51 protein-coding genes, 2 tRNA genes and 1 other RNA gene (1 of these 54 cut by a window edge) are annotated in these 55,532 nt (G+C 62.7%); 17 read left to right on the forward strand and 37 right to left on the reverse strand.

Features of this window, described 5'->3' with window-relative positions; translation table 11 throughout:
- The 3 genes from F0A16_RS11375 to F0A16_RS11380 form a co-directional block, all read left to right on the forward strand.
- On the forward strand, positions 1–486 hold the final stretch of the coding sequence (locus F0A16_RS11375; protein ID WP_149435506.1) for an amidase. The gene continues 882 nt to the left of window position 1, outside the view; the window shows 486 of its 1,368 coding nt (coding positions 883–1,368); its start codon lies beyond the left edge, outside the window; it ends in the stop codon at positions 484–486.
- A gap of 8 nt (positions 487–494) precedes the next feature.
- The gene (locus F0A16_RS21735) at positions 495–653 is read left to right on the forward strand and encodes a hypothetical protein (protein ID WP_187775985.1); all 159 of its coding nucleotides are present in this window, start codon (positions 495–497) and stop codon (positions 651–653) included.
- Positions 654–772: 119 nt separating this feature from the next.
- The gene (locus F0A16_RS11380; RefSeq protein WP_149435507.1) at positions 773–1,570 is read left to right on the forward strand and encodes an HAD-IIA family hydrolase; all 798 of its coding nucleotides are present in this window, start codon (positions 773–775) and stop codon (positions 1,568–1,570) included.
- 32 nt (positions 1,571–1,602) lie between these two features.
- Here F0A16_RS11380 and hemG read toward each other — a convergent pair whose 3' ends face one another.
- The 24 genes from hemG to rlmE form a co-directional block, all read right to left on the reverse strand.
- Positions 1,603–3,039 (reverse strand): protoporphyrinogen oxidase, encoded by a 1,437-nt coding sequence (gene hemG / locus F0A16_RS11385; protein WP_149435508.1) that lies wholly within the window; start codon positions 3,037–3,039, stop codon positions 1,603–1,605.
- A 101-nt stretch (positions 3,040–3,140) separates the two neighbouring features.
- Complete coding sequence (locus F0A16_RS11390) at positions 3,141–4,508, reverse strand: aryl-sulfate sulfotransferase (RefSeq protein WP_223119775.1); 1,368 nt, start codon at positions 4,506–4,508, stop codon at positions 3,141–3,143.
- A 162-nt stretch (positions 4,509–4,670) separates the two neighbouring features.
- Positions 4,671–5,312 carry a cysteine hydrolase family protein gene (locus F0A16_RS11395; RefSeq protein WP_149435509.1) on the reverse strand — a complete coding sequence of 214 codons (642 nt, stop codon included), beginning with the start codon at positions 5,310–5,312 and terminating at the stop codon, positions 4,671–4,673.
- An 83-nt stretch (positions 5,313–5,395) separates the two neighbouring features.
- A complete protein-coding gene (locus F0A16_RS11400) occupies positions 5,396–6,985 on the reverse strand; it encodes an ABC-F family ATPase (protein ID WP_149435510.1) in 1,590 nt (529 codons plus the stop codon).
- A gap of 184 nt (positions 6,986–7,169) precedes the next feature.
- Positions 7,170–8,684: a choline-sulfatase gene (gene betC, locus F0A16_RS11405; RefSeq protein ID WP_149435511.1), complete on the reverse strand. Its 1,515-nt coding sequence runs from the start codon at positions 8,682–8,684 to the stop codon at positions 7,170–7,172.
- Between the two features lie 166 nt (positions 8,685–8,850).
- Positions 8,851–9,324 (reverse strand): nuclear transport factor 2 family protein, encoded by a 474-nt coding sequence (locus tag F0A16_RS11410; RefSeq protein ID WP_149435512.1) that lies wholly within the window; start codon positions 9,322–9,324, stop codon positions 8,851–8,853.
- 29 nt (positions 9,325–9,353) lie between these two features.
- Entirely contained in the window at positions 9,354–9,983 is a 630-nt protein-coding gene (locus F0A16_RS11415) for a TetR/AcrR family transcriptional regulator (RefSeq protein ID WP_223119776.1), read from the reverse strand.
- Between the two features lie 156 nt (positions 9,984–10,139).
- Positions 10,140–10,961, reverse strand: coding sequence for an ethanolamine ammonia-lyase subunit EutC (eutC, locus tag F0A16_RS11420; RefSeq protein ID WP_149435513.1), 822 nt, complete (start codon positions 10,959–10,961; stop codon positions 10,140–10,142).
- Positions 10,958–12,367, reverse strand: a complete 1,410-nt coding sequence (locus tag F0A16_RS11425; RefSeq protein WP_149435514.1) for an ethanolamine ammonia-lyase subunit EutB — start codon at positions 12,365–12,367, stop codon at positions 10,958–10,960. The genes eutC and F0A16_RS11425 overlap by 4 nt, the downstream gene beginning before the upstream one ends.
- A gap of 109 nt (positions 12,368–12,476) precedes the next feature.
- Positions 12,477–13,487: a 3-dehydro-L-gulonate 2-dehydrogenase gene (yiaK, locus tag F0A16_RS11430; RefSeq protein ID WP_149435515.1), complete on the reverse strand. Its 1,011-nt coding sequence runs from the start codon at positions 13,485–13,487 to the stop codon at positions 12,477–12,479.
- A 295-nt stretch (positions 13,488–13,782) separates the two neighbouring features.
- Entirely contained in the window at positions 13,783–14,052 is a 270-nt protein-coding gene (rpsO, locus tag F0A16_RS11435) for a 30S ribosomal protein S15 (protein WP_149435516.1), read from the reverse strand.
- Positions 14,053–14,130: 78 nt separating this feature from the next.
- Entirely contained in the window at positions 14,131–15,132 is a 1,002-nt protein-coding gene (truB, locus tag F0A16_RS11440) for a tRNA pseudouridine(55) synthase TruB (RefSeq protein ID WP_149435517.1), read from the reverse strand.
- Complete coding sequence (rbfA, locus tag F0A16_RS11445; protein ID WP_149435518.1) at positions 15,132–15,584, reverse strand: 30S ribosome-binding factor RbfA; 453 nt, start codon at positions 15,582–15,584, stop codon at positions 15,132–15,134. The genes truB and rbfA overlap by 1 nt, the downstream gene beginning before the upstream one ends.
- Before the next feature lie 66 nt (positions 15,585–15,650).
- Entirely contained in the window at positions 15,651–18,179 is a 2,529-nt protein-coding gene (gene infB / locus F0A16_RS11450) for a translation initiation factor IF-2 (protein WP_149435519.1), read from the reverse strand.
- A 27-nt stretch (positions 18,180–18,206) separates the two neighbouring features.
- A complete protein-coding gene (gene nusA, locus F0A16_RS11455; protein ID WP_149435520.1) occupies positions 18,207–19,700 on the reverse strand; it encodes a transcription termination factor NusA in 1,494 nt (497 codons plus the stop codon).
- A gap of 84 nt (positions 19,701–19,784) precedes the next feature.
- The gene (rimP, locus tag F0A16_RS11460; RefSeq protein WP_149435521.1) at positions 19,785–20,246 is read right to left on the reverse strand and encodes a ribosome maturation factor RimP; all 462 of its coding nucleotides are present in this window, start codon (positions 20,244–20,246) and stop codon (positions 19,785–19,787) included.
- A gap of 174 nt (positions 20,247–20,420) precedes the next feature.
- Positions 20,421–20,497, reverse strand: a tRNA-Met gene (locus F0A16_RS11465).
- A 134-nt stretch (positions 20,498–20,631) separates the two neighbouring features.
- Positions 20,632–20,718 (reverse strand) — tRNA-Leu (locus F0A16_RS11470).
- 85 nt (positions 20,719–20,803) lie between these two features.
- The gene (gene secG, locus F0A16_RS11475; RefSeq protein ID WP_149435522.1) at positions 20,804–21,184 is read right to left on the reverse strand and encodes a preprotein translocase subunit SecG; all 381 of its coding nucleotides are present in this window, start codon (positions 21,182–21,184) and stop codon (positions 20,804–20,806) included.
- A gap of 4 nt (positions 21,185–21,188) precedes the next feature.
- Positions 21,189–21,938, reverse strand: coding sequence for a triose-phosphate isomerase (gene tpiA / locus F0A16_RS11480; protein ID WP_149435523.1), 750 nt, complete (start codon positions 21,936–21,938; stop codon positions 21,189–21,191).
- A gap of 79 nt (positions 21,939–22,017) precedes the next feature.
- Entirely contained in the window at positions 22,018–23,403 is a 1,386-nt protein-coding gene (gene glmM, locus F0A16_RS11485) for a phosphoglucosamine mutase (RefSeq protein WP_149435524.1), read from the reverse strand.
- A complete protein-coding gene (gene folP, locus F0A16_RS11490) occupies positions 23,396–24,265 on the reverse strand; it encodes a dihydropteroate synthase (protein ID WP_239023800.1) in 870 nt (289 codons plus the stop codon). The genes glmM and folP overlap by 8 nt, the downstream gene beginning before the upstream one ends.
- 146 nt (positions 24,266–24,411) lie before the next feature.
- Positions 24,412–26,379 (reverse strand): ATP-dependent zinc metalloprotease FtsH, encoded by a 1,968-nt coding sequence (gene ftsH / locus F0A16_RS11495; protein ID WP_149435525.1) that lies wholly within the window; start codon positions 26,377–26,379, stop codon positions 24,412–24,414.
- A 90-nt stretch (positions 26,380–26,469) separates the two neighbouring features.
- Positions 26,470–27,135, reverse strand: coding sequence for a 23S rRNA (uridine(2552)-2'-O)-methyltransferase RlmE (rlmE, locus tag F0A16_RS11500; RefSeq protein WP_149435526.1), 666 nt, complete (start codon positions 27,133–27,135; stop codon positions 26,470–26,472).
- Between the two features lie 233 nt (positions 27,136–27,368).
- Between rlmE and F0A16_RS11505 the strand changes: the two genes are divergently transcribed.
- A complete protein-coding gene (locus F0A16_RS11505; protein WP_149435527.1) occupies positions 27,369–27,695 on the forward strand; it encodes a YhbY family RNA-binding protein in 327 nt (108 codons plus the stop codon).
- Positions 27,696–27,825: 130 nt separating this feature from the next.
- Here F0A16_RS11505 and greA read toward each other — a convergent pair whose 3' ends face one another.
- The 4 genes from greA to dapB all read right to left on the reverse strand — a co-directional run bounded on the left by greA (position 27,826) and on the right by dapB (position 33,935).
- Positions 27,826–28,302: a transcription elongation factor GreA gene (gene greA, locus F0A16_RS11510; protein ID WP_149435528.1), complete on the reverse strand. Its 477-nt coding sequence runs from the start codon at positions 28,300–28,302 to the stop codon at positions 27,826–27,828.
- Positions 28,295–31,528: a carbamoyl-phosphate synthase large subunit gene (gene carB / locus F0A16_RS11515; RefSeq protein ID WP_149435529.1), complete on the reverse strand. Its 3,234-nt coding sequence runs from the start codon at positions 31,526–31,528 to the stop codon at positions 28,295–28,297. Before carB ends, greA begins: the two co-directional genes overlap by 8 nt.
- A gap of 98 nt (positions 31,529–31,626) precedes the next feature.
- The gene (gene carA / locus F0A16_RS11520; RefSeq protein WP_149435530.1) at positions 31,627–32,811 is read right to left on the reverse strand and encodes a glutamine-hydrolyzing carbamoyl-phosphate synthase small subunit; all 1,185 of its coding nucleotides are present in this window, start codon (positions 32,809–32,811) and stop codon (positions 31,627–31,629) included.
- Positions 32,812–33,125: 314 nt separating this feature from the next.
- Positions 33,126–33,935, reverse strand: coding sequence for a 4-hydroxy-tetrahydrodipicolinate reductase (gene dapB, locus F0A16_RS11525; protein ID WP_149435531.1), 810 nt, complete (start codon positions 33,933–33,935; stop codon positions 33,126–33,128).
- 136 nt (positions 33,936–34,071) lie between these two features.
- Here dapB and F0A16_RS11530 point away from each other — a divergent pair, with 136 nt between their 5' ends.
- Together F0A16_RS11530 and F0A16_RS11535 are read left to right on the forward strand one after the other, a co-directional pair.
- On the forward strand, positions 34,072–35,058 hold the full coding sequence (locus F0A16_RS11530) for an esterase-like activity of phytase family protein (RefSeq protein ID WP_187775986.1): 987 nt from the start codon (positions 34,072–34,074) through the stop codon (positions 35,056–35,058).
- A gap of 313 nt (positions 35,059–35,371) precedes the next feature.
- Entirely contained in the window at positions 35,372–37,027 is a 1,656-nt protein-coding gene (locus tag F0A16_RS11535; protein WP_149435533.1) for an OFA family MFS transporter, read from the forward strand.
- 51 nt (positions 37,028–37,078) lie between these two features.
- On the opposite strand, the gene F0A16_RS11540 is transcribed toward F0A16_RS11535, so the two are convergent.
- Positions 37,079–38,137 carry a substrate-binding domain-containing protein gene (locus tag F0A16_RS11540; protein WP_239023801.1) on the reverse strand — a complete coding sequence of 353 codons (1,059 nt, stop codon included), beginning with the start codon at positions 38,135–38,137 and terminating at the stop codon, positions 37,079–37,081.
- A gap of 182 nt (positions 38,138–38,319) precedes the next feature.
- Here F0A16_RS11540 and F0A16_RS11545 point away from each other — a divergent pair, with 182 nt between their 5' ends.
- Genes F0A16_RS11545 through F0A16_RS11560 form a run of 4 tightly spaced genes read left to right on the forward strand, consistent with a single transcriptional unit; the run spans position 38,320 to position 43,583 of the window.
- Entirely contained in the window at positions 38,320–38,826 is a 507-nt protein-coding gene (locus tag F0A16_RS11545) for a formate dehydrogenase subunit gamma (protein ID WP_149435535.1), read from the forward strand.
- Entirely contained in the window at positions 38,826–40,382 is a 1,557-nt protein-coding gene (locus F0A16_RS11550; protein ID WP_149435536.1) for a formate dehydrogenase beta subunit, read from the forward strand. Before F0A16_RS11545 ends, F0A16_RS11550 begins: the two co-directional genes overlap by 1 nt.
- Before the next feature lie 2 nt (positions 40,383–40,384).
- On the forward strand, positions 40,385–43,249 hold the full coding sequence (gene fdhF, locus F0A16_RS11555) for a formate dehydrogenase subunit alpha (RefSeq protein WP_149435537.1): 2,865 nt from the start codon (positions 40,385–40,387) through the stop codon (positions 43,247–43,249).
- Positions 43,250–43,289: 40 nt separating this feature from the next.
- Entirely contained in the window at positions 43,290–43,583 is a 294-nt protein-coding gene (locus F0A16_RS11560) for a formate dehydrogenase subunit delta (protein WP_239023802.1), read from the forward strand.
- A 24-nt stretch (positions 43,584–43,607) separates the two neighbouring features.
- Here the strand turns inward: F0A16_RS11560 and F0A16_RS11565 are convergent, their stop codons facing one another.
- The 4 genes from F0A16_RS11565 to grpE form a co-directional block, all read right to left on the reverse strand.
- The gene (locus tag F0A16_RS11565; RefSeq protein ID WP_149435538.1) at positions 43,608–44,228 is read right to left on the reverse strand and encodes a LysE family translocator; all 621 of its coding nucleotides are present in this window, start codon (positions 44,226–44,228) and stop codon (positions 43,608–43,610) included.
- 111 nt (positions 44,229–44,339) lie between these two features.
- Complete coding sequence (gene dnaJ, locus F0A16_RS11570) at positions 44,340–45,485, reverse strand: molecular chaperone DnaJ (RefSeq protein WP_149435539.1); 1,146 nt, start codon at positions 45,483–45,485, stop codon at positions 44,340–44,342.
- A gap of 98 nt (positions 45,486–45,583) precedes the next feature.
- Positions 45,584–47,524 (reverse strand): molecular chaperone DnaK, encoded by a 1,941-nt coding sequence (gene dnaK, locus F0A16_RS11575; protein ID WP_149435540.1) that lies wholly within the window; start codon positions 47,522–47,524, stop codon positions 45,584–45,586.
- Between the two features lie 155 nt (positions 47,525–47,679).
- Positions 47,680–48,312, reverse strand: a complete 633-nt coding sequence (gene grpE, locus F0A16_RS11580; RefSeq protein ID WP_149435541.1) for a nucleotide exchange factor GrpE — start codon at positions 48,310–48,312, stop codon at positions 47,680–47,682.
- A gap of 239 nt (positions 48,313–48,551) precedes the next feature.
- Here grpE and recN point away from each other — a divergent pair, with 239 nt between their 5' ends.
- Complete coding sequence (gene recN / locus F0A16_RS11585) at positions 48,552–50,225, forward strand: DNA repair protein RecN (protein WP_149435542.1); 1,674 nt, start codon at positions 48,552–48,554, stop codon at positions 50,223–50,225.
- Between the two features lie 126 nt (positions 50,226–50,351).
- On the opposite strand, the gene fur is transcribed toward recN, so the two are convergent.
- The gene (gene fur / locus F0A16_RS11590) at positions 50,352–50,801 is read right to left on the reverse strand and encodes a ferric iron uptake transcriptional regulator (RefSeq protein ID WP_149435543.1); all 450 of its coding nucleotides are present in this window, start codon (positions 50,799–50,801) and stop codon (positions 50,352–50,354) included.
- A gap of 72 nt (positions 50,802–50,873) precedes the next feature.
- Here fur and F0A16_RS11595 point away from each other — a divergent pair, with 72 nt between their 5' ends.
- Complete coding sequence (locus tag F0A16_RS11595; protein WP_149435544.1) at positions 50,874–51,296, forward strand: outer membrane protein assembly factor BamE; 423 nt, start codon at positions 50,874–50,876, stop codon at positions 51,294–51,296.
- 33 nt (positions 51,297–51,329) lie between these two features.
- Here F0A16_RS11595 and F0A16_RS11600 read toward each other — a convergent pair whose 3' ends face one another.
- Together F0A16_RS11600 and F0A16_RS11605 are read right to left on the reverse strand one after the other, a co-directional pair.
- Complete coding sequence (locus tag F0A16_RS11600) at positions 51,330–51,626, reverse strand: RnfH family protein (RefSeq protein ID WP_149435545.1); 297 nt, start codon at positions 51,624–51,626, stop codon at positions 51,330–51,332.
- Between the two features lie 11 nt (positions 51,627–51,637).
- Positions 51,638–52,072: a type II toxin-antitoxin system RatA family toxin gene (locus tag F0A16_RS11605; RefSeq protein WP_149435546.1), complete on the reverse strand. Its 435-nt coding sequence runs from the start codon at positions 52,070–52,072 to the stop codon at positions 51,638–51,640.
- A 215-nt stretch (positions 52,073–52,287) separates the two neighbouring features.
- Here F0A16_RS11605 and smpB point away from each other — a divergent pair, with 215 nt between their 5' ends.
- The 5 genes from smpB to F0A16_RS11630 all read left to right on the forward strand — a co-directional run bounded on the left by smpB (position 52,288) and on the right by F0A16_RS11630 (position 54,763).
- Positions 52,288–52,767 carry an SsrA-binding protein SmpB gene (gene smpB, locus F0A16_RS11610; protein WP_110597749.1) on the forward strand — a complete coding sequence of 160 codons (480 nt, stop codon included), beginning with the start codon at positions 52,288–52,290 and terminating at the stop codon, positions 52,765–52,767.
- Positions 52,768–52,843: 76 nt separating this feature from the next.
- Positions 52,844–53,223: a transfer-messenger RNA gene (ssrA, locus tag F0A16_RS11615) on the forward strand.
- A gap of 112 nt (positions 53,224–53,335) precedes the next feature.
- The gene (locus F0A16_RS11620; protein ID WP_149435547.1) at positions 53,336–53,560 is read left to right on the forward strand and encodes a hypothetical protein; all 225 of its coding nucleotides are present in this window, start codon (positions 53,336–53,338) and stop codon (positions 53,558–53,560) included.
- Positions 53,557–53,865, forward strand: a complete 309-nt coding sequence (locus tag F0A16_RS11625) for a hypothetical protein (protein ID WP_149435548.1) — start codon at positions 53,557–53,559, stop codon at positions 53,863–53,865. The genes F0A16_RS11620 and F0A16_RS11625 overlap by 4 nt, the downstream gene beginning before the upstream one ends.
- A gap of 391 nt (positions 53,866–54,256) precedes the next feature.
- The gene (locus F0A16_RS11630) at positions 54,257–54,763 is read left to right on the forward strand and encodes a hypothetical protein (RefSeq protein WP_149435549.1); all 507 of its coding nucleotides are present in this window, start codon (positions 54,257–54,259) and stop codon (positions 54,761–54,763) included.
- Positions 54,764–54,923: 160 nt separating this feature from the next.
- Here F0A16_RS11630 and F0A16_RS11635 read toward each other — a convergent pair whose 3' ends face one another.
- Positions 54,924–55,169: a hypothetical protein gene (locus F0A16_RS11635; protein ID WP_149435550.1), complete on the reverse strand. Its 246-nt coding sequence runs from the start codon at positions 55,167–55,169 to the stop codon at positions 54,924–54,926.
- Positions 55,170–55,532 lie beyond the last annotated feature (363 nt).

A 55,532-nucleotide genomic window follows, 5' to 3' on the forward strand; every position in this document is an offset into this window, starting at 1 on the left:
CCGCCGCCGGGGTTCGAGGACGCTGTTGCCGCACAGCAGATCGTCATGCAGGCCGAGACGACCAACTTCCATGCAGATCGCTTCCATCAGCACCCGCAGCGCTACGGCGACTACCTGCAGGCATTCATCTTCGAGGGGCTCACTATCTCCGCCAACGACTACCTGCGGGCCCAGCGCATCCGCCAGCAATATCGTCAGGTCTTCGCCAGCTTGTACGACGAAGTCGACCTGCTGATGACCCCGGCTGCGCCCACGACGGCGCCTCTGGGACTGCATGAGACCGGGTCACCGGCCTTCAATCTGCCGTTCACCAACCTGGGCGTGCCGACACTCGTCCTCCCGGTGGGTCTGAGCGCTGACACGCGACTTCCAGTCGGGATGCAGTTGATCGCTCCCCATCTGGAGGAACAGCGTCTGATCCATGTCGGCCACCGTTATCAGCAGGAGACCGATTGGCATCGACGTTGGGCTCCGAATGTGATTTGAGACACGAAGTGAAGCGACTCTGTAAACCATCGCCTCCAATAGTCGGCGCGCATATCGCTTCCCTGATCGACGCCCCCGCCGGCAGCCGCATCGTGGTCGTCAATATCCTGCGCGTCGAGCAGACCAGGCATGTCGAAGACCTAGCCGATGCCCAGCGCGGGTATTGAGCCTGAACCGACGCGGTGCGCCATCAAGGTCGCCCGCACGACCGCACGACAACTTGCTAAACTGACGGGGTAAGCGATTCGATATCAATCATCTCTCCACGCGTACGCTAAGGGGTCACATGGCCAGCAAGAAAGACAACACCGCGAGTCGACGCAACATCAAGTCCTGGTTGACCGATATGGATGGCGTCCTGGTCCATGAAAACAAGGCCATCCCCGGTGCCGCGGACCTGATCAATCAGTGGCGGGAGCGGGAGATTCCGTTTCTGGTACTGACCAACAACTCAATCTTCACACCCCGCGATCTTAGCGCACGCCTGCGACAAAGCGGTCTGGAGGTCCCCGAGGAGAAGATCTGGACCTCGGCGCTGGCCACGGCGGCGTTCCTGCGCGATCAGGCACCGGGTGGCTCGGCCTTCGTCGTCGGCGAAGCCGGCCTGACCACGGCGATCCACGAAGCCGGGTTCATCATGACCGATACCCGGCCGGACTACGTCGTGCTGGGCGAAACCCGCTCCTACTCGTTCGAGGCGATCACCAAGGCGATTCGCCTGATCATTCAGGGCGCGCGATTCATCTGCACCAACCCGGACGCCACCGGTCCCAGCCAGGAAGGCGTGCTGCCGGCTACCGGTGCTATTGCTGCCCTGATTACCGAGGCCACCGGCCGCAAGCCCTATATCGTCGGCAAACCCAACCCGATGATGTTTCGTTCGGCGCTGAACAAGCTCGGCGTTCACTCGGATGGTACCGGCATGATCGGCGACCGCATGGACACCGATATCGTCGCCGGTATCGAGGCGGGCATGCATACAGTCCTGGTGCTGAGCGGCATTGCCGACAAGACTGAGATCGAGCGTTATCCGTTCCGGCCCAAGGAGATCATGACATCGGTGGCTGAACTGGTAGACAAATAACGCCCCTCCCGAAGACGATGCGGATGCCACGCTCAATCGCGGCGTCCGCCCCCAAGTCTCTCCCCCAGCAACCGCCCATTCTCCAGGCAGTCCCCCACTGCGATACCGCCGCGCCAATTGCCCGCCAGGTACAACCCGGGATGCCCCTGAAGCGCGGCGTCCAGCGCCTCGATTCGTGCCAGATGGCCAATTTCGTATTGCGGAATGGCCTGCGGCCAACGCGTTACCTTCTGCCATACCGGCTCGCCGCGAATCCCCAACAGATCGCGCAGCTCATCAAGCACTCGCGCGACCTGCGTGTCGTCGTCGCCGTCCGCCGCCGCCGCCGGATCCTGACGCCCGCCGATGAAGACGTTCAGCAGCTTGTGCCCAGCCGGAGCGCGACTCGGAAACAGCGTCGACGAAAACAGTGCGCCGAGGGTACGCCGGCGTTCGCCACGCGGAATCAACACGCCGAACCCGTCCAGCGGGTGCTCGATATCCTGTTCACGGAAGCCCAGCGCAATGGCGTTGACCGGCGGGTAGACGATCGACGCTAACGGCTCGGCGAGCGCTTCGTCCAGTGGGCGCAACAGCCGCGCCGCGACCGGTGCGGGCACCGCCAGTACAAGCGACCTGGCTCGCCATTCACGGCCCTGGCTGTCCTCCACGACCCAATGCTCCTCTTCATGTCGAACGATATGCACAGAACAATGAGTGTGGATGACGGCTGCCGGCTGGGCAGCGATACGCTCCGCCAGCCGGTCGACAAGATATTGCAGGCCTCGAGGAAAGCTCACCAGCTTGCCGCGCCACTCGGTGGGAACCCCGGCAGGATAGCGACGCGCCTGGCGCAGGCGCTTGATACCACCGATGATCAGCGACCGATGCTCCTGCTCCATGGCTGCCAGGCGCGGCATGGCGGCCTGGACCGATAGCTTGCCCGGATCGCCTGCGTAGACGCCGGAGACGAAGGGATCGATCATGCGTGCGAGAATCCGTGGGCCGAGTCGCCGCTCGACGAAAACCGCCAAGGTTTCTTCCGGCGCGTTCGAACGGGGGACGAAAGGCTCGCGAACCAGCCGGGCCCAGCCGCGCCAGCCGATGAGAGGGCTGGTCAACGCATCGATGGGCTTCATCGGCAGCGCCACCGGCTCGCCGTCCATCACGACATAACGCTTGTTGGCGATGGCGTTGGCCGGCTGCGCCTCGTCGAGCAGATCGAGCTCATCCAGCAGCGCATAGAGCGGCGGTTTCATGATCACGGTATTGGGGCCGTGCTCGATCTGCCATTCGCCATCGCGCTCGGTATGCAGGTTGCCGCCAACCTGGGCCTGACTCTCGAACACAGTGACGCTCTGGCCTCGCTTGGCCAGAGCCCAGGCGGTGGCGAGCCCGGTAGCCCCGGCGCCGACGATCAATGTATCGGAAGGGCTCTCGTCCAGGGGGCGAGATGTCGGAGTCGGGACGTCGGAAGCGTGACTGGGCATGATGGCTCGCGCACAAGAGTGTCACTTGGAGTCTACGCAGAGACCGCGCAACCTGCATCCGGCCAGCGTGCGACGCCTTGCCGCCGCCCTGCCCCCTTCTATCATCCTGTCGCGTCCTCATATTCGCCCGGATGACAACCCGGCGCCGCCGGATACAAACTGCAGTTGGCCTTCACCGGGGTCTCCTCGTGCGGCGTGCCATCCGGCGCCCAATCATAATCCACCAGTTGCGCGCGGTAGACCTGATTGGTGACGTAATCGTCATTCGGCATCGACTTGCCGAAGAACGGGCTCACGTACTCCCACACGATCTCGCCTTCCGACGTGACTTGGAACAGACGGCCGTCCTGACCCTCGTCGATCAGCGTATTGCCGTTGGGCAACCGCCTGGCGCTCGAGATGAACGAGCTATAGAACGTGTAGGGCGAGCGTCCCGACATATTGCCCGTGTACTGCCACACGATCTTGCCGCTGCTCGGGTTCACCTCGATCACGCGAGACGCTGAGAAGAACCCCTGCTTCGAGGGCGGAAAGCCGGCGTTTCCCTGGTTGTCGAAGATCAGCATGTTCCCGGCGCCCGGCAGGTCCTCGGGGATGAGGTGAACATCGTGGGACCCTACGGTCTGATCCACGGGGCGACCAAGCTCACCGTTGAGCTGCAGTGCCGGCAAGTCGGGGCCGATGCGCCAGACGATCTCGCCACTCTGCCTGTCGATGATGAAAGTGACGTTGGCGTTGCGGGAGTTGACCAGAACATTGTCCGGCGCGAAACGCTCGTCACCGTCGTCGTACCAATGATTCGGTCCCACCGGCACCGCCGTATTCAAGTGCAGGAAGTCGGGATCCTCGGAATCCTTGAGTGCCCGCAGACCGGTGTCGGAAAACCCCATCTCATCGAGGTGGTCGCCGGACTTCCATTCCCACACCACCTGACCGTCGCCATCGACCTCTTCGATACCGTTTTCGATGATCGGGTAGTCGAAGCCGTTGAGCTCGCGCATCTCGGCGGTCATCACCAAGTTGTTGCCGTTGGCCAGACGGCGCATGTCGTGGTGCTGATAAACCGGATCCTGCTGGCTCCCCCATTGCCACTGCACCTCGCCATCCCAATTGACTTCGGCGACCGAGGCGTTGGTCAGTCCATTGCCGGGGCTGGCGTGTTCCGGAAGTGTTTCCGCACGCGCCAGTTGTACCAGCAAATGCCCTTTCTCCCCGTCGGCTTGATCCGCGCTCAACGCCACCGGCGGAAAGCTTTCGTAGTCCCAGCGATGAACCTCGTTACCCTTCATGTCGATCAGATGGGTCTTGCCATCGCCGCCGGGGAACAGCACGAAGCCGTTGTAGGCCCGCTCGGGATCGTAGTAGGTGGTGCCGGTGGGAAAGCTGCTGGGCAGGGCCAACGCCGTGGTCGCCGTGGCCATCAGCCAGGCGCCCAGTAGTACCGAAACGGATCCTGTCCGTGACATCATCGCTCGTCGCTCCTTCGTCGAGTCCCGTCCTGTGCGGGCCTGGCCGGCATGACAGTATGCCGACGATCCTTGTCTGGCCAATGATGACAGCGATGCGTCACCGCCGGCTTTTCGATAGACCCTCGCCATGCCATTTCGATCCCCACCCGGAAATGTTTAGCACTAAACGGCGGCCGGCAACCGTTCGGTGAACTCGGCGATCGTCATCGGCTTGGAAAACATCGGGTAGTCGTAGGCGATCGCCGCATCGTGCTCGGCCGCGCTGGTGGCTGCGACACCGTCGATCAGCGTCAACACCTCGAAGCCTTTCTCGTAGCCGGAACGCATGGTCGACTCCACGCAGCAGTTGGTCAGAAAACCGGCCAAAACAATCGTTTCGATCCCCTTGCTGCGCAGGATGAAATCAAGATTGGTCGAAGCGAAAGTATCCAGGCCCCGCTTGCCTTCGATGACGATATCGTCGGCCTGCGGCGTCAGGGCATCGCAGATCTCGGCGCCCCATTCACCCTTCACGAACGCCTTTCCTTCCACCACACCGGCCAGGATGCCGTAAGGCTGGCACGTAATCTCGCCGTAGCCCGGCGCGAAATGGATCGGCGCATGCAGAATGCTGACACCGGCGGCACGCGCCTTGGCGACGAGCTCCTGCGTCTTGCCCAACATGTCGTCACGAGCCATGACGTCTTTCACGGCGTCGTGAAGCGAACCACCTTCAGAGGTGAAATCGTTCTGGAATTCGATCAGCACTAAGGCGGTCTTGGCGGCATCGAGTGTCTTGGCGGGGTTGTCTTGATGGACTGTCATGACGGAACTCTCCTGAACGGGAATGGACTTGCTGTCGTGCAGCGTAGTCCATTCCCTGCCAGAGAGCGGTATTGAAGCGAGCGCTAGCCGTAAACGCCCTGGCTGCGAAGGTAGTCGTCGTAGTTGCCGCTGAAATCGACGATGCCATCCTCCTTCATCTCGATGATGCGCGTCGCCAGCGAACCGACGAACTCGCGGTCGTGACTGACGAAGATCAACGTGCCGGGGTAGTTGTCCAGCGCCAGGTTGAGCGCCTCGATCGATTCCATGTCGAGGTGGTTGGTGGGTTCGTCCATCACCAGCACATTGGGCTTCTGCAGGATCAGCTTGCCGAACAGCATGCGTCCCTGTTCACCGCCGGAGATCACCTTGACCGACTTGCCGATGTCATCGTTGGAAAACAGCATGCGTCCCAGCGCGCCACGCACGGTCTGCTCTCCCTCGGTGGTCCACTGGCGCATCCACTCGAACAGCGTCTCGCCGCTCTCGAAATCGGCGGCGTGATCCTGAGCGAAGTAACCCACTTCCGCCGCGTCGGTCCATCTCACCTCGCCCGCATCCGGCGTCATCGAACCGACCAGACAGTTGAGCAACGTGGTCTTGCCGATCCCGTTGGGACCAATGATGGCGATGCGCTCACCGGCCTCGACCTGCAGTCCGAAACGCTCGAACAGTACGTTGTCGCCCCACGCCTTGGAGAGCTTATCCACGGTCAGCGCATGGCGGTGGATCTTCTTGCTCTGCTCGAAACGGATGAACGGGCTGACCCGCGACGAGGGCTTGACCTCCTCGAGCTGGATCTTGTCGATCTTGCGCTGGCGCGAGGTGGCCTGCTTGGCCTTGGACGCATTGGCCGAGAAGCGGCTGACGAACTGCTGCAGCTCGGCAATCTCAGCCTTCTTCTTGGCGTTGTCGGCGTGCAGGCGCTCGCGGGCCTGGGTGGCGGCGATCATGTACTCGTCGTAGTTGCCGGGGAACAGCCGCAACTCGCCGTAGTCGAGATCCGCCATATGGGTGCAGACGCTGTTCAGGAAGTGGCGGTCGTGGGAGATGATGATCATGGTCGAGCTGCGCGCCCGCAGGATCTCTTCTAGCCAGCGGATGGTGTTGATGTCCAGGTGGTTGGTGGGCTCGTCGAGCAGCAGCACATCGGGATCGCTGAACAGCGCCTGGGCCAGCAGCACGCGCAGCTTCCAGCCCGGCGCCACCACGCTCATCGGCTGGGTGTGCTGCTCCAGCGGGATGCCCAGCCCCAGCAGCAGTTCACCGGCCCGGGACTCCGCGGTATAGCCTTCGAGTTCGGCGAAGCGGACCTCCAGGTCGGCGACCTTCATGCCGTCCTCGTCGCTCATCTCCGCCTGGGAGTAGATGCGCTCACGCTCCGCGGTGACTTCCCACAACTCCTCGTGGCCCATGATCACGGTGTCGATCACGCGCTCGTCCTCGAACGCGAACTGATCCTGGCGCAACTTGCCCAGCCGCGTGGTGGCATCTTTCATCACTTGACCGCCGGTCGGCTCCAGATCGCCCCCCAGAATCTTCATGAAGGTGGACTTGCCGCAGCCGTTGGCGCCAATCAAGCCGTAGCGATGGCCACCGCCGAATTTGACGGAAACGTTCTCGAACAGCGGCTTGGGGCCAAACTGCATGGTGATATTGGCAGTAGAGAGCACAGCGGGGGATCTCGCGGAAACGGCGTGAATGAAACGACGACAGAGGGAACGAAACGACGAAAGCCGAGACAGGCTCGACTTTCGTCTTGGACGTTCGTCTCACGCGGATTGTACGCGGATGCGGCGCCCGCTCATACGCCGCAGGCCGACAGATTGCGTAGAGGGCCCTCACCTCGGCGGGTTTTCACTCACCACGGGGGAAACGCTGGGACTCCTCGACAATGTTGAGGTCCATATGATTGCGCATGTAGCGCTGGGACGCATCCTGCAACGGCTGGTGATCCCATGGATAGTAGTGCCCGTTACGCAGCGCTTCGTAGACGATCAGTCGTTGGGCCTGGCTTTCGCGCACCTCGGCGTCGAAGCGCTGCATATCCCAGCGTTCGCAGACCTTGGTCTGAAACTCGGCCAGTGTCGTCGCGTACTCCGGGTCTTCGGCCAGATTGCGGGTCTCGTGCGGATCGGTCTCGAGATCGAACAGCTGCGGCGGGTCGATCTCGCAGTGATTGAACTTCCACTTGCCCTCGCGAATCGTGACCAGTGGCGCCTGTGTGCCTTCGGCAGCGTACTCCATGTAGACCGGCGCCTCGCGCGTGCCGCCTCGTGCCAACGACAGCAGCGATTGGCCATCGGTCCAGGGTTCAACCTCGGAAAGATCAATCCCCACCAGATCGGCCAGCGTGGCGTTGATATCAATGGTCGACACCGGTGTCTCCACCGAACGCGGCTCCAGTCCCGGCGCAGCGATCATCAGCGGCACTCTCGAGGAGCCCTCGAACGGACTCATTTTGAACCACAGTCCTTTCTCGCCGATCATGTCGCCGTGATCGGAACAGACCACGATGATGGTGTTGTCGAGCATCCGGGTCCGTTCCAGCACATCCAGAATCGAGCCGACCTTGTCGTCGATATAGGAGATATTGGCGAAATAGCCGCGCCGTGCTCGGCGCACGTCTTCCGGTTGGATATCGAATTTAGTGTAGTCGTTGGCCTCGAAGACCCGCTGGCTATGCGGATCGAGTTCCTCGAACGGCACCACACCCTGCTCCGGGTCGAGGTGCTCGCAATCCTCATACAGGTCCCAGAACTGGCGCCGCGCGACATAAGGATCGTGGGGGTGGGTGAAGCTCACGCACAGCGCCCAAGGCCGCGGATCGTGGCCGCGGGAGAGATCGAACAGCTTCTGCTCGGCGTGGAAGGCGACTTCGTCGTCGTATTCCATCTGGTTGGATATCTCGGCGACGCCGGCACCGGTGACCGACCCCAGATTGTGATACCACCAGTCGATGCGCTCACCCGGCTTGCGGTAGTCCGGCGTCCAGCCGAAATCGGCAGGATAGACATCGGTGGTCAGCCGGGTCTCGAAGCCATGCAGTTGGTCCGGCCCCACGAAATGCATCTTGCCGGAGAGGCAGGTGGAGTAGCCAGCGCGACGCAGATGATGCGCCCAGGTCGGCACGGCGGAACGGAATTCGGCGGCGTTGTCGTAGACACCGGTACGCGAGGGCAGTTGACCCGACATGAAAGCGGCGCGACCCGGCGCACAAAGATAGCTCGGAGTGTAGGCGTTCTTGAAGTTCACCGCTCGCTTGGCCAACTTCTTCAGGTTCGGCGCGTGCAGGAAATCCGCCGGCCCATTCTCGAACAGCGTGCCGTTCACCTGATCGGCCATCAGCACCAGAATATTCGGTTGCGTCATGCTCCCCCCTGCGTCGTTGTAGTGGGTGTTCGAGATACGCCCCAGCTTGCGCTGTGGGGGTGGATTAGCGCAAACGATCAATTCGATGCCTGAGGCCAAGCTGGTCTTGGCCTTGAAGAGTAGACTCGGCAGTCGCCACCCTGTCTTCGTCGTCTATCGACCAGCATCACAGCCCGAGATCGGAGAGCCCGGGATGATCGTCGGGACGTCGCCCCAGCGGCCATCGAAACTTACGCTCGGATTCCCGGATCGGCCTGTCGTTGATGCTGGAGTAGCGGTCGATCATTAGACCATCCGGGCCGAACTCCCAGTTCTCGTTGCCATAGGAGCGATACCAATTACCAGAGTCATCGTGCCATTCGTATGCGTAGCGAACGGCAATACGGTTGCCATCGAAAGCCCAAAGCTCCTTGATCAGGCGGTACTCCAGCTCCTTGGCCCACTTGCGCTCGAGAAATGCACGGACGTCATCGCGGCCATCAACGAATTCGGCACGATTGCGCCAACGAGTGTTCGAGCTGTAGGCCAAAGCGACCTTGGCAGCGTCGCGACTATTCCAGCCATCCTCGGCAAGCCGCACCTTCAGTACGGCACTGTCTCGGTCGAATGGCGGTAATGGGGGGCGATTTTCAGCATCCATGATAGCGACCTCATCTGTCGAGAAGTGGTTCATTCGTCACTGGGCGACGGGGTTTGCAGCAGCCGTTCGGCAATTCTGCCAGCACTATCGGCGGCACCGGCCTGACCGGTCACCATCGCTACCGCAGTCGCTCCATCGATCAATATCAGCAGTTGCCTGGCGACCTCTTCGTGATCGGAAAATCCGCATGCGCCGCACAGCCCGTTCAAATACTCCAGCAAACGCCGTTTGTGCTGTTGCGACACGGCGCGGATATCACTGCCAGGATCGCCGATTTCCCCCGCAGCGTTGATAAAAGCGCAACCGTGGAAATCGGGGGAGGCGAACCACTCACGCAGCATTGGGAAAATGGCACGAAGGCGCTGAATGGCCCCACCCTCCGATGTGCCATCGATGAGCCAGCGCATCCAGCGGTCATCGCGACGAGACAACGCGGCGGTGATCAATGCTTCCTTGGTCGGATACAGACGATAGAGACTTTTGCGCGAAACACCGGATGCCTTGACGATAGCGTCCATCCCCGTGGCATTGATGCCATGGGCATAGATCAATGCCTCGGTGGACCGGAGCAGGCGAGTTTCGGGAGACATATCCTCGTGCATGGGCGACAAACCAGGAGAATGATTGTTCTCTTCTAGAATAGAATGATCATTCTCCATCAGTCAACCATCGAAGTCGCGCACAGGACGCACGATCGGGGAAGCCGATGAGGTCAGGTCAATCGGGCGCATGCTCATCCGTTTCAGCAGCGTCTGCTGATATGCGTCGTTGGCCTGGCTTCGCGTCCAAGGCGACCCGGAGAACAGGGGCAGGCTTCAAGCTGAAGGAATCAGAAAATTACCCTGCCGACCGTCGCCGAGACGGGAATCGACCTCGCTGTCATCCTTGAGTGCCACACCGGAAGCGCCCAGCGCCTGGGCTTCGCGCATCAGGTAAGCGAGTAGCCTGGCAGCGCCGGCGTAATCCAGTCCCCGCGGACGAATGTTGGAGATGCAGTTGCGTTCGCTGTCTCGCCGGCCAGACCTGGGCGCCCAGGTAAAGTAGAGTCCAAGACTATCCGGCGAGCTGAGACCAGGTCGTTCGCCGATCAGGACGATGCTCATGCGCGCCTTGAGCGCCTGGCCGATAGGGTCGCCGATCGCGACCCGCCCCTGCTCCACCAGGGCCACCGGCCCCAGCGACAGTCCCAGCCGTTCGATCTCCGGCAGCGCGGCGTCGAGAAACGGGATGGCCTGCTCGTGAATCGCCCGCGCCGAGAGCCCATCGACCACGCAGATCGAGACGTCGCAGGGTTCGGGCGTGATGGCGGCAAGCTCCTGCTCGGCTTCCTCCGACAGCCGCCGTCCGAGATCCGGCCGGCGCAGGTATTCGTCGCGGTCGATGGCGCGGCTGTGCAGCCGCAGCGCCAACGGAAAGCGACGGTCCAGCTCCGGCATCAGGCGTTCGGTATCCAGCGCCATGTGTACCGCGTCTCGGGCACGAGCATGATCCAGTTGAAAGGCCAGTTGGGCCGACGTCGGCAGGCTGCCGCCGACACGCCCCAGGCCAATTCTGGCATCGGTGAATTCGCACAGTCGCTGCCAGGGGTTGGTGACGGTGAGCGCTTCGCCGGCCGAAGACGGTTCTCTCTCCCTCATGACGGCAGCCCCGCACTGCCCCTCGATCCCAGCACATGCTGAAAACGCGACGGCAACTCGTGGCCAAAGGCGATGCCCTGGCCGTGGCGGTAGATGCCGCTACTCTCCAACCACTGCTCGAACTCCGGCGCCGGACGCAGTCCCAGTACCTGGCGCAGGTAAAGCGCGTCATGGAACGAGGTAGTCTGGTAGTTGAGCATGATGTCATCGGAACCGGGAATGCCCATGATGTAGTGGCATCCCGCCGCACCCAGCAGCGTCAGCAGCATATCCATGTCGTCCTGGTCGGCCTCGGCATGATTGGTGTAGCAGACATCGCAGCCCATCGGCACGCCGAGCAGCTTGCCGCAGAAATGATCTTCCAGTCCGGCGCGGATGATCTGCTTGCCATCGAACAGATACTCGGGGCCAATGAAGCCGACCACGGTGTTGACCAGCAGCGGCTCGAACTCCCGCGCGACCGCGTAGGCGCGGGCCTCCAGCGTCTGCTGGTCGAGCCCGTGGTGGGCATTGGCGGAGAGCGCACTGCCCTGGCCGGTCTCGAAGTACATCACGTTGTTGCCGAGCGGTCCGCGATTCAGCGACAGTGCCGCCTCACGCCCCTCCCGTAGCAGGGCCAGGTCGATGCCGAATCCCCGATTGGCCGCCTCGGTGCCGGCGATCGACTGGAACACCAGATCCGTCGGCGCGCCGCGCTCGATTGCCTCGATGGCGGTAGTGACATGGGTCAACACACAGCTCTGGGTGGGGATTTCGTAGCGGGAGATGACCTCGTCGAGCATCTTCAACAGCGTCACCACCGTGGACGTATTGTCGGTAGCGGGATTGATGCCGATCACGGCATCGCCGCTGGCGTAGAGCAGGCCATCGAGGATGCTGGCCGCAATGCCGGAAGCGTCGTCGGTGGGATGATTGGGCTGCAGCCGTGTCGAGAGCCGGCCCGGCAGGCCGATGGTATTGCGGAAGCGCGTGATGACCTCGCACTTCCGGCCTACCAGCACGAGGTCCTGCACGCGCATCAGCTTGGAAACCGCTGCGACCATCTCCGGCGTCAGGCCGGGGGCCAGTCGTTTGAGCGATTCGCCGTCGGCGTGTTCGGAGAGCAGCCAGTTGCGGAATTCGCCGACGCTCAGCGAGGCAACCGGCGCGAAGGCGGCACGATCATGGCGATCGAGAATCAGCCGAGTGACCTCGTCTTCCTCGTAGGGAATCAGCGGCTCTTCCAGGAACGTGGCAAGAGGCAGTTCCGCCAGTGCCATCTGGGCAACGGCTCGCTCCTCGGCGCTCGCTGCCGCAATCCCGGCCAGGGCATCCCCGGAACGGTGAGGGGTGGCGGCGGCCAGCAGCGTTCCAAGGCCATCGAACCGATACCGCCGGCCATCAACATCGATCACATGCTCACTCATGGCATCACACCTGTTGTCGTTGTTCGAAGACAAGGAGTGGCTTTCAGTTTATGCCATAAACGACGCAACGCCCGCGAACAGGACGTCGTCGCCTTCGCGGCGCTCGCGCCTAGCTCGCCGTCAACGCCAGGATCTCCTGCCAGAGGCCGTCGTCCAGTACCAGCGGTTCCTGGCTGCGACGCCGGCGCCAGGTCGAAGCCCCTGGCCAGCGCACCTCCCGGCCGGACTCGTCGGGTGTGGCGTTCGCCAGATGATGCTGGATGCCCTCGACGATGGCGTCACAGGCGGCTCGCCCACCGAGCTGCTCGGGGTCGAACAGCATGAATATCTGGCAACTCCCTCCACCGCTGCCGCGTTCGACCCGGTCGATACCGTGGCTCGGTCGGCCCTGCGCCAACAGCGCGGCCAGGGCGTCGAGCAGTATGGACAGTCCCGACCCTTTCCAGTAACCGGTCGGAAGAAGGCGACGCGTCGCTTCGATCGCCGCCGGGTCCCGCGTCAGTTCGCCGTCCGCATCGAAACCGCCGTCGATGGGAAGCTGCTCGCCGTTGCGTCGCGTGGTCTGCAGCTTGCCGTAGGAGAATTGGGACATCGCCATGTCCAGCACCAGCGGACCGTCGCGGTGGGGAACGGCCATGACCAGAGGGTTGTTGCCTACCGACTGAGTGGCAGCGCCCCAGGCCGGCATGCACGACTCCGTGTTGGTCCACATGATCGCCGCGAAGCCCTGCTCCGCCGCGTGCCAACCGTAGCTACCGCCCCGCATCCAGTGGGTCGTGTCGCGCACCGCGACCAACCCCATGCCGTGCTCGCGCGCCAGGTCCATGGCCCGCTCGGTGGCCTGGATCGCATTGCGAATGCCGATACCGAAGTGGCCGTCGAGCACCTCGATGGCGCCGAGTCGCTGCACGGGTTCCAGCGAAGCGTCGACGTCGACCCACCCCCGGCGAACGTAGTCGACGAACCGGGGAATGCGTCCGATACCATGAGAGTGCACGCCGTCCCGCGTGCTTTCGGCATGAATGCGCGCACAGAGCGAAGCGTCACCAGGGGCCAGCCCTGCCTCGAGCAGGATCCGGTGCAGGGTGGCTTGCAGCGTTTCGAAATCGACCGTCGCCATCGGAGATCCTTTAGTAATACATCATACATTTATTCAGCGACCATAGCGGCCCCGGCCGATCCTGCGTATTCGCCTTTAGTGGGGGATGGATGACCGCAGAGACCCCAGCGCCGGCGATCGCTCAAACCCTTCAAGGCATCGGGCACGAGCGTCGGAAGCGCGTAAAAACACGGGACACCCGCCTCGTGAGAATGAAAAAAGCCCTGCCGATAAATCGACAGGACTTTCTCGACGACGACGAGACGTCACCGCCTTTCGCTGATGCCTGGGCCGCCGTTGCTGGCGGCCGGGCGATTCAGCGACGCAGGCCGAGCTTCTTGATCAGCGACTGATAGCGCTCGAAGTCCTTGCCCTTCAGGTAGTCCAGCAGCTTGCGGCGCTGGTTGACCATGCGGATCAGACCACGACGAGAGTGGTGATCCTGCTTGTGATCCTTGAAGTGGCTCTGCAGGCCATCGATGTTGGCGCTCAGCAGCGCAACCTGGACTTCCGGGGAACCGGTGTCGCTCTCGCCCTGACCGAACTCTTTGACGATCTCGGCTTTCTTTTCAGCGGTTAATGCCATGAAAAACTCTCCAGCAAGCAATATGCCTGAATGATGAATATCGGAGACCACGCATATTTGCAGCCTCCCAGTTGACCGTCACGAAGACGGGTGCATCGAATCGATGCCGACAGATTGACCTTCGCCGCCCGTCGAGACTTGCCTCGACTCGACAGGGTCCAAGTCCAATGCTGCCGTGTCGACCAGACGCCGGGGAGCGACTTCCCCCTGCGCGGTCAATTCGACCAATCCCAGAAAGGATTTGTCGCGATACAGTCTCGCCGTGGCGCCCGGCGCCAGCTCGGTGCCCGCCACCGCCGCCCGCTGCCCCAGCAGCAATTGCCGAGCCACGGTTTCCGTCACGCTGAGCGTCGGTAGATGCTCGAGCATGACATCGACCGGCAACAGCCGAGCCAGCCGCTCCTCGTCGCTCATCGCTTCAAGCGCTTCGAAAGAGAGTCGCCCTTCACTGTCGAAGGGGCCCGTTTCCAGGCGCTCCAGCGCAGTGATATGCGCACCGAAACCGAGCGCGGCGCCGATATCCTCGGCCAGTGTCCGAATGTAGGTGCCCTTGCTGCAGCGCACCTGCAACCAGACGCCATCGGGCTCCCATTCGAGCGGGCGCATATCATATATCGTTACGCGGCGCGGCGCACGCGCTACCGTCTCGCCCTGGCGCGCCAGCTCGTAAAGCTTGCGCCCCTGATGCTTGAGCGCCGAGTACATCGGCGGGATCTGTTCGATCTCGCCGCGAAAACGCTCGAGCACGGCTTCGACGGCATCACGATCCAGCGTGGCAGGCATGGCCTGGCGCTCGATCACCTCACCTTCGGCATCGCCGGTGTCGGTCACGGCCCCGAACTGGATTCGGGTCCGGTAGACCTTGTCGGCTTCGAGCAGGTGAGCGGAAAACTTGGTCGCCTCGCCCAGGCAGACCGGCAACAACCCGGTCGCCATCGGATCCAGCGTTCCGGTGTGGCCGGCCTTGCGCGCCTGGAACAACCGCCGGGCCCGCTGCAGCGCGTGATTGCTCGATAACCCCTGGGGCTTGTCGAGCAACAGCACACCGTTGATGGGCAACCCCTTGCGACGGCGTGCCATCAGCGTGGTTCTCCGTCCCCGCTCCGCGTACCGTCTGACTGAGACCCATCTTTCTGAACCTCATCTTCCGGAGCCGCGTCGTCACTCTCCTGCGGGCGGTTGCTGGCGACGGCCTCGTCGATCAGCGCCGACAGCTTGTGCCCGCGCACGACGCTTTCGTCATAGTGAAAGCGCAGCTCGGGCACGTGGCGAAGCTTGATGCGGCGCGCGATCTGCGAGCGCAGGAAACCGGCAGCCCGCTTGAGCACCGCCAGGTTTTCCTTGACCCGAGCCGGATCGTTCTCACCCAGCAGCGTCACGTAGACATCGGCATAACCGAGATCCCGACTGACCTTGACCGAGCTGACCGTGACCATCCCCAGGCGCGGATCCTTGATCTCGCGCTGGATCAAAACGGCCAGCTCCTGCTGCAGCTGGTCGGCGACCCGGTCGGTTCGTTTGAATTCGCGCATCGTTGCCTCTCGAGATCCCGCAGGAGCCTATTTCGTAAAAACCTAGGGCCGGCGGGATCCTGTCACTTACAGGGTACGCTCGACCTTGACCTGGTCGAAGACCTCGATCTTGTCGCCGACCTGAACGTCGTTGTAGTTCTTGACGCCGATACCGCACTCCATGCCGTTGCGCACTTCGTTGACGTCATCCTTGAAGCGACGCAGGGATTCCAGCTCGCCTTCATAGATGACCACGTTGTCACGCAGGACACGGATCTTCTTGTTGCGGTGAACGGAGCCCTCGACGACCATACAGCCAGCGATCGCTCCGATCTTCGGCGCCTTGAACACATCGCGCACTTCGGCAACACCGACGATCTCTTCCTTCCACTCCGGTGCCAGCATGCCACTCATGGCCTGCTTGACCTCGTCGATCAGTTGGTAGATGACGCTGTAGTAGCGCAGATCCAGCCCTTCACGCTCGACGATTTCCCGCGCAGAGGCATCGGCACGGACGTTGAAACCGACCAGAATCGCTTCACTGGCCAACGCCAGGTTGGCGTCGGTTCCGGTGATGCCGCCAACCCCGGAAGAGACGACCGCCACCTGCACTTCATCGGTGGAGAGTTCTTCCAGCGCCCCGCGGATCGCTTCCAGCGAGCCTTGGACGTCGGCCTTGAGGACGACGTTGACCTTGGCCACCTCGTCCTGGCCCATCTGGCTGAACATGTTCTCCAGCTTGGCCTTCTGTTGGCGCGCCAGACGCACTTCGCGGTATTTGCCCTGGCGGAAGTTGGCGATTTCACGCGCCTTCTTCTCATCGGTCAGCACCATGAAGTCCTCACCGGCTTCCGGCGTGCCATCGAGCCCCTGGATCTCGACCGGCATGGACGGACCGACCGACTCGACCTGCTTGCCGAGTTCGTTGGTCAGCGCCCGCACACGGCCGTAGTGCAGGCCGGCGAGGACGATGTCGCCACGCTTGAGCGTCCCGTTCTGGACCAGCACGGTCGCCACCGGGCCACGGCCCTTGTCGAGACGAGACTCGACCACGACCCCTTTGCCCGGCGCTTCCGGCACGGCCTTGAGCTCGAGCACTTCGGAAACCAGCAGCACCGATTCAAGCAGTTGATCGATGCCTTCACCGGTCTTCGCCGAGACCGAGACGAACTGGGTATCGCCGCCCCATTCCTCGGAGATCACACCGTGCTGAGACAGCTCGTTGCGAATCCGGTCGAGATCAGCCCCTTCCTTGTCGATCTTGTTGATCGCCACGACCAGCTGCACGCCAGCAGCCTTGGCGTGTTCTACCGCCTCGACCGTCTGCGGCATGACACCGTCATCGGCGGCAACGACCAGGATGACAACGTCGGTCGCCTGGGCACCACGAGCACGCATGGCGGTGAAGGCCGCGTGACCCGGCGTATCCAGGAAAGTGACGCCACCATGTTCGCCTTCGACGTGATAGGCACCGATGTGCTGGGTGATACCACCGGCTTCGCCGGTCGCGACCTTGGTGCGGCGAATGAAGTCGAGCAGCGAGGTCTTGCCGTGGTCGACGTGACCCATGACAGTGACGACCGGCGAACGGGTGATCTCGTCACCTTCGTAGGAGATGCCTTCGAGCACTTCGGTCTCGAGCGCGTCTTCCTTGACCAACTTCGGCTTGTGGCCCATCTCCTCGACCACGATCGCGGCAGTATCCTGATCAATGGTCTGGTTGATGGTCACCGCCGCGCCCATGTTGAACATGGCCTTGATCACTTCGTTGGCCTTGACCGACATCTTGTCCGCCAATTCCGCGACGCTGATCGATTCCGGGAGCGCGACTTCACGCACGATCGGCTGCGTCGGCTTCTGGAAGCCATGCTGGTTGTCGCCGCGTCCGCGACGGCTACCCCGGCGCTCGGCCCGCTTGACCTTCTTGGCACCGCCACCGCGACGACGCTCGGAACGATCGTCGTCGTCATCACGACGTCCACGACGTCCCTGATCACGCTCCTTGTCCTTCTTCGGATGGGCGCGACGGTTTTCCGTTCGCGGCTCCTTGGGCGGCGGCTCGACGAACGGCTGGCTGTTGGAAGTCGGCTCGTTATCCTCGACCTGCGGCTCCTCGGGAATGTCATCCCCCGGCGCCTGGGGCTCGGGCGAGGGTGCGGCCGCCTTGTTGGAACTCTCCTGCCCGGCGGTCAGATCCGGCGTTGGCTCGCTACTCGTCTCAGCGACGGGGGCCTGCTCGGACTGCTGCTGCGCCTGATCGGCCATGTCGCCAACGAGCTGGCGCGGCCCCGCTTCCTCGGACGGTGCTTCCTCGACCGGCTCCGCATCGCGTTTGACGTAGGTCCGCTTCTTGCGCACCTGCACCTCGATGGTCTTGCCACGCTCGCCCGAACGAATCTTGCTGCGGGTATTGCGTGTCAAGGTGATGCGATTACGCGGGCCACGTCCACCACCATGACTCTTGGTCAGGTGATCGAGGAGACGTTGCTTGTCCTCTTCGGAGACCGCGTCGCTTTCCTTTTGATGCGGCAGCCCCGCATCCTTCATCTGTTCAAGCAGGCGAGACACATCGCGTCCCACCTTGCCGGCAAACTCTTTTACGGTCATGTCTGACATTACGACCCTCCTGAACCCGTGACCACGTTACTCTTCGCTCTGAAACCAAGGCGCACGGGCAGTCATGATCAGTGCCGCTGCGCGCTCCTCGTCCACGTCGTCGATATCCTTCAGATCCTCGATGGACTGTTCTGCGAGGTCCTCCATGGTGACAATGCCACGGCTGGCAAGAATGAAAGCCAGGTGGCGGTCCATGCCGTCCATCGTGAGAAGGTCTTCGGCGGGCTGAGCGCCATCCAGTTGCTCTTCCGATGCGATGGCCAAGTTGAGAAGCTCATCCTTGGCTCTTGCACGAAGTTCCTCGACCAGATCCTCATCGAACTCTTCGATCTCCAACATCTCTTCGACCGGCACGTAGGCCAGCTCTTCGATCGTCGTGAACCCTTCCTCGACCAGGATGCGGGCGACGTCTTCGTCGATCTCGAGATGGTTGATGAAATATTCGACCAGGCTGTCGACTTCCTGCTCGCGTTTACCCTCGGCTTCATCGATGGTCATGACGTTGAGCGTCCAGCCCGTCAACTCGCTGGCGAGCCTCACGTTCTGACCGCTACGACCAATGGCCTGAGCGAGGTTGTCCTCGCCGACGGCGACGTCCATCGAATGGGCGTCCTCGTCAACGAGGATGGAGGCGACTTCCGCCGGCGCCATGGCGTTGATCACCAGTTGCGCAGGGTTGTCGTCCCATAAAATGATATCCACGCGCTCGTTACGCAGCTCGTTGGACACCGCCTGCACGCGTGAACCCCGCATGCCGACACAGGCACCGACCGGGTCGATTCGCCTGTCATTGGTCTTGACCGCAATCTTGGCACGCGCCCCAGGGTCACGGGCCGCTCCCTTGATCTCGATCAGTTGCTCGGCGATCTCCGGCACTTCGATCTTGAACAACTCGACCAACATGCCCGGCTTCGTCCGCGACAGGATGAGCTGGGAGCCACGCGCTTCCGCGTCGACTTTCCACAGCAACGCGCGGACCCGTTCGTTCATGCGGTAGCGCTCGCCGGGAATCATCTCGCCACGCGGTAGAAAACCTTCAGCGTTCTCACCGAGATCAATGATCAGTCCGTCACGTGTCGTTTTCTTGACGATACCCGCGACCAGTTCGCCTTCACGCTCGGTATACTGCTTGACGATCTGGGCGCGCTCGGCCTCGCGCACCTTCTGCACGATAACCTGCTTGGCGGTCTGGGCAGCGATACGTCCGAAGGCCACCGACTCCACCTGCTCTTCGACCACATCGCCGACAGCCAGCGGAGACTCGCGTGCCTCCGCTTCGGAAAGCGGAATTTCGCGATCTTCGCTGAGATAGTCTTCGTCTTCGACCACGACCCAACGACGGAAAGTATCGTACTCGCCGGTGCGGCGATCAATCTGGACGCGGATGCTGACATCCTGCCCCTCGAAGCGCTTGCGCGATGCGCTGGCCAATGCCGCCTCGACAGCCTCGAAAATGACGTCTCGGGGCACGCTCTTCTCGTTGGAGATGGCGTCAACGACCAGCAGTATCTCTTTGCTCATGCCTATGCCTCGCCGAAAAACCGGTTCTTGGTTTCGAATTCTTGGTCTCGAATTACTGAGTCATCGAACAACAGGTGATGGAATTCAGTCGTCGTACTGCGGGACGACGCGAGCTTGATCGATGCTTTCGATGGGAAAGCAGTACTCTTCCGAATCGATGTGCAGCAGCACTTCGTCGCCATCGATACCAGCCAGGCGCCCCTGAAACTTGCGACGTCCATCGAAGGCGGTGCGCAGCTTGAGCTGCACCACGTGGCCGCTAAAGCGCGAAAAATGATCGAGCGTATAGAGCGGGCGATCGAGACCTGGAGAGGAAACTTCCAGGCTGTAGTTGCCCGAGATCGGATCTTCGACATCCAGCACGCCGCTGACCTGGCGGCTGACACTCGCGCAATCATCGACCGAAATTCCATCGGGGCTGTCGATGTAGATCATCAGCTTGGAATGCTTGCCCTGAGCCAGATAGTCGAGGCCCCACAACTCGAAACCCATGGCGGTAACCACCGGCTCGATGATCGCATACAGTGCTGCGTCCTTGGTGACCACAAACGACTCCTACAGCAGTTGCATCAGGCACCTGACCGGGAGTTGAGAGAAATGCAAGGTGCTAGGTGGCTGACTGGCATTGACGTCAGCAGCGCCGTCAACGACGACAAGGCGCTGACATCGACAAAGCTGCTAACAAAAAGCCCCTTCTCAGGAAGGGGCCTTTCAAAAACTTGGTAGCGGGGGCCGGATTTGAACCGACGACCTTCGGGTTATGAGCCCGACGAGCTACCAGACTGCTCCACCCCGCAACATCAGGTTGGCGATTATAGGAACGGCCTCGAGATGGGTCAAGGAAGGCCGCGATATCGCCTGATTCTTCTAGCAAGAATCCATACAGTATCGTTCAGAGGTTCAAGTCGAAAAGACCGGAAAAACTTGACGATGGTGCCGAAGGCGGGACTTGAACCCGCACGACCGTAAGGTCACTACCCCCTCAAGATAGCGTGTCTACCAATTCCACCACTTCGGCATCAGAGGGTGTGTAGCACCTGGGCGCCACACTCAATTCGCCGCATTCCGACGTCCCATTGAACGCAGCGAATTTTCCTTCCCACTCAAGGATTTGACGATTCCTGATCGCCACCTTCCTCGAGTGCTGGCGCAGCATTATTCCCGCTTTGATCCCCATCGTCAAGCGTCGGAGCACCATTATGTTGCTGCTCAATCACTTGGGCGTCCGGGATACCGCTCTGCGGTGCACTACCGGCATTGGTCGCGAAGTACGCCAACCCTAGAGAGGTCACGAAGAAAAGCGCCGCCAGACCGCCCGTCAGTTTGGACAGGAATCCGCCACTGCCGCGTGAGCCAAACACCGTCTGAGAGGAACCGCCACCGAAAGCGGCGCCCGCTTCGGCGCCCTTGCCCTGCTGAAGCAGGACCAGGACCACCAGTGCAATCGCGATGAGTACGTGTACCAACAAAACTGCTATCTGCATGAAATCAACCTGCTGACTGACAAATCGCTTTGAAATCGTCGACCTTGAGCGAAGCTCCGCCGATCAGGCCGCCGTCGATATCTCCCTGGGCGAGCAACTCCTGTGCGTTGCTCGCATTCATGCTACCGCCATACAGCAGGCGGAGCGCATCGGCCAACGCCGGGTCGAAGCTCGCCTGATAATCGCGAATCGCGGCCATCATCTGCTGGGCTTGCTCTGGCGTGGCCGTACGCCCGGTACCAATCGCCCAGACCGGCTCGTAGGCAATCGTCATCATTCGACGCTGCCCAGGCTCGAGCCGGGCCATGACATAGCCGACCTGACGCAGCACGACATTCTCGGATTGACCGGCGTCGCGCTCCTCTAGCGTCTCGCCCACGCAGAGGATCGGCCTGATTCCCACCGTGAGTGCGGCAATGACCCGCTCATAGACCTGTTCGTCACTTTCATGATAGAGCTGGCGACGCTCGGAGTGGCCGGCCAGCACATACTCGACACCGAACTCGGCAAGCATCTGCCCACTGACTTCACCGGTACGGGCCCCGGAGTGCAGCGGGTTGAGCGTTTGGGCGCCCAGCGAGAGAGGCGTGCCCGCAAAAGCGCTGCGCGCGGCATCAAGATAGGGAAACGGGGGATGGACCACGACATCGACTGGCGACGGCAACTCAACCCCGGCGAACGTTCGACCGAACGTCTCGATCAATTCTGCCGAGCCGTTCATCTTCCAGTTACCTGCGATCAGCGGCTTGCGCATGCTACCTCCCTTCGGTGGAGCGACATGGTATAAGAGCCTTGACAACAAGACAACAAGTGCTGCCGGCGACCTGGCCAGCTCAGGCGATCAAGGTTTCGACACTATCGGCAATCCGCCGCGCCAGGGCCTGGACATCGAATCTCGGCCTCCCTTCGACCATGACCCGGATCAACGGCTCGGTACCAGAGGGACGTAGCAGAACCCGACCACTGCCGCCAAGCTCCTCCTCTACCGACTTCACGCTCTGGCGCAGCGCCGGGCTCTCCAACAGCATTCCGGCATCGGAGCCATGGGGCAGGCGAACATTGACCAGCGCCTGTGGTGCCTTCTCGAAACCATCAAGCAACCGATCCAGAGGCACCCCCTCTCGCACCATGACCGCCAGCACCTGCAGCGCGGAGACGATACCGTCACCGGTGGTCTGTACGTTACGACAGACGATATGGCCGGAGGCCTCACCTCCAAGCAGCCAGTCGTTGGCCAGCAGCCGCTCGACGACGTAACGATCACCCACCTTGGCCCGCTCGAAAGGAATTCCCTGCTTCTCGAACGCCGCCGCCAGCCCGAAATTGGTCATCAGCGTGCCCACGACCCCGCCATTGAGCTTGCCTCGTGCGTGCAGGTCTCGCGCGATGATGTAGAGAATCTCATCGCCGTCCACCACCTCGCCCCGGCGGTCGATCATCAGCACGCGATCGCCGTCGCCGTCGAAGGCGATGCCCAGATCGGCCTGGCACGACACAACGGCCTCGCTCAATCGCTCGGTATGCGTCGAGCCCACGTTCTGATTGATATTGAGGCCGTCAGGCTCGCCACCGATCACGCTGACATCGGCGCCGAGCTCACGAAAGACGTTGGGAGCGATATGATAGGTCGCGCCATGGGCACAGTCCAAGACGATTCGCAGGCCATGCAACTCGAGGCGATTGTGGACCGTGGACTTGCAGAACTCTATATAGCGCCCGGCCGCGTCGCTGATTCGCACAGCCTTGCCAAGCTGGTTAGGTGCCATGGTCTCCAGGGGTTTTTCGAGCTCGCCCTCGATTTCCGCCTCGACCTCATCGGCAAGCTTCAGCCCTTCCGCCGAGAAGAACTTGATGCCGTTGTCCTGATAAGGATTGTGCGAGGCAGAGATCACGATTCCGGCATCGGCACGGAAAGTTCGGGTCAGATAAGCGATACCCGGTGTCGGCATCGGGCCCAGTAACGACACATCCGCCCCGGCGGCCGACAACCCCGCCTCCAGCGCGGACTCGAACATGTAGCCGGAAATCCGCGTATCCTTGCCGATGATCACTTTGGGGCGCAGTGACTGAGAAGACCTTTGCCGGGCCTGATGACCGGACAGCTTGCGAGACAGCACACGCCCCATCGCCCAACCCAGCTTGAGCATGAAATCAGCGGTGATCGGATACTCGCCGACGGTGCCGCGAATACCGTCGGTACCAAAATAACGTCTACTCATGATCGCTCCGTTCCTGAAGCACGGCCCAAGCCATGTCGATCGCGTCGACCGTGGCCGCCACATCGTGCACTCTGACTATTCTAGCGCCACGCTCGACCGCCATCACGCTCAGCGCGAGGCCTCCAGGCAGGCGTTGCTCGACTGGCCGACCAAGCGCCTGGCCGATCATACTCTTGCGCGACATTCCCACGAGCAATGGCAATCCCAGCGCTTCCAGCGCATCCATGCGATTGAGCAGCCGCAGGTTGTGCTCAAGCGTCTTGGCAAAGCCGAACCCCGGATCCAGCAACAGCCGTCCGGCGTCGATCCCCGCGGCCTCGCACGCAGCCACGCGCTCCCGCAAAAAATCGGCAACGACGCGCTCGATGGGCCGATCGTAGAACGGCGCACGCTGCATCGTTCGCGGCTCTCCGCACATGTGCATGAGACACACGGGCAACTCGGTGCCGGCCGCCGCCTCCAGCGCCCCAGGGCGCGTCAGCGAGCGCACGTCGTTGAGCATTCCCGCCCCCGCTTCGGCGGCTTCGCGAATCAGCTCGGGAGTGCTGGTGTCGACCGAGACCAGCGCATCGAACTCCCGCACCAGCGTCTCGACCACCGGCAAGACTCGATCACGCTCCTCTTCCAGCGCTACCGGCTCGGCCCCTGGACGCGTCGACTCCCCGCCCACATCGATGATGTCGGCCCCCTCCCGCAGCAGACGCTCGGCGTGGCGGCGCGCGTCGTCCAACTCACGATGCCGGTTTCCATCGGAGAAGGAGTCGGGCGTCACGTTCAGGATACCCATGACGCGCGGACGCGAGAGATCGAGATCATGATAACCGCAGCGCAACCGGACGCCAGCGGAGGAAGAATCTGTCATGGAAGTCCGTCGCTTGCAAAAGCGCCCACTCTAGGTAGGCCGATGCCGTTTCGCAACCGCCTCAAAACGCGGCAGGGCGCCATTTCTGACGCCCTGCTGCAATGACTGTCGCTGCTCTCTGGATCGCCCCGAGGCGCCGGATGGCCTCAAAGCCCCGACGGCCCTCCCAAGGGATCCGAGGGGCGGCGGTTACCGGACTCGTCATCGGAGGCGCCTTCGTCGCTCGGCTGCGACTCCGGATCATCGACGGGACGACCGGACCCGGAGGTCGGGCCATCGTCCCCCCAATCCTTCGGCGGGCGAGGCTTGCGGCCTTCCATGATGTCTTTCAACTGTGCCGCGTCGATGGTCTCGTACTGCATCAGCGCCTCGGCCATCAGATCGAGCTTATCGCGGTTGTCTTCGAGAATCTTGCGCGCCATGGCGTAGCATTCATCGATAATGCGACGAACTTCCTTGTCGAGCCGAGTCGATGTCTCCCCAGAACTCAACTTGCCACCACCCTGACCGGGGCCACCGAGGAACTGGTGCGATTCGTCCTCGTCGTACATCAACGGCCCCATCTCCTCGGACAGCCCCCACTTGGCCACCATGCTGTGAGCGAGTTCGGTGGCACGCTTGATGTCGTTGGAGGCACCGGTGGTCACGCCATTCGGCCCCAACGTCATCTCTTCAGCGATACGGCCCCCGAACAGCGAGCAGAGCTGGCTGATGATCTGCTGACGCGAGTAGCTGTAACGGTCTTCCTCCGGGAGGAACATGGTCACGCCCAGCGCACGTCCACGCGGGATGATGGTGACCTTGTAGACCGGATCGTGTTCGGGCATCACCAAACCGATGATGGCGTGACCGGACTCGTGATAGGCGGTATTGAGCTTGTCCTTCTCGGACATGACCATCGAGCGCCGCTCAGACCCCATCATGATCTTGTCCTTGGCCAGCTCCAGTTCGTCCATACCCACGGTACGGCGATTGCGGCGCGCCGCGAATAGTGCCGCCTCGTTGACCAGGTTGGCCAGGTCGGCGCCGGAGAAGCCCGGGGTACCGCGTGCGATGATGCTGGCCTGCACGCCGTCGGACATCGGCACCTTGCGCAGATGCACGTTGAGAATATGCTCACGACCTCGGATGTCGGGCAGCGGCACGGTGACCTGGCGGTCGAAGCGGCCCGGGCGCAGCAGCGCCGGATCCAGCACATCGGGACGGTTGGTCGCGGCAATGACGATGATCCCGTCGTTGGCCTCGAAACCATCCATCTCGACCAGCAATTGGTTCAGGGTCTGTTCGCGCTCGTCGTGGCCACCACCCATGCCGGAACCACGATGACGACCGACGGCATCGATCTCGTCGATGAAGATGATGCACGGGGCCTGCTTCTTGGCCTGCTCGAACATGTCGCGGACACGGGACGCGCCCACGCCGACGAACATCTCGACGAAGTCGGAGCCGGAGATACTGAAGAACGGTACCTTGGCCTCGCCGGCGATCGCTTTCGCCAACAGCGTCTTGCCGGTACCCGGGGGCCCCACCATCAGCACACCGCGAGGTATTTGCCCGCCCAAGCGCTGAAACTTCGATGGATCTTTGAGAAAGTCGACTAGCTCGACCACCTCTTCCTTGGCTTCGTCACAGCCCGCGACGTCGGCAAAGGTGGACTTGATCTGGTCTTGGCTCAACAGCTTCGCCTTCGACTTGCCGAAGCTCATCGGGCCGCCCCGGCCGCCGCCACCGCCCTGCATCTGCCGCATGAAGAAGATGAAGATGCCCAGAATCAACAGAATCGGGAAGCTGGCGATCAGCAAGCGCGTCCACAGACTCTGCTCTTCGGGCTTCTGGCCAACGACCGTGACATCATGCGCCAGCAGGTCGTCCATCAGCTTGGGATCCTGGGCGGCGGGGCGAATGGTCTGGAATTGCGTGCCATCCTTGCGCTCACCGTTGATGGTGTAGCCGTCGATGGTCACGCTGCGCACCTGGTCGTTCTGGACCTGCTGCACGAACTGCGAATAGCTCGTCGCCTGCGGCGAGCTATCGACGCTAAAGTTGTTGAACACCGTCAGCAGCACGGCTGCGATGACCAACCAGAGAATTAGATTCTTCGCCATGTCGTTCAAGACACCACCCTCGTAGTACGAATCTTGCTGCCTGCGCTTGCCGTGATCTGACACTACACCAGATGGGGGCGCTCAACCACGCTTGCAAGCCTAGCCATGAAATCCCTGCGCCAGCAGGTAGACTTCGCGGGAACGGGCCCGTGAAGCCTCCGGCTTGCGCGTCACCACCTTGCGGAAACTGCCCCGCAGATCCCGCAGGTAGTCATCGAATCCTTCGCCCTGAAACACCTTGGCCAGAAAATGACCGCCGGGCGACAATGTCTGCCTCGCTAGATCGAGCGCCAACTCGACCAGGTACATCGCCTGGGGCTGGTCGATCGCCGCCATGCCGCTCATGTTCGGCGCCATATCGGACAGCACCAGGTCGACGGGGCGGCCGTCCAACGCTACCAGAATCGTTTCCAGCACCCGTTCTTCGGTGAAATCGCCCTGGATGAAGCTGACGCCTGCCAACGCATCCATCTCCAGGATGTCGGAGGCGATCACCACGCCCTCGCTACCGACCTTTTCGGCAGCAACCTGGCTCCAGCCTCCCGGCGCCGCCCCCAGGTCGATCACCGACATCCCGGAGCGGAATAACTTGTCACGCTCGTCGAGTTCCAGCAACTTATAACTTGCACGCGAACGATAACCATCCTTCCAGGACTGCTGGACGTAGCGGTCGTCGAAATGCTCTTTCAGCCAGCCCGCACTGCTCTTGCTCTGGCGCGTCGAGAAACCGGCGTTGTCGGGACTGGGCCTGGAGGAGCGCGCCACTGGAGATCACCTGAAGAAAGTTCGGAGAGAAAGGATGGAAATACGGGCCGAAAACCGGATGCGGGAGTGGTCGTGCCGGTTGGGAATCGCAATTACTGCTCCAAGGCCCGCACACCAACGACATCTTTCCTGTAGCGGCCGAAACCCGTACCATATCGCGTTTCGACAGTGCGGTGGTGAGACCGATTGCAGCACCGCTGTAAAATATCGCGAAGTCCAACGGTCAGACTACCATGAGCCTATCATCCGCACAAAAGAAAGCCTTTCGCAGCATCGGCCACCATCTGCAGCCGATCGTCACCGTGAGTGAGAGCGGCTTGAGCGAGGGCGCTCAGCAGGAGCTCGAGCGCGCCCTGCGCGATCACGAACTGATCAAGATCAAGCTGGCGATTCCCGAGCGGGAAGAGCGTCAGGCCATGATCGAAGAACTGATCGAGCTTTCCGGCGCGGAGCTGGTCCAGTCGCTGGGCAAGACGGCACTACTCTACCGCCACAATCCGAAAGCCAACCCCAAGCTTTCCAACATTCAGCGTGCCGAGGAACATCACGGCCGACACTGAGCCGCTTCGCGGAAGCTGAAGGAAGAATGCGACAACCGTAGATACGAAACACCCCGCAGCCAAACGACTCGGGGTGTTTTTCTTCCAGCTTCAGACTTCCAGGCGCGGAGCGCCGATCTTCAGGCTCGAGTCAAAGGTGCTCCACGCCCGATATCTCGTACTCCACATCGCCACCCGGCGTGCGCACGTTGACCACATCACCCTCGCTCTTGCCGATCAGCGCACGGGCGATCGGCGACGTCACCGAGATCTTGCCGGCCTTGATGTCGGCCTCGTCCTCGCCGACGATCCGGTAGCGCACCTCGTCATCGGTCTCGAGATTGAGCAGCTCGACGGTAACGCCAAAGATCACTTTGCCGGTCTTCGGCATCTTGGTCACATCGATGACCTGCGCCGCCGAGAGTTTGCCCTCGATCTCTTGAATACGCCCCTCGATGAAGCCCTGCTGCTCGCGGGCGGCATGATATTCGGCGTTCTCCTTGAGGTCGCCGTGCTCGCGGGCCTCCGCGATATCGCTGATCACCCGGGGGCGCTCGACCCCTTTCAACTGCTCCAGTTCCTGGCGCAGGGCCTGCTCGCCGTGGACGGTCATCGGGACTTTATTCATGGACTGCTCCTGCATGCTGTTCCTGCAGCCGCCGCACCGTGATCTCGTTGCCGTACTCCAGCGCCATGCACACGGCACGCGCGCCCGCCAGCGTAGTGGCGTAGGGCACCTTGCGCGCCAGCGCGGTGCGCCGGATGACCGAGGAATCATTGATCGCCTGACGCCCTTCCGTGGTATTCACGATATAAGCGATCTCGTCGTTCTTGAGCAGATCGACGATATGCGGACGGCCTTCAAAAACCTTGTTGACGACGGCAACGGACAGACCAGCCCCTTCCAGAGCCCTGGCCGTACCCCGCGTTGCCACTAAACTGAAACCCAAGGCTAGCAGAGATTGGGCCACCTCGATAACACCTTGCTTGTCCGGCTCGCGCACCGAGAGGAATGCCTTGCGCTCCCCGGTCAGCCTCGGAATCGCTTCGCCGGCGCCCAACTGCGCCTTGTAGAAGGCTTCGGCAAAGGTCGCGCCGCTCCCCATCACTTCGCCCGTGGACTTCATCTCCGGCGACAGGATCGGATCGACCCCCGGGAACTTGTTGAACGGGAACACCGCCTCCTTGACGCTGTAGTAGCCGGGAATGATCTCGCGGGTGAACTGCTGCTCGACCAGGGTCATTCCGGCCATGCAGCGGGCCGCCACCTGCGCCAGCGACGTGCCGATGCACTTGGAGACGAACGGCACCGTGCGCGAGGCGCGCGGGTTGACCTCGATGACGTAGATCTCGCCATCCTGCCACGCCAGCTGCACGTTCATCAGCCCGACCACGTTGAGCTCGACCGCCATGCGCTTGACCTGATCGCGCATCTCGTCCTGCACTTCCGCCGGCAGCGAGTACGGCGGCAGCGAGCAGGCGGAATCCCCGGAGTGCACGCCGGCCTGTTCGATATGCTGCATGATGCCGCCGATCACCACCTGCTGACCATCGGAGACGGCATCGATGTCGACCTCGATCGCCGCGCTCAGGAAGTGATCCAGCAGCACCGGAGAGTCGTTGGAGACCTTGACCGCGTGGGTCATGTAGTTCTCCAGCTCGGAGGCGTCGTAGACGATCTCCATGGCGCGACCGCCGAGCACGTAGCTCGGTCGCACCACCAGCGGGTAGCCGATCTTCTCGGCCTTGGCGAAGGCATCCTCGAAGCTGCGCGCGGTGGCGTTGGGCGGCTGCTTGAGCCCCAGCTTGTCGATCATCTTCTGGAAGCGCTCGCGATCCTCGGCGCGGTCGATGGCATCCGGGGTGGTGCCGATGATCGGCACGCCAGCAGCTTCCAGGGCGCGGGCCAGCTTCAGCGGGGTCTGCCCGCCGAACTGCACGATCACCCCGACCGGCTTCTCCTTGTCGGCGATCTCGAGCACGTCCTCCAGGGTCACCGGCTCGAAGTAGAGGCGATCCGAGGTGTCATAGTCGGTGGAGACGGTCTCCGGGTTGCAGTTGACCATGATGGTCTCGTAACCGTCTTCCCGCATCGCGAGCGCCGCGTGCACGCAGCAGTAGTCGAACTCGATGCCCTGACCGATCCGGTTGGGCCCGCCGCCCAGCACCATGATCTTCTGGCGGTCGCTGACCTCCGCCTCGCACTCCTCCTCGTAGGTGGAGTACATATAGGCGGTATCGGAGGCGAACTCCGCCGCGCAGGTGTCGACGCGCTTGTAGACCGGGCGAATGTCGAGCTGCTGCCGGCGCTGGCGGAAATCGCTCTCGGAGACGCCCAGCAGCGAAGCCAGGCGCGCGTCGGAGAAGCCCTTGCGCTTGAGACGGTAGAGGTCGTCGGCACTCAGATCGTGCAGCGAGCGCTTGGCGACGGCCGCCTCGGCCAGCACCAGGTCCTCGAGCTGGACCAGGAACCAGCGGTCGATGTTGGTCAGCGCGAAGATCTCGTCGACGCTCATGCCGCTGCGCATGGCGTCGGCGATGTAGAAGATCCGATCGGCGCCGGCGGCCTGCAGCTCGCCCTTGATCAGCGCCATGTTCTCCTGACTGAACTCGACCACCTTCGGATCGAGCCCGTCGACGCCGATCTCCAGCCCCCGCAGCGCCTTGTGCATCGACTCCTGGAACGTGCGCCCGATCGCCATCACCTCACCGACCGACTTCATCTGGGTGGTCAGGCGATCGTTGGCCTGGGGGAACTTCTCGAAGGTGAAGCGCGGGATCTTGGTGACCACGTAGTCGATCGACGGCTCGAAGGAAGCCGGCGTGGCGCCACCAGTGATATCGTTCTGCAGTTCGTCGAGGGTGTAGCCCACCGCCAGCTTGGCGGCGATCTTGGCGATCGGGAAACCGGTGGCCTTGGACGCCAGCGCCGAGGAGCGGGAAACGCGCGGGTTCATCTCGATCACGACCATGCGCCCGGTGTCGGGATCGACGCCGAACTGCACGTTGGAGCCGCCGGTCTCGACGCCGATCTCACGCAGCACCGCAAGCGATGCGTTGCGCATGATCTGGTACTCCTTGTCGGTCAGCGTCTGCGCTGGCGCGACGGTAATGGAGTCCCCGGTGTGCACGCCCATGGGGTCGAAGTTCTCGATCGCACAGACGATGATGCAGTTGTCGTTCCTGTCGCGAACGACCTCCATCTCGTACTCCTTCCAGCCGAGAAGGGACTCGTCGATCAGCAGCTCGTGATTGTTGGAGAGCTCGAAACCGCGATCGCAGATCTCCTCGAACTCCTCCTTGTTGTAGGCCACGCCGCCGCCGGAGCCACCCATGGTGTAGGAAGGCCGGATGATCACCGGGAAACCGAGCGAGGCCTGAATTTCCCACGCTTCTTCCATGGTATGGGCGACTTTCGCCTTGGGGCACTCCAGACCGATATTCTTCATCGCCTTGTCGAACAGATCACGATCTTCGGCCTTGTTGATGGCATCGGCATTGGCCCCGATCATCTCCACGCCGTACTTTTCGAGCACGCCATGCTTGTCGAGATCCAGCGCGCAGTTGAGCGCGGTCTGCCCTCCCATGGTCGGCAGGATCGCCGATGGGCGCTCCTTCTCGATGATCTGCTCCACCGCCTGCCAGGTGATCGGCTCGATGTAGGTGGCATCCGCCATCACCGGGTCGGTCATGATGGTCGCCGGGTTGGAGTTGACCAGAATGACGCGGTAGCCCTCTTCGCGCAGTGCCTTGCAGGCCTGGGCCCCGGAGTAGTCGAATTCGCACGCCTGCCCGATGACGATGGGACCGGCGCCGATGATCAGAATGCTGTCGAGATCCGTACGTTTTGGCATGCGCTAACACTCGTCGAAAATGAGGGAGTCGGCGGCCGGCGCCGACCCGAAAGACTGAATTCCAAACGGCCGAGGCCGTGCTGCGTTTCGCTGACGGTCTACACCGCGTCTCGCTGACGGGTCTGCATCATCGTCACGAAGCGATCGAACAGCGGCGAGACGTCCTGTGGCCCCGGGCTCGCCTCGGGATGCCCCTGGAAGCTGAATGCCGGACGATCGGTCAGTTCGATGCCCTGCAACGTGCCGTCGAACAGCGAACGATGGATCGCACGCACGTTGCCGGGCAGGCTCGACTCGTCCACCGCGAAGCCGTGGTTCTGGCTGGTGATCATGACATGACCGCTGTCGAGATCCTGGACCGGATGGTTGGCGCCGTGATGGCCATGGTTCATCTTCACCGTCCTGGCACCGGTGGCCAGCGCCAGCAACTGGTGGCCCAGGCAGATTCCGAAGACCGGGACATCCGTCTCGAGGACTTCCCGGATCGCGCTGATGGCGTAGTCGCAGGGTTCGGGGTCGCCCGGCCCGTTGGCCAGGAAGACGCCGTCCGGGCTCATCGCCAGCACCTCGCTGGCCGGCGTCTGCGCCGGCACCACGGTCAGGCGACAGCCGCGGGAGGCGAGCATGCGCAGGATGTTGTGCTTGATCCCGTAGTCGTAGGCGACCACGTGGTATTGGCGCGGGTCCTGGGCGCCACCTGAGGGCCGCTCGTCGCTGGTGACATCGGCATAGCCCTGGCCCAACGTCCACTCGCCCTCGGTCCACTCGTGGATGGAAGCGCAGGAGGCTTCCCTGGCCAGATCCATTCCCTTGAGGCCCGGAAAGGCCTGGGCTTCCGCCAGCGTCCGCTCGACGGCATCATCGCCCCGGGCAGCGTCGCCGGCCAGAACCGCCCCGTTCAATGAGCCTTTGCTGCGCAGGATGCGCGTCAATCGACGCGTGTCGATGTCGGCGATGCCGATGACATTCTGCGATGCCAGATACTCGGAGAGCGTGGTCGTGCTGCGAAAATTGCTGGCGATCAGCGGCAGGTCACGAATCACAAGGCCAGCGGCGCGGATGCGGTGCGATTCGATGTCCTCGCCATTGATGCCGGTATTGCCGATGTGGGGATAGGTCAGGGTCACGATCTGGCGGGTATAGGAGGGGTCGGTGAGAATTTCCTGATAACCGGTCATGGCGGTATTGAATACCACCTCCCCGCTGGTCTGCCCATCGGCTCCGATCGCGACACCGTGAAATACGCTGCCGTCTTCGAGAGCCAGTATCGCGGGTCTGTTCAAGGCAACATCCTCCTTAACTGGTCATCAACAAATTGCGTCGAGGTGTAGCATCACGCCCCTTCATGCACTGACCGGAAACGCCGCCGCAAGGTCGTAAAAAAGCGGGACGAAATCCGGAAAACCGGTTTCATCCCGCTTATTGTCCTGTTGCTGCATCATCTGCGGCGAATCTCTACTGCCTGCGGCGGCTGGCCCGGCCAAATTGGCGAAATGATACCGGAAACCAGCGATCGGCTCCAGTGCCGATCGCGATTCGACCCAATCGGTGTCACCTGCCGCCGGGCCACGCCGGTATCGGGCAGATCGCCCTGCCTCTAGTCTTTCAATTCCAGCACGTCCTGCATGTCGTAGCGCCCGGCTTTTCGCCCCGTCAGCCACACCGCCGCTCGCACCGCACCATTGCCGAAGGTCAATCGACTCGAGGCCTTGTGGGTAATCTCGATGCGCTCGCCATCGGCGGCGAACAGCACGGTATGCTCGCCGACAATATCGCCGCCGCGCACCGTGGCGAAGCCGATTTCCTTGGGATCGCGAGGGCCGACCTGGCCGACGCGCGCGAACACGCCGTGAGTCTTCAGATCACGCCCCAGCGGCTCGGCCACCGCCTCGCCCAGCATCAATGCCGTGCCGGAAGGCGCATCGACCTTGTGGCGGTGGTGCGCCTCGATCACTTCGATGTCGAAACCGGCATCGCCCAGCGCCCTAGCTGCGATCCTGAGCAGGTTCACCGTCAGGTTGACGCCGGTGCTCATGTTGGCTGCAAATACCATCGGTACGCGTTGGGCATAGCCGTCTAGCGTCTTCAGCTGCGACTCGTCGAGCCCCGTCGTACCGACTACGATCGCCTTGCCGTTGTCGGCGCACCAGGACAGGTTTTCGAGGGTCAAGGTGGGAGTGGAAAAATCGATCAGCACGTCGAAATCGTCTTTAGCGTCGTCTAGCGAACCGAGCAGCGCGATACCAAGCCTGCCGAGCCCGGCCATTTCGCCGGCGTCACACCCCAGCAACGAGCTATCCGGCCGCACGATAGCCGCACCCAACTGTGCGGTTTCGCTGTTGCGCGTCGCTTCCAGCAAGATACGCCCCATTCGGCCTGCCGCTCCCATGATGGCAATCCGCGTCATGATTCCTCCGTGCTCGCAGGGCATGGCTCTACCACGCCAGTGACTTTCAATGATGGGAGTATATCAGGCAGCGACCCGGCGCCGTCGCGGAGCGCTACACTGGATGACGCCTAACGATCTGTGGAGCCAAGATTCAATGACGTTTCGACGCCACTTTGCCCTGCCAATGGCCCTGCTGTGGCTTGCCGGCTGCAGCGCCACGCCCCACCGCACCGCCATCGCGCCGGTGGATCTGCTGGGGAGCACGCAGAAAATCGACTGGTGCGGCACCCTGACGCTGCCATCAAAGTGGCAGGATGGAACGCCGGTGGGCGGACTGTCCGACCTGGGCTGGGACAACGACGAATCGCTGCTGTTCCTGATCTCGGATCGCGGCTGGCTGCACCGCGCGCGGCTGGCGTTCAGCGGCAGCGGTGAGTTGCGAAACTACGAACCGCTGGATACCTATCCGTTGCGCGGCGAGGACGGCGCCATTCTGGCGAGTGCCAGCAGCGATGCCGAGGCGCTGGCGCTGGAGAACGCGGAGGACGGCGTGCGCGACAATACCCAACTGGTGATCGGCTTCGAAGGAACGGCGGGGAGCGACGCCCGCTGGCAGCGCTTTCTGCCGTCGGGCATTGCCAGCGGGCCGGCACAGCGTCCGGCCGGCCTCTCGGACATCAGGCCCAACGGCGGCCTGGAGGCGCTGACCGATACCCCCGATCACGGTCTGATCGGGGGTATCGAGAACCCGCCAGATGGCTGGCCGGAGAAGATGACACGGCTGTTCACCCTGGACGGCTCCCGGGAGTGGCGTTATCCGCTGGCGGCCAACGCCAACAGTGCGCTGACCGCCCTCGAAACGCTGGATGACGACCTGCTGGCGCTGGAGCGCGCCTACTCGCCGCCAGCCTCGCTGGTGATTCGGCTGAGGCGGGCGCATCTCGCCGACGACGGCAGCGTCACGGTCACCGAACTGGCCCGGCTATCCAACGGCGATGGCTGGTCGCTGGACAACTTCGAAGGCCTGACCCGCCTCGGCGGCCAGCGCTACCTGATGGTGAGCGACGACAACTTCAGCCTGATGCAGCGCACCCTGCTGACCTGTTTTGCGGTTACCGAAAACGGCACGGCGACGCCGTAGAGCCGACGCACACGGTCGTTCCCCGGCGGGTATCGTCTCCCGCCGATCTCCCCCTCCTTCGTTCCCTCGGCCTTCACCTATGCACGACCAAGCATAATGATTTCCGCTAGTTGCCATTTCCGTTCACGGATTCGATCCTGCCGTCTCTTGCTGGTGGACATGGCAACAATAAGAAGAAATGTTCATACATTCTTCGCTCAAGCCCAAGGGCGCTTCTGCCGATGTAGAGCACGCGGTGTCTTCCCGGTCACGCGGTGTCTTCCCAGTAGTGCCGGCAGCGCCATCGACACGATAATCAAGAAGAGGGTTCAGGATGAGTGGGATCAATCAGGCCGTGCTGGATACCGGCGGCAACACCTCGGCGGGATTCTTCTCCCGCGAGAGAACGGTAGCGGGACCCAACTTCAATCGCTGGCTGGTGCCCACGGCAGCGCTGGCGATCCATCTCTGTATCGGCATGGCCTACGGCTTTTCCGTGTTCTGGCTTCCCATGAGCCAGGAGATCGTCAACGCACCGGCAAGCTGCGCGAATATCGGGCTGTTCCAGGCGCTGACCACGACGAGCTGCAACTGGAGCGTTGCCCAGGTCACCTACGTCTTCGGCATCTTCATCGCAATGCTCGGTGTCTCGGCAGCCATATGGGGTGCCTGGCTCGAGCATGCCGGACCGAGAAAGGCCGGCTGCATCGCGGCGGCTTGCTGGGGGGGTGGCCTGATCGTCGGCGGCATCGGGGTCATGCAGCATCAACTGTGGCTGGTCTATCTCGGCTGCGGCGTGCTGGGCGGTATCGGCCAGGGTCTGGGCTACATCACTCCGGTATCGACCCTGATCAAGTGGTTCCCGGACCGCCGCGGCATGGCCACCGGCTTTGCCATCATGGGCTACGGCGGCGGCGCCATGGTCGGCGCGCCGCTGGCGGTTCTGCTGATGAACCACTACTCCACCGGCGGCGGCACCGGAGTCGCCATGACGCTGATCACCCTGGGCGTCATCTACGCCATCGTCATGGCCTGCGGTGCCATCGGCTTCCGCGTACCGCCCAACGGCTGGAAGCCGGCGGGCTGGACGGCGCCGAAGAACGCCAAGACCAACACCATGATCACCCAGGGCCACGTTCACCTGAACACGGCGTGGAAGACCAAGCAGTTCTGGCTGATCTGGGGCGTGCTGTTCCTCAACGTGACCGCCGGCATTGCGGTGATCTCCATGGCCAGCCCCATGCTGCAGGATGTCTTCGGCGGCGCCCTGGTCGGTCTCGCCGACCGTTCCGCCGCGTTGAGCGAGGCACAGCAGGCGGCGGTGGTCGCCGCGGCTGCCGGCCTGGTCGGCCTGATCAGCCTGTTCAACAGCGTCGGACGTCTATTCTGGGCCTCGCTGTCGGACAAGATCGGCCGCAAGAACACCTACTACTGCTTCTTCGCCATCGGCATCGTGATGTACTGCCTGCTGCCGATGTGGGGCCACCTGGGCTTGGCCGGACTATTCGTGATCTCGATCTGCGTCATCCTCAGCATGTACGGCGGCGGCTTCGCCACGGTGCCGGCCTATCTCGCCGACATCTTCGGCACCCAGATGGTCGGTGCGATCCACGGACGCCTGCTCACGGCCTGGACGGCTGCCGGCCTCGTAGGCCCGCTGATCATTGCCGCTCTGCGTCAGGCGCAGCTCGATGCGGGCGTCGAGCCGAGTCTCGTCTACGACCGCACGCTCTACATTATGGCGGGGCTACTGTTTCTCGGCCTGATCTGCAACGCCCTGGTCAAGCCGGTCAAGCCGGAGCAGCAGATGAGCGACGACGAACTGGCCCGTGAGCGCGCGCTGCAGAAGGAAGATAGCGTCTCCTCCAATGCCGAGACCGCGGCTCGCGGCAGCTTCGGTATCGGCGGCGTGCTGGCCTGGCTCGGCGTGGGCGTGCCGTTCCTGATCGGACTCTACATCGCCCTGGCCAAGGCGGCCGCGCTGTTCTGATACCGGCGCACTGCCCCTGAACGACGGCCGGACACGATCGTATCCGGCCTTCTACGCCCTGTCCCCCGCCAGCAGCGCCTCGAACGTCTCCACCTCGCCGCACCGATCCGCCGCGTAGCCGGTCAGTGATTCGAGTTGGGCGAGAAATCCCCTGGATCCCATGAACGTCAGCAGCTCCTGGACATTCTGCTGCCGCAGCCGATCCTCGGGGCAGACCAGCAGGTAGTGTTCGGTGGAGAGCGGCTCGAAGTCGAGCCCGAACTGCGCCGCCGCCGCTTCCAATCCAAAACCGACATCTGCCATGCCCGAGGCGACGTAGGCCGCCACCGCGGTGTGGGTGAACTCCTCCCGTTCGGCGCCCTGGATCTGGGCCTCGCCGATCCCCTCCTCCTCCAGCAGCAGATTGAACAGGATCCGCGTGCCGGAATGCTCGTCGCGATTGATGAAGCGCACCCCGGGTCGGGTGAGATCGCTCAGCCCCCCGATGCGATCGCGATCCGCGGCGCGCAGGATCAACCCCTGACGCCGGGTCACGAACCGGATCACGCGCAACTTTTGACGCCCCAGTGACTGCCGGTAGACCTGCATCACCCGCGCCGCCAATCGCGGACAGGTGGGCAGATGAAAGCTGGCCAGGTCGCACTCGCCGCGCTCCATGGCATTCAGCGCTTCCCCAGGATGACAGTAACGCAGATCGAGTTCGCTACCGCTCCCCGGCAGCAGCGCCACCGCGTAGCCGTGGGTGGCGTGCAGTCGCAATACCGGGTGGGCGCCCGCCAGCAACTGCTGCAACTGGTTGTTGAGCTCAGAGGCCATGCTGTCGATCTGCGGCCCCAGACGCGCCTTCACCCGCTGCTCCGACCACAGCAGCTTCTCCCCCAGGGGGGAGAGCCGGGTGCCGTGGCCCTTGCGCATCTCCACCAGCGCCATGCCGAAGAACGCCTCGCCACGATTGAGCAGATTCCAGGCGTGACGGTAGGAGACACCGGCGGCTTCGGCGGCGCGCGTCAGCTTGCCGGACTCGCGCAGATTGGCGAGCAGACGGAACAGCACCGGGTCGAGCAGCTCACCATCGTCACTGCGGAACAGCCAGGCTGGCGTGATATTCAACTTTTTTCTAAGCATCTTCGTTCATATTTTGCGCATCTCGAGGGAGTGCTAGTTTGGCCAATAGCGGCACCCTGACTTAAACCAGTTAAGAACGACGATTCCTATAAGACGATTGGACGAGTCCCGACATGCGTGAAGCCACTGTCGGGCACAGACCAGCAACTTGATGAGACGACCAGGCCATGTCACACGCTAGTCCGCAGGCCGCCGACACCTGGACGTCGGCGCAGATCCAGGCCGTTGTCGACGAGCACCGCTCGTTGCCGGGCGCCATGCTACCGACGCTCCACGCGCTCCAGGACCGCTTCGGCCACATTCCCGAGGCAGCGATCCCGATCATCGCCGAGGCGCTGCGCCATACCCGCGCCGAAGTCCACGGCATCATCAGCTTCTATCACCACTTCCGTACCCAGCCGCCGGGGCGCCACGTGATCCAGGTGTGCCGCGCCGAGGCGTGCCAGGCGGTGGGCGCGCGGGCGCTGGAAGCGCATGCCAAGTCCGCGCTGAGGGTCGACTATCATCAGACCACGGCGGATCGCGAGTTCACCCTGGAGCCGGTCTACTGCCTCGGCAACTGCGCCTGCGGCCCCTCGCTACGGGTCGACGACGAGGTCCACGGCCGCATGGACGCCGCCGGCTTCGACCGTCTGACGGCCCAGCTCAGCGCTACCGTGGTGGAGGTGAAGTGATGACGACCACGATCTATGTGCCCTGCGACACCACCGCCCGCTCGCTCGGCGCCGACGCCGTGGCGGCACGCCTGACACGGGCCGCCGAGCGCCTGGGCGTGGCGATCCAGCTCAAGCGCAACGGTTCCCGCGGGCTGTTCTGGCTGGAGCCGCTGGTGGAGGTCGAGACCGCGGCGGGCCGGGTGGCCTACGGCCCGGTGGCGCCCACCGACGTCGACGCTCTGGTCGAGGCCGGGCTGTTCGAGGGGCGCCAGGAACACGCGCTGGCCCTCGGCGACATCGAGGCGCACCCCTATCTGGCGCGTCAGCAGCGGCTGACTTTCTCGCGGATCGGCATCACCGACCCGCTGTCGCTCGAGGATTACACCGCACGGCAAGGCTTCGCCGGCCTGCAACACGCGCTGGCGCTGGCGCCGCAAGACATCGTCGAAGAGGTCAAGACCTCGGGGCTACGCGGGCGTGGCGGCGCTGCCTTCCCTACCGGTATCAAGTGGCAGACCGTGCACGACACCCCGGCGGCGCAGAAGTACATCGTGTGCAACGCCGACGAGGGCGACTCCGGCACCTTCGCCGACCGCCTGGTGATGGAGTGCGACCCTTTCATGCTGATCGAGGGCATGACTATCGCCGGGCTCGCCGTGGGTGCCACCCAGGGCTATATCTACCTGCGCTCGGAGTATCCGCTGGCCCACGCGATGCTCGACGAGGCGATCGCCCGCGCCGAGGCGGCCGGCTATCTGGGCGAGAACATTCTCGACAGCGGCCAGGCCTTCCACCTCGAAGTCCGCCTGGGTGCCGGGGCCTATATCTGCGGCGAGGAGACCTCGCTGCTGGAGAGTCTGGAGGGCAAGCGCGGGCTGGTTCGTGCCAAGCCGCCGCTGCCCGCCATCGAGGGCCTGTTCGGTCAGCCCACCGTGGTCAACAACGTGCTCTCGCTGGCCGCGGTGCCGTTCATCCTCGACCAGGGCGGCCAGGCCTACGCCGACTACGGCATGGGCAGGTCCCGCGGCACCCTGGCGCTGCAGCTGGCCGGCAACGTCGAGCGTGGCGGCCTGGTGGAACTGGCCTTCGGTACCACCCTGCGCGAGCTGATGGAGAGCTTCGGCGGCGGCACGCGTAGCGGCCGCCCGCTCAAGGCGGTGCAGGTGGGCGGGCCGCTGGGCGCCTATCTGCCCCAGAGCCAGTGGGACAGCCCCATCGACTACGAAGGCTTCGCCGCCTTCGGGGGAGTGGTCGGCCACGGCGGCGTGGTGATGTTCGACGACAGCGTCGACATGGGCGATCAGGCCCGCTTCGCCATGGAGTTCTGCAGCGTCGAGTCCTGCGGCAAGTGCACCCCGTGCCGCATCGGCGCCGTGCGCGGCGTGGAGGTGATCGACCGTATTCGCGCCGGCGAGCGGGCGGAGGAGAACCTCGCCCTGCTCTCCGATCTCTGCGACACCATGGTCGATGGTTCGCTCTGTGCCATGGGGGGCATGACCCCGTTCCCCGTACAGAGCGTGATGAAGCATTTTCCCGATGACCTGACACCGCGACAAGCCGAAGGCGGGAGGTAGTCATGCTGCAACATTTCGATCCGAAACAGTTCGACCGCGACCTGGGAACACCGGCAAGACTCTCGGAAACCCTGGTTCCGCTGACTATCGATGGCGTCGAGATCAGCGTACCGGAGGGCACCTCGGTACTGCGTGCCGCAGCGCTCGCCGGCATCACCATTCCCAAGCTGTGCGCGTCCGACAACCTCGAGGCCTTCGGCTCCTGCCGCCTGTGCGCCGTCGAGATCGAGGGCCGGCGCGGCTACCCCGCCTCCTGCACCACGCCGGTGGCCGAGGGCATGGCGGTCACCACCCAGAACGGCAAGCTGGCCAAGCTGCGGCGCAACGTCATGGAGCTCTACATCTCCGACCATCCGCTGGACTGCCTGACCTGCCCCGCCAACGGCGACTGCGAACTGCAGGACATGGCCGGCGCGGTGGGCCTGCGCGAGGTGCGCTACGGCTTCGACGGCGCCAATCACCTGGATGCCGAGATCGACGACTCCAACCCCTACTTCAGCTTCGACCCCAGCAAGTGCATCGTCTGCTCGCGCTGCGTGCGCGCCTGTGGCGAGGTCCAGGGCACCTTCGCCCTGACCATCGAAGGGCGCGGTTTCGACTCCAAGGTCGCCGCCAGCCAGAACGAGCCGTTCATGGACTCGGAGTGCGTCTCCTGCGGCGCCTGCGTGCAGGCCTGCCCGACGTCGACCCTGATGGAGAAGAGCGTCATCGACCACGGCGTGCCCGAACACAGCGTGGTGACCACCTGCGCCTACTGCGGCGTGGGCTGCTCCTTCGAGGCGCAGATGAAGGGCGACAAGCTGGTACGCATGGTGCCCTACAAGGGTGGCGACGCGAACCATGGCCACTCCTGCGTCAAGGGACGCTTCGCCTTCGGCTACGCCACCCACAAGGATCGCATTCGCGAACCGATGATCCGCGACAGCATCGACCAAGCGTGGCGCCCCGTCGCCTGGGACGAGGCGATCGCCTTCGCCGCGCGACGCCTTCGGGAGACCCAGGCGAAGTACGGGCGCGAGAGCATTGGCGGCATCACCTCGTCGCGCTGCACCAACGAAGAGACCTACCTGGTCCAGAAGCTGATCCGCGCCGCCTTCGGCAACAACAACACCGATACCTGTGCGCGGGTGTGCCACTCGCCCACCGGCTACGGCCTCAAGACCACCCTGGGCGAGTCCGCCGGCACCCAGACCTTCGATTCGGTGATGAAGGCCGATACCATTCTGGTGATCGGGGCCAACCCCACCGACGCCCACCCGGTGTTCGCCTCGCAGATGAAGCGCCGCCTGCGCCAGGGCGCCACGCTGATCGTCGCCGACCCGCGGCGGATCGATCTGCTCAAGACGCCCCACGGCGGCAGCAGCCTGCATCTGCCGCTCAAGCCGGGTACCAACGTGGCGCTGGTGAATTCGCTGGCCCATGTGGTGGTGACCGAAGGGCTGGAAGACGCCGACTTCATCGCGAAACGCTGCGACAGCGACGCCTACCAGCGCTGGCGTGACTTCATCCAGGAACCCCAGAACTCCCCGGAAGCCCTCGAGACCGTGACCGGCGTGCCTGCCGTGCAGGTCCGCGAGGCGGCCCGCGCCTACGCCAACGCCGCCAACGGGGCGATCTACTATGGCCTGGGCGTCACCGAGCACAGCCAGGGTTCGACCATGGTGATGGGCATCGCCAACCTCGCCATGGCCACCGGCAACATCGGCCGCGAGGGTGTCGGGGTCAATCCGCTGCGCGGCCAGAACAACGTCCAGGGCTCCTGCGACATGGGCTCGTTTCCCCACGAACTGCCGGGCTACCAGCACGTCGCCGATCCCGCCGTGCGCGAGAAGTTCGAGACGCTCTGGCACACCACCATCGACGATGAACCGGGGCTGCGCATTCCCAACATGTTCGACGCCGCCATCGCCGGCACCTTCAAGGGGCTCTACGTCCAGGGCGAGGACATCGCCCAGTCCGATCCCAACACCCAGCATGTCGAGGCGGCGCTGACCGCGCTGGACTGCCTGATCGTGCAGGACATCTTCCTCAACGAGACCGCCAAGTACGCCCATGTGCTGCTGCCCGGCTCCACGTTCCTGGAGAAGAACGGCACCTTCACCAATGCCGAGCGGCGCATCAACCGCGTGCGCAAGGTGATGCCGCCGGTGGCCGGCAAGGAGGACTGGGAGGTCACCCAGGCGCTGTCCAACGCGCTGGGCTACCCGATGCACTACACCCACCCCTCCGAGATCATGGACGAAATCGCCCAGTTGACACCGACCTTCACCGGCGTCAGCTATGCCAGGCTCGAGGAGCGAGGCAGCATCCAGTGGCCGTGCAACGACGCCTTCCCCGACGGCACCCCGACCATGCACGCGCTGGACTTCCCCATCGGCAAGGGCAACTTCGCCATCACCGAATATGTCGCCACCGAGGAGCGCGCCAGCCGACGCTATCCGCTGCTGCTGACCACCGGACGCATTCTCAGTCAGTACAACGTCGGCGCTCAGACCCGGCGTACCGACAACAGCGCCTGGCATGCCGAGGACGTGCTGGAAATCCATCCGTCGGACGCCGAGGTCCGCGGCCTGCGCGACGGCGACTGGCTGGGCATCAGCAGCCGCGTCGGGCGCACGGTGCTGCGCTGCCGTGTCAGCGATCGCATGGCGCCGGGCGTGGTCTACACCACCTTCCACCATCCGGGCAGCGGCGCCAACGTGATCACCACCGACAACTCCGACTGGGCCACCAACTGTCCGGAGTACAAGGTGACGGCGGTACAGGTGGAAAGGGTCTCCCAGCCCTCGTCCTGGCAGCGGCATTTCCGACAGTTCGGCGAACGTCAGCAGCGTTATCTGGAATCCGCCGAGGCGGCGCTCAAATGAGTGCCGCCGGCCACTCTTTCGACGTCAGGGAGCGCGCGAGATGAGCGATTCGAGCATGAATGATGCGGGCCATGGCGGGCCAACCGCGCCGCTGATCAAGATGGTCAATCAGATCAGCGCCAATAATCTGCACCATGGTGATGACGCCCAGGCGGCCGAACTGGTTGCCACGCACCTCAAGAAATTCTGGGCACGCAGCATGAAGCGCCAGATCATCAACTATGCCGATACGGATGGCGGCGAATTGAGCCCGGTATCGCGCCTCGCGATCGCGCGGCTGAAGTCGATGTCGACCACGGTCAAGAACTGGGAGGAGACCTCGGACGCGGGCTAGCGGCTAGCGGCTAGCGGCTAGCGGCTAGCGGCTAGCGTGGACCAGGGTATTGATGCCCAGACCACCCAGCACGCCGCCACCGAGCCGCTGCAACCAGCGCGAACCGTCACGGCGGTCGGCGGTGAGCCAGCGTCGCAGCGGTGCGGCCAGTAGTACGGTGACGACGTCGGCGGAGGAGAAGATCAGGTTGGTGGCCACGCCCAGGCAGAGCAGTTGCCAGGTCATGGCGAGATCGGCCTGGGGCTGCACGAACTGCGGCAGGAAGGCGACGAAGAACAGCGCGGTCTTGGGATTGAGCACCTCGACCAGGAAACTGTCACGCAGCACCCGTCGCGCCGTGGCGCGCGAGTCCAATTGTGGCGCCTCGCCCAGTCCCTGACGCCACAGGCGAACCCCGGCCCACAGCAGGTAGATACCACCGACTACCTTCATCGCCACGTAGGCCGGCGGCACGGCGGCGAATAGCGCCGCCAGCCCCAGCGTCGCCGCGATCACATGCACGTAGCAGCCAAGATGCACGCCGGCCACCGCGAACCAGCCGGAACGCTTGCCGCGTCCCAGTGTCTGTGCGGCGGTGTAGAGCATGGCCGGACCAGGCAAGTAGGCGAAACCCAATGCGGCCAGGATGAAGGTCAGCAGATCCATGACGATGACGCCTCCGAGGTGAACCCTTCGACTGTAGCGCGCCTGACCACAAAGACAAAGCCCCGCCACGGCAAACCGTGCGGGGCTTCGTCAGCGGGGACGGCGACGATGTCAGGGCTTCATATCCTCGAAGAAGCGCTTCACGCCGTCGAACCAGCCCTCTTTCTTGGGCGAGTGGCGACTGGCGCTGCCTAGGCTGTCCTGGAACTTGCGCAGCAGATCCTTCTGCTCTTCGTTGAGGTTGACCGGCGTTTCGGTCACCACCTTGCACAGCAGATCGCCGGCCGGGCCGCCGCGCACGGGCTTGACGCCCTTGCCGCGTAGCCGGAACAGCTTGCCGGTCTGGGTCTCGGGCGGGATCTTGAGCTTGACCCGTCCTTCCAGTGTCGGTACCTCGAGTTCGCCACCCAGCGCCGCATCGACGAAGTTGATCGGCACTTCGCAGTGCAGATGGCGGCCGTCGCGCTCGAAGATCGGGTGCGGCTTGATCTCGACCTGAACGTAGAGATCGCCTGCGGGGCCGCCGTTGAGCCCGGATTCGCCCTCGGCGTTGAGCCGAATGCGGTCGCCGGTATCGACACCCGCCGGAATCTTCACCGACAGTGTGCGGGTCTCGCGGACGCGACCTTCGCCATGGCACTTGCGGCAGGGCACCTTGATGCTCTGGCCGCTGCCGTGACAGGTCGGGCAGGTCTGCTGCACAGCAAAGAAGCCCTGCTGCATCCGCACCTGGCCCTGACCGTGGCAGGTCGGACAGGTCTCCTTGCTGGAGCCCGGCTCGGCGCCGCTGGCATCGCAGTGCTCGCATTCGACGTGCCGCGGTACGCGGATATCGACCGTCGTGCCGAATACCGCATTCTCGAGATCGAGTTCCAGGTTGTAACGCAGGTCGCTGCCACGCTGTGGCGCGTTCGGATTGCGACGGCCGCCGCCGCCCCCGAAGATATCGCCGAAGACGTCGCCGAAGATATCGCTGAAGCCGCCGGCTCCGGCACCGCCGAAACCGCCGCCGCCAAATCCGCCGGCCTGGCCGTCGACGCCGGCATGACCGAACTGGTCGTAAGCCGCACGTTTCTGGTCGTCGGAGAGCACGTCGTAGGCATCGGAGACCTCTCGGAATTTCTCCGCCGCCTGCTGATCTTCCGGATTGCGATCCGGATGGTATTTCTGCGCCAGCCGACGATAGGCTTTCTTGATGTCCTTGCCGTCGGCGCCCTTGTCGACGCCCAATACTTCGTAATAGTCACGTTGGGACATTACTGAGTCCGCCTCCGTGTCGGCGCCGTGCAAACAGCAACGCGGGAGTCGTCTTGGCTCCCGCGCTACCGCCGATCACACGGCGTCAGACGTCGTGGTTATTGCTTTTTCTGATCGTCGTTGACTTCTTCGAACTCGGCGTCAACCACGTCATCCTCTTTCTTCTTGCCGCTGGCCTGGGCGTCGTCAGCCGGCTGGCTTTCGGCCTCGGCGCCTTCGCCCTGCTCGGCATACATCTTCTGCGCCAGGTTGCCGGAAGCTTCGGTCAGGGCATCCAGCTTGGCCTGGATGGCATCCTTGTCGTCGCCCTTGAGCGCTTCCTCGAGCTCGCCGATGGCGGTCTCGATCTTGCTCTTCTCGTCGGCGTCGACCTTGTCGCCGGCCTCTTCGAGCGTCTTGCGCGAGGCGTGAATCATGCCGTCGGCCTGGTTGCGCAGGGCCACCAGCTCCTCGAACTTCTTGTCCTCAGCCTCGTGGGCCTCGGCATCCTTGACCATCTGGTCGATCTCCTCGTCGGAGAGACCGCTTGAGGATTTGATCACGATCGACTGTTCCTTGCCGGTCGCCTTATCCTTGGCCGTGATGTGGAGGATACCGTTGGCGTCCAGGTCGAAGGCGACCTCGATCTGCGGCACGCCGCGCGGCGCCGGCGGAATGTCGGCGAGGTCGAAGCGACCCAGCGACTTGTTCTGACCGGCCTGCTTGCGCTCACCCTGCAGCGCATGAATGGTCACGGCCGTCTGGTTGTCTTCGGCGGTGGAGAAGGTCTGGGTCTTCTTGGTCGGGATCGTGGTGTTCTTCTCGATCAGCGGCGTCATCACGCCACCCAGCGTCTCGATGCCCAGCGTTAGCGGCGTGACGTCGAGCAGCAGCACGTCCTTGACGTCACCGCCGAGCACACCACCCTGAATCGCAGCGCCCATGGCCACGGCTTCGTCCGGGTTGACGTCCTTGCGCGCTTCCTTGCCGAAGAACTCGGCGACCTTCTGCTGCACCATCGGCATGCGGGTCTGGCCGCCGACCAGGATCACGTCGTGGATCTCGCTGTTGGAGAGGCCGGCGTCTTCCATGGCGGTCTTGCACGGGCCGAGCGAACGCTGGACCAGATCCTCGACCAGTGATTCCAGCTTGGCGCGAGTGACCTTGATCGCCAGGTGCTTGGGACCGGTGTTGTCCGCCGTGATGTAGGGCAGATTGACTTCGGTCTGCTGCGCGGAAGAGAGCTCGATCTTGGCCTTCTCGGCGGCTTCCTTCAGACGCTGCATGGCGAGACTGTCGCCGGACAGATCGATGCCCGAGTCGCTCTTGAACTGCTGGACGAGATAGTCGATCAGCTTGAGGTCGAAGTCCTCGCCACCCAGGAAGGTGTCACCGTTGGTGGCCAGCACCTCGAACTGCTTCTCGCCATCGACGTCGGCCACTTCGATGATCGAGATATCGAAGGTCCCGCCGCCCAGGTCGTAGACCGCGATGGTGCGGTCGCCGGTTGAACGGTCCATGCCGTAGGCCAGCGCTGCCGCGGTCGGCTCGTTGATGATGCGCTTGACTTCGAGACCGGCAATGCGGCCGGCGTCCTTGGTCGCCTGGCGCTGGGAGTCGTTGAAGTAGGCCGGCACGGTGATGACCGCTTCGGTCACTTCTTCACCGAGATAGTCCTCGGCGGTCTTCTTCATCTTTTTCAGTACTTCGGCGCTGACCTGGGGCGGTGCCAACTTGTTGTCGTTGACCTTGACCCAAGCGTCGCCGTTGTCGGCTTCGACGATCTCGTAAGGCACCATCTTGATGTCTTTCTGGACGACATCGTCCTTGAACTTGCGACCGACCAGACGCTTGATGGCGTACAGCGTGTTGGTCGGGTTGGTGACCGCCTGACGCTTGGCCGCCTGACCGACCAGCGTTTCGCCGTCGTCGGTGTAAGCGATGATGGAAGGCGTCGTGCGGCCACCTTCGGCGTTTTCGATCACACGAGTCTTGTCACCATCGAGTACGGCGACACAGGAGTTGGTCGTACCCAGGTCGATGCCAATGATGCGTCCCATAATTCCTCACCTCTAACTATTCGTTAACGACTCAATTCGTTTGGATGACGGCGCTTGCTGCGCGATTGCTTGCTATGTGGGGGCTGGCCAGCGCCTTTCAAGTCCCAGCCGACATGTGAGTTGCAGTATCGGCCCGGCCGCGGCGCCCAGCCCTCTTACCCCGCCGCCTTGCTGACCACGACCATCGCCGGCCGGATCAATCGGCCGTTGAGGGTGTAGCCCTTCTGCATGACGTCCATCACGGTATTGGGTTCCAGTTCCGGATTGGGAACCATGGTCATGGCTTCGTGGAACTGCGGATCGAACGGCTCGCCCTGCGGATCGAGCTGCTCGACACCGAACTTGCTCAGCGCGTCGAGCTGCATCCTGAGTGTCATGGAGACGCCTTCGCGGTGCGTTTCGTCGACCTCCTGCATGCTTTCCAGCCCTTTCTCCAGGCTATCGACCACCGGCAGCAGCTCCTTGACGAACTTCTCAAGCGCGAACTTCTTCGCCTTGTCGGCATCCTGTTCGGCGCGGCGACGCGCGTTCTGCGCTTCGGCAGCGGCACGCATCGACTGATCCTTGGCGTCCGCCAGCGCCTGCTCGAGCTCCTCGACCCTGGCGGCCAGAACCTCGGCCTCGGGGTTGGCTTCCCCCTCGGTGTCATCCGCCTCGTGTTCGAGCGACTCCGCGAACTGCTCCAGATCACCGTCCAACGCCTCGTTGGTGGACTGGTGCTGCGGCTCGCCGTCGCGTTCGGCGCGCTCGAGTTCTTCGTCTACGGGGTTTTGCGGATCTCTAGCCATGAATCTCTCCTGGCAAGGTGTTGTGACAGTTACTCGACAAGCGTGATTCGGATTCGACAAGCGTCGGAAGTTGTCTGCCTATATGGGGCTATCGATTCAGATCTCAAGCGTTTCGCCACCACACCAGCACGACAGCCGTTGAAGGCCATTTTCGACTACTGTATAAACAACCAGAGTCCCGTGCGGTCGATCGTCCATCGTCCGCTACCGTATCGCCGCCATCGCCCCAGGGAGGCCGCATGCTGATCCAACTCGCCATTCGTGACTTCGCCATCGTCGACACGCTGGATCTGGAGTTCCAGGCCGGCATGACCGCCATCACCGGCGAGACCGGTGCAGGCAAGTCGATTCTGCTCGGCGCGCTGGGCCTCTGCCTGGGCGAGCGGGCCGATGCCGGCGGCGTGCGCCACGGCGCCGACCGCGCCGATCTGAGCGCGCGTTTCGATATCGCGGAGCGGGAAGACGCCAAGGCCTGGTTGGCCGCCCGCGAACTCGCGACGGACGACTGTCTTCTTCGCCGCGTCGTCACCGCCAGCGGACGCTCCAAGGCGTGGATCAACGGCCAGCCCTGTACCATCGCCGACCTGCGTGAACTGGGTGAGTGCCTGATCGACGTGCATAGCCAGCATGCGCACCAGGCACTGCTCAGCGAGGATACGCACCGTCGCCTGCTCGACGACGCCGCCGATCATCACAAGGCGGTCGCCGAGCTTGGCGACCTGCATCGCCAATGGCATGCGCTGCGCCGGCAGTATCGTGAACGCAGCGAGAACGACGAGGAGCGCCAAGCCAAGCGCCAGCTGCTGCGCTATCAGGTCGAGGAACTGGATCAGCTCGATCTCCAGGCCGACGAACTCGCCAGCCTGGAACAGGAGCAGGAGACGCTGGCCCATCTCGAGGAGAGCCTGCGCGAGGCGCAGTTCGCGGCGGATAGCTGCGACCACGACGAGAGTGGCGCATTGACGCTGCTTTCACAGGCGACCCAACGGCTCTCGCGGGTACCGGGCAGCGATCGCGGCAGCCTCTCCGAGGCGCTGGTGATGCTGCACGATGCCCAGATCCAGATCGAGGAAGCGGCCCGGGAGCTGCATCATTTCGTCGAGTCGACCGAGCTCGACCCGCAGCGGCTGGCCTGGGTCGAGGAGCGGCTCGGCGAGATCCATCGTATCGCGCGCAAGCATCACGTCATGCCGGAGGAGCTGAGCGAGCTGCATCGCCGGCTGCGGCAGGATCTGGAGGCGCTCGATGACGGTGACGACGACCTCGAGACGCTGAGGGCCAGGCTCGACGAACTGCGCCAGCAATACCGTGACGGCGCCAGGGAGATCAGCGAAACGCGGCAGCGCACCGCCAAGGTTTTCGCCCGACAGGTCCAGGAGCAGTTGGCGTTCCTGGGAATGGACAAGGCACGCTTCGCCGTCGAGGTCACGCCGCTGGAGACGCCCCAGCCCCACGGGCTGGATCGGGTCAGCCTCCAGATCAGCGCCAACCCGGGCCAACCGACCCGCCCGCTGGCCAAGGTCGCCTCGGGCGGCGAACTCTCCCGCGTCAGCCTGGCGATTCAGGTCGTGGCCGCGAGCCACAGCACCTTGGCGACGCTGGTCTTCGACGAGGTCGACGTCGGCATCTCCGGCGCTACCGCCGAGATCGTCGGGCAGTTGCTGCGCCGACTGGGCAGCGATGCCCAGGTCATGACCGTGACCCACCTGCCCCAGGTCGCCGCACAGGCGCACCAGCACCTGCATATCGAGAAGCACTCCAGCGACGATACGACCCGCACCCTGATGTCCCAGTTGGACGAGGCCGGACGGGTACGCGAGCTGGCGCGGATGCTGGGAGGCGTCAAGCTCTCCAACCGGACGCTGGCCCATGCCCGCGAGATGCTGGCGGCCAGTCAGAGCTCGGCACACTGATACGGACCGTCCCACGGGAATCAGGGACCGGAGCGTCGGGCCGCAGCGAGGGGAGACATACGAAAAACGCCGACCCAAGGGTCGGCGTTTTGATGTTCTGTCGTGCTCCCACTGGCGGCGTGGAGATTACTTCTTGATGCCATCCTGGCGTGTCGCCTTGGAACCCCGGGGACGAACGTACAACACCAGCGCGTGCTCGACCAGTTCGTAGCCGTGCTCCTCGACGATCTCGCGCTGGCGACGCTCGATCTCTTCGTCGTAGAACTCGACGATCTCGCCGGACTCGAGATCCACCATGTGGTCATGGTGCTCTTCCTGGGACATCTCGAAGACCGCGTGGCCACCGTCGAAGTTGTGGCGGACGACCAGTCCTGCCGCTTCGAATTGAGTCAATACGCGATAGACCGTCGCCAACCCGACATCTTCTCCAGACTCCAGCAAGGCCTTGTAGACGTCCTCGGCGCTCATGTGGAGCTCTTCTTCCTTACGAGTCGCTTCGAGGATCTGCAGAATCTTGACGCGCGGCAGAGTGACCTTCAGCCCCGCCTTACGCAATTCTTGGTTTTCGTCGGCCATGGTCGCTCTTCGCAGTAGCGTCTCGTGTCGGGTATGATCAATCCACGCAACGATAGTGAAAGACGGACTCAAATGCAAAATCTGATCAGAACGGTCGTACTCCTCCTCGCAGTCTCGCTCATCGCCGGCTGCAGCTACTTCGGCGTCTACAAAAGGGACATCCCGCAAGGCAATCTCATCACCCAGGACATGGTGTCCCAACTTCATCCCGGCATGAGCCGTTCACAGGTGGCCTACATCATGGGAACGCCGCTGCTGGAAGCGCCCTTTTCATCGGATCAGTGGGATTACGTCTTCTATCTCGACGAAGCCTACGGCGGCACGGTGCAGAAGCGCCTGACGCTGACTTTCCAGGACGACCAGCTGGTCGACATCGCCAAATCCGGCGACATGGACTCGGACGTCGAGCTGAACCAGGGCGATGGCCCAGGGCCTGCCGTGGAAGGCGCCGGCGAGAGCGCGCCGGTTCCACAGATCGGCCCCAGCGGTATCTGAGATACCCCCCGCGCTACCGGACGAACGGGCGGCTCAACGCGTCGAAGCGTTGGCCGCCCGTTCGCGTCGTGCCTGCTTGGGGTCGAGTTCCAGCGGCCGATAGACCTCGATGCGATCGCCGGCCACCGGCTGGTACTCCTCCGGAGAGGGCAGGCGCTCGCCAAAGATTCCCAGCGGCGCCTGCGTGAAGTCGAAGCCCCTCCATGCCGGGTGCCGGCTCGGCAGATCCGCCAGCATGACCGCCCGCCTGGCATTGATGCCGGGCTCGAGTGTCAAGCGCACGATCGTCTGGTATTCGGGCGTTGCGAAGGCGACTTCAATGGACTCCATCGGCATAGCTGCTAGCGTCCGTAGACCTGATCGGCGCGGCGCGTGAAGGCGTCGACCAGTTGGCCCGCCACCTGCTGGAACAGCCGGCCGAACGCCATGCCCAGCAAGCGGTTGCTGAATTCGAAGCTCATCTCGAGCTCGATCTTGCAGGCGTCTTCGCCCATCGCTCGGAAATGCCACTGTCCACTCAGTCGCTTGAAGGGGCCATCGACAAGCGAAAGATCGATTCGCTCGGGACGCTCGAGATCGTTGCGTGTGGTCACGCTCTGCTCCACGCCGCCCTTGGCCAACGTCATTCGGCCAATCAGATAGCCGTCTCCCTGCTCGACGACGCTGGCCCGCCGACATCCGGGTAGGAATTCGGGGTAACGCTCGAAATCATTGACCAGTTCAAACATCTGCTCCGGTGTATGCCGAACGAATGCAGACCGATTCACGCTGGGCATAGGGGTCTCCGCTGATTTATCGCCCCGACATGCGTATCATGGGGCACCGTTTAGATGGCTTGAATGGTATCACGGCTGCCCTCATAACCAGGCTTCACGCGATGCTTCGCCAACGCGCTTGCTCGGCGCATGGCGTGATGAACATAGCGCACGACGCGCAGGTCATCGAATGCATTGGTAGTGGGGCATACCGGATAACGCCGCAAAGAGGTGTCATGGGTAAGAAAAAAGGCAACGCGCCTAGCAGCAACACGATCGCCCAGAACAAGAAGGCTCGGTTCGAATATCATATCGACGAGACCTTCGAGGCAGGCCTGTCGCTGGCCGGCTGGGAGGTCAAGAGTCTTCGCGCGGGCAAGGCTCAGCTGACCGACACCTATATTCTGGTCAAGAACGGCGAAGCGTGGCTGCTGGGTAGTCACATCATGCCGCTCAATACGGCCAGCACCCACGTGCTCGCGGACCCGACCCGGACGCGCAAGCTGCTGCTGCATCGCAAGGAGATCGCCAGGATCTTCTCCAGGACACAGGAGAAGGGGCACACCTGTGTGCCGCTCAAGCTCTACTGGAAGCAGAACCTGGTCAAGTGCGAGCTGGCATTGGTGCGTGGCAAGCAGTTGCACGACAAGCGCGCCACCGAGAAAGAGCGCGACTGGAATCGCGAGAAGGCTCGGGTCATGAGGGATCATGCCTGAGACGCCGCTAAATGCTTGAGACAGCACTTGATATGGCGCGGGCTCGTCGCCATCTGATAGAATGAACGGGTTGTACGGGGGCGACATGGCTTCGACGCCGGTGACAATCCCTGAGGTGCATGCCGAGAGTGTAACGTATCTCGTAAATCCAACGTTGCAATTGAATAGTCGCAAACGACGAAAACTACGCTCAAGGCGCACTGGCAGCGTAAAAACTGCTAGTTGTTAGCCTGGCCCCAAAGCGATGTGCCCATTCATCGCGGCGGGGATACGAGCTAAAGCTGATGGGACCGCGGATGTCAGCGCTCTCCTGACATTCGTTAAACCTTAGAGAGATCGCAAGGTGCCATCCTGCCCGTCGGAGTGCACTGCGTTAAATCAAAAGACGGAACTAAGCATGTAGAGCTGATGGGCGAGTGCCGGCGGACGGGGGTTCAATTCCCCCCGCCTCCACCAAACACCTAATAGAATCAAGCGCTTACGAGCGCTTTTTCCTTGTCTGTAGTCCTTGAATAGTCTGTTTTAGGCATAGTGTGGTCAGGTTTTAGGTCAGCTTTTGGGAGGTCGCATGACGACGACGCAGCAACCGGGAGCGCTGATGTTTATGCGGACGTACTCGGATCGGATCGAAATCGAGTGCGGCAGCTGTCACACGAAAGAGATCGGCGACGGCCCACACGACCTTGCAGGGTTCGAGATTGCACGAGGAATCGCTGGCAGCCTAAACGTCGGCGTGCGCTGCGCTTGGTGCGGCAACGTCGGAGAGGTGAGCCAGATGAGCGACGACGATTGAACTACCGATTGGCGCTTGAGCGTTGGGCGCAGAATCGACGTGATCGTGGCTGGAGCGAAGACAAACCGCCAACCGATCAATGGATCGAGTACCACGCCACCCATGGCCAGTTCGTCTACAGCGGTCGGTGCCGGATCGACCAGCTCTCGCGCGACGATATGCTGACGCTCGACACGCATGCCCATTTACTGATCGACCCGGGGAGGGCTCAGATCAGGTATCTGTTCTGGCGCCCGTCGTCTGTCCACGCTGAGTGGGGGCCGCGTTGCGTTGACCTGATCAGTGGTGAGATCAAGCCGTGGTGAGAGTTGCATACCTAAGACGTGAAAACCCCGGCGCGAGGGCCGGGGTCGAATTGCTGACGCGGATAGAACGGCGAACGAGATCGAACGCATAGGTATGGCGTCGACTCCATCCTACCACCAAATAGATATGAATCAATTTGCCGATTCGGACTGCGCGCGGAGAACAAAAAGGCCCGGCCGCTAGGGCCGGGAAAGTACGCAGAGGACAGCATGCCCTACTTTCTGTCTATCGGCCGGCAGTGGGCAGATCTGTAGTGTAAAATTAGACTTGTTGTTAGGATATTGGCCCTAGACGACTGCGATTTCTTTGCGCCCCCCCCGCACTGACCGATAGTCTAAAATAATCAAACCAATGGTAACTATAACGCATAGTAACGAAGCAGGATGACACATGGACTCAACAGAGGTATGGAACTGGATTCAAGGGAGTTGGGTAGGAACAATGTTGCTTGGCATCCCCTGGTTTTTTGGCGTGGTCACAGGCCTATCGAATCTCTTAGACGCCATTCGAAATATAAAAAAACACATTAAAGACTTCAATAAAAAGAGAAAAGGATATTTGCTTGAAGACGCCGAGCTTATAAGGAGATCTGAAGAACTATCCAGGAACCTTTTTAACTTCACCGAGGACAGGAAGAGCTCTCAACCGAACTTTACGTTTGAAGACTTCAAGAAGTCTTCGCAAGAAGCTACAAGGCATTCTTCAGACACACAGCAGATGTACGCTTCGAAATATCAAGCCGAGGCAACAAAGCTGAGAGACGAATTCATGAAGCGAGAACTTAATGATCAAAACATCGAAATGTATTACGAGTTCCCCACTAACTTTTTTGGCCTGAATTACCTTGCCGTTGGCTTTGCGACTTTGTCGGAAAAATTGAAGGAAAGGGAAGGATGAGACTGGTCAATCTCGAGTTGCGACCAAATTAAATCTATGTCCGATAGACCACAATTTGCATTGTCTCTGAATATGGGCTCGTCAGATCACACTCATCCCCTACTTATGGTGTTTGCGCGGGTGTTGCACCACCCACGCCGTCCGCTCCTCTCTGTTTTGCTTACGCTTTGCGAACCTGCTGATAACCCGCACGCCGCTCGACACCGGTCTCGGGATTCTTCAGCTGTACCGCGCCATAGCTGAACTTGCCGTACTCCTGCACCTCGTACGGGCCCAGCCACTCGGGGCCGGACTTGATCTCGACTCGCGTGCCCGGTGGCAACGTCGCGCGTAGCTTGTCTTCGCACTTGTCTCGAGCCTTGCGAGCGACCTCATTGAGTTTGTCGATCTCGGGAAACTGGGACATTACGCGTCCTCCTGGTTGGTGTTGGTAAGGGATTCCCACGTCACTGCCTGGGCATCCGCTGGCGTCTCTGCCGCCTGAATAGCCCACTCTCCACGCTGGCGAATGCCGGTGTACTTTTGCCACTCGATTCCGCCTCGCGCGAGGCGGGGAGCCCTGGCCGGCTTGCAGGCATGGACTGCATGTTCGGGTCCGGCGTGAGTGTTGCACCACCCACGCCGGTCGCTCCTCTCTGTTTTGCTTACGCTTTGCGCACCTGCTGATAACCCGCACGCCGCTCGACACCGGTCTCGGGATTCTTCAGCTGTACCGCGCCATAGCTGAACTTGCCGTACTCCTGCACCTCGTACGGGCCCAGCCACTCGG

Origin of the sequence: Salinicola corii (assembly GCF_008298015.1) — a bacterium.
Classification (GTDB): Bacteria; Pseudomonadota; Gammaproteobacteria; order Pseudomonadales; family Halomonadaceae; genus Salinicola; species Salinicola corii.

Coding starts and splice junctions, on each gene's coding strand:
- F0A16_RS11380 (WP_149435507.1), top strand. CDS start 773: ATGGCCAGCAAGAAAGACAACACCGCGAGTCGACGCAACATCAAGTCC.
- hemG (WP_149435508.1), bottom strand. CDS start 3,039: ATGCCCAGTCACGCTTCCGACGTCCCGACTCCGACATCTCGCCCCCTG.
- F0A16_RS11390 (WP_223119775.1), bottom strand. CDS start 4,508: ATGATGTCACGGACAGGATCCGTTTCGGTACTACTGGGCGCCTGGCTG.
- F0A16_RS11395 (WP_149435509.1), bottom strand. CDS start 5,312: ATGACAGTCCATCAAGACAACCCCGCCAAGACACTCGATGCCGCCAAG.
- betC (WP_149435511.1), bottom strand. CDS start 8,684: ATGACGCAACCGAATATTCTGGTGCTGATGGCCGATCAGGTGAACGGC.
- F0A16_RS11410 (WP_149435512.1), bottom strand. CDS start 9,324: ATGGATGCTGAAAATCGCCCCCCATTACCGCCATTCGACCGAGACAGT.
- F0A16_RS11415 (WP_223119776.1), bottom strand. CDS start 9,983: ATGGAGAATGATCATTCTATTCTAGAAGAGAACAATCATTCTCCTGGT.
- eutC (WP_149435513.1), bottom strand. CDS start 10,961: ATGAGGGAGAGAGAACCGTCTTCGGCCGGCGAAGCGCTCACCGTCACC.
- F0A16_RS11425 (WP_149435514.1), bottom strand. CDS start 12,367: ATGAGTGAGCATGTGATCGATGTTGATGGCCGGCGGTATCGGTTCGAT.
- yiaK (WP_149435515.1), bottom strand. CDS start 13,487: ATGGCGACGGTCGATTTCGAAACGCTGCAAGCCACCCTGCACCGGATC.
- rpsO (WP_149435516.1), bottom strand. CDS start 14,052: ATGGCATTAACCGCTGAAAAGAAAGCCGAGATCGTCAAAGAGTTCGGT.
- truB (WP_149435517.1), bottom strand. CDS start 15,132: ATGGCACGCCGTCGCAAGGGGTTGCCCATCAACGGTGTGCTGTTGCTC.
- rbfA (WP_149435518.1), bottom strand. CDS start 15,584: ATGCGCGAATTCAAACGAACCGACCGGGTCGCCGACCAGCTGCAGCAG.
- infB (WP_149435519.1), bottom strand. CDS start 18,179: ATGTCAGACATGACCGTAAAAGAGTTTGCCGGCAAGGTGGGACGCGAT.
- nusA (WP_149435520.1), bottom strand. CDS start 19,700: ATGAGCAAAGAGATACTGCTGGTCGTTGACGCCATCTCCAACGAGAAG.
- secG (WP_149435522.1), bottom strand. CDS start 21,184: ATGCAGATAGCAGTTTTGTTGGTACACGTACTCATCGCGATTGCACTG.
- tpiA (WP_149435523.1), bottom strand. CDS start 21,938: ATGCGCAAGCCGCTGATCGCAGGTAACTGGAAGATGAACGGCTCGGCA.
- glmM (WP_149435524.1), bottom strand. CDS start 23,403: ATGAGTAGACGTTATTTTGGTACCGACGGTATTCGCGGCACCGTCGGC.
- folP (WP_239023800.1), bottom strand. CDS start 24,265: ATGACAGATTCTTCCTCCGCTGGCGTCCGGTTGCGCTGCGGTTATCAT.
- F0A16_RS11505 (WP_149435527.1), top strand. CDS start 27,369: ATGAGCCTATCATCCGCACAAAAGAAAGCCTTTCGCAGCATCGGCCAC.
- greA (WP_149435528.1), bottom strand. CDS start 28,302: ATGAATAAAGTCCCGATGACCGTCCACGGCGAGCAGGCCCTGCGCCAG.
- carB (WP_149435529.1), bottom strand. CDS start 31,528: ATGCCAAAACGTACGGATCTCGACAGCATTCTGATCATCGGCGCCGGT.
- dapB (WP_149435531.1), bottom strand. CDS start 33,935: ATGACGCGGATTGCCATCATGGGAGCGGCAGGCCGAATGGGGCGTATC.
- F0A16_RS11530 (WP_187775986.1), top strand. CDS start 34,072: ATGACGTTTCGACGCCACTTTGCCCTGCCAATGGCCCTGCTGTGGCTT.
- F0A16_RS11535 (WP_149435533.1), top strand. CDS start 35,372: ATGAGTGGGATCAATCAGGCCGTGCTGGATACCGGCGGCAACACCTCG.
- F0A16_RS11545 (WP_149435535.1), top strand. CDS start 38,320: ATGTCACACGCTAGTCCGCAGGCCGCCGACACCTGGACGTCGGCGCAG.
- F0A16_RS11550 (WP_149435536.1), top strand. CDS start 38,826: ATGACGACCACGATCTATGTGCCCTGCGACACCACCGCCCGCTCGCTC.
- fdhF (WP_149435537.1), top strand. CDS start 40,385: ATGCTGCAACATTTCGATCCGAAACAGTTCGACCGCGACCTGGGAACA.
- F0A16_RS11560 (WP_239023802.1), top strand. CDS start 43,290: ATGAGCGATTCGAGCATGAATGATGCGGGCCATGGCGGGCCAACCGCG.
- F0A16_RS11565 (WP_149435538.1), bottom strand. CDS start 44,228: ATGGATCTGCTGACCTTCATCCTGGCCGCATTGGGTTTCGCCTACTTG.
- dnaJ (WP_149435539.1), bottom strand. CDS start 45,485: ATGTCCCAACGTGACTATTACGAAGTATTGGGCGTCGACAAGGGCGCC.
- dnaK (WP_149435540.1), bottom strand. CDS start 47,524: ATGGGACGCATCATTGGCATCGACCTGGGTACGACCAACTCCTGTGTC.
- grpE (WP_149435541.1), bottom strand. CDS start 48,312: ATGGCTAGAGATCCGCAAAACCCCGTAGACGAAGAACTCGAGCGCGCC.
- recN (WP_149435542.1), top strand. CDS start 48,552: ATGCTGATCCAACTCGCCATTCGTGACTTCGCCATCGTCGACACGCTG.
- fur (WP_149435543.1), bottom strand. CDS start 50,801: ATGGCCGACGAAAACCAAGAATTGCGTAAGGCGGGGCTGAAGGTCACT.
- F0A16_RS11595 (WP_149435544.1), top strand. CDS start 50,874: ATGCAAAATCTGATCAGAACGGTCGTACTCCTCCTCGCAGTCTCGCTC.
- F0A16_RS11600 (WP_149435545.1), bottom strand. CDS start 51,626: ATGGAGTCCATTGAAGTCGCCTTCGCAACGCCCGAATACCAGACGATC.
- F0A16_RS11605 (WP_149435546.1), bottom strand. CDS start 52,072: ATGCCCAGCGTGAATCGGTCTGCATTCGTTCGGCATACACCGGAGCAG.
- smpB (WP_110597749.1), top strand. CDS start 52,288: ATGGGTAAGAAAAAAGGCAACGCGCCTAGCAGCAACACGATCGCCCAG.
- F0A16_RS11620 (WP_149435547.1), top strand. CDS start 53,336: ATGACGACGACGCAGCAACCGGGAGCGCTGATGTTTATGCGGACGTAC.
- F0A16_RS11630 (WP_149435549.1), top strand. CDS start 54,257: ATGGACTCAACAGAGGTATGGAACTGGATTCAAGGGAGTTGGGTAGGA.
- F0A16_RS11635 (WP_149435550.1), bottom strand. CDS start 55,169: ATGTCCCAGTTTCCCGAGATCGACAAACTCAATGAGGTCGCTCGCAAG.